General features: G+C 69.7%; 46 protein-coding genes and 1 pseudogene. 20 read left to right on the forward strand and 27 right to left on the reverse strand.

The genetic code is table 11. From position 1 onward, the window contains the following. Positions 1–269 precede the first annotated feature (269 nt). Complete coding sequence (locus BN1193_RS12170) at positions 270–1175, reverse strand: LysR family transcriptional regulator (RefSeq protein ID WP_040166673.1); 906 nt, start codon at positions 1173–1175, stop codon at positions 270–272. Positions 1176–1355: 180 nt separating this feature from the next. Between BN1193_RS12170 and BN1193_RS12175 the strand changes: the two genes are divergently transcribed. Genes BN1193_RS12175 through BN1193_RS12210 form a run of 8 tightly spaced genes read left to right on the forward strand, consistent with a single transcriptional unit; the run spans position 1356 to position 9276 of the window. Beyond that, positions 1356–2384 carry an amidohydrolase family protein gene (locus BN1193_RS12175; RefSeq protein WP_040166674.1) on the forward strand — a complete coding sequence of 343 codons (1029 nt, stop codon included), beginning with the start codon at positions 1356–1358 and terminating at the stop codon, positions 2382–2384. A gap of 11 nt (positions 2385–2395) precedes the next feature. Then, the gene (ligK, locus tag BN1193_RS12180; protein WP_040166676.1) at positions 2396–3088 is read left to right on the forward strand and encodes a 4-carboxy-4-hydroxy-2-oxoadipate aldolase/oxaloacetate decarboxylase; all 693 of its coding nucleotides are present in this window, start codon (positions 2396–2398) and stop codon (positions 3086–3088) included. Between the two features lie 2 nt (positions 3089–3090). After that, the gene (locus BN1193_RS12185) at positions 3091–4026 is read left to right on the forward strand and encodes an amidohydrolase family protein (protein ID WP_040166679.1); all 936 of its coding nucleotides are present in this window, start codon (positions 3091–3093) and stop codon (positions 4024–4026) included. A 1-nt stretch (position 4027) separates the two neighbouring features. Beyond that, positions 4028–5398, forward strand: coding sequence for a protocatechuate 4,5-dioxygenase subunit alpha/beta (locus BN1193_RS12190; protein ID WP_230206494.1), 1371 nt, complete (start codon positions 4028–4030; stop codon positions 5396–5398). 33 nt (positions 5399–5431) lie between these two features. Then, the gene (locus BN1193_RS12195; RefSeq protein ID WP_230206495.1) at positions 5432–6385 is read left to right on the forward strand and encodes a Gfo/Idh/MocA family oxidoreductase; all 954 of its coding nucleotides are present in this window, start codon (positions 5432–5434) and stop codon (positions 6383–6385) included. Beyond that, a complete protein-coding gene (locus tag BN1193_RS12200; RefSeq protein ID WP_040166681.1) occupies positions 6382–7356 on the forward strand; it encodes an aldo/keto reductase in 975 nt (324 codons plus the stop codon). Before BN1193_RS12195 ends, BN1193_RS12200 begins: the two co-directional genes overlap by 4 nt. Beyond that, a complete protein-coding gene (locus BN1193_RS12205; RefSeq protein ID WP_040166682.1) occupies positions 7353–8051 on the forward strand; it encodes a substrate-binding domain-containing protein in 699 nt (232 codons plus the stop codon). The genes BN1193_RS12200 and BN1193_RS12205 overlap by 4 nt, the downstream gene beginning before the upstream one ends. Before the next feature lie 22 nt (positions 8052–8073). Next, a complete protein-coding gene (locus BN1193_RS12210; RefSeq protein ID WP_094770469.1) occupies positions 8074–9276 on the forward strand; it encodes an MFS transporter in 1203 nt (400 codons plus the stop codon). A gap of 114 nt (positions 9277–9390) precedes the next feature. On the opposite strand, the gene BN1193_RS12215 is transcribed toward BN1193_RS12210, so the two are convergent. Genes BN1193_RS12215 through BN1193_RS12240 form a run of 6 tightly spaced genes read right to left on the reverse strand, consistent with a single transcriptional unit; the run spans position 9391 to position 16607 of the window. Next, positions 9391–10962: an FAD-dependent oxidoreductase gene (locus tag BN1193_RS12215; RefSeq protein ID WP_052460710.1), complete on the reverse strand. Its 1572-nt coding sequence runs from the start codon at positions 10960–10962 to the stop codon at positions 9391–9393. After that, entirely contained in the window at positions 10959–12317 is a 1359-nt protein-coding gene (locus tag BN1193_RS12220; RefSeq protein ID WP_052460711.1) for an FAD-dependent oxidoreductase, read from the reverse strand. The genes BN1193_RS12215 and BN1193_RS12220 overlap by 4 nt, the downstream gene beginning before the upstream one ends. Further along, positions 12314–13693, reverse strand: coding sequence for an FAD-dependent oxidoreductase (locus BN1193_RS12225; protein WP_040166684.1), 1380 nt, complete (start codon positions 13691–13693; stop codon positions 12314–12316). The genes BN1193_RS12220 and BN1193_RS12225 overlap by 4 nt, the downstream gene beginning before the upstream one ends. After that, on the reverse strand, positions 13693–15018 hold the full coding sequence (locus BN1193_RS12230; protein ID WP_052460712.1) for an MFS transporter: 1326 nt from the start codon (positions 15016–15018) through the stop codon (positions 13693–13695). The genes BN1193_RS12225 and BN1193_RS12230 overlap by 1 nt, the downstream gene beginning before the upstream one ends. A gap of 45 nt (positions 15019–15063) precedes the next feature. Next, entirely contained in the window at positions 15064–15858 is a 795-nt protein-coding gene (locus BN1193_RS12235; protein ID WP_040166686.1) for an SDR family NAD(P)-dependent oxidoreductase, read from the reverse strand. An 11-nt stretch (positions 15859–15869) separates the two neighbouring features. After that, the gene (locus BN1193_RS12240; RefSeq protein WP_040167007.1) at positions 15870–16607 is read right to left on the reverse strand and encodes an SDR family NAD(P)-dependent oxidoreductase; all 738 of its coding nucleotides are present in this window, start codon (positions 16605–16607) and stop codon (positions 15870–15872) included. A 102-nt stretch (positions 16608–16709) separates the two neighbouring features. Here BN1193_RS12240 and BN1193_RS12245 point away from each other — a divergent pair, with 102 nt between their 5' ends. Beyond that, complete coding sequence (locus BN1193_RS12245) at positions 16710–17468, forward strand: IclR family transcriptional regulator (RefSeq protein ID WP_052460713.1); 759 nt, start codon at positions 16710–16712, stop codon at positions 17466–17468. Positions 17469–17508: 40 nt separating this feature from the next. On the opposite strand, the gene BN1193_RS12250 is transcribed toward BN1193_RS12245, so the two are convergent. The 6 genes and pseudogenes from BN1193_RS12250 to BN1193_RS12275 form a co-directional block, all read right to left on the reverse strand. Further along, entirely contained in the window at positions 17509–18546 is a 1038-nt protein-coding gene (locus BN1193_RS12250; protein WP_094770472.1) for a Gfo/Idh/MocA family protein, read from the reverse strand. A gap of 40 nt (positions 18547–18586) precedes the next feature. Beyond that, a pseudogene (locus BN1193_RS18585) lies at positions 18587–18853 on the reverse strand (Gfo/Idh/MocA family oxidoreductase); the annotation flags it as partial. Beyond that, on the reverse strand, positions 18838–19557 hold the full coding sequence (locus tag BN1193_RS12260) for a ThuA domain-containing protein (protein ID WP_040166687.1): 720 nt from the start codon (positions 19555–19557) through the stop codon (positions 18838–18840). The gene BN1193_RS12260 and the pseudogene BN1193_RS18585, both read right to left, overlap by 16 nt. Positions 19558–19597: 40 nt before the next feature. Further along, positions 19598–20482, reverse strand: coding sequence for a carbohydrate ABC transporter permease (locus BN1193_RS12265; protein ID WP_040166692.1), 885 nt, complete (start codon positions 20480–20482; stop codon positions 19598–19600). A 1-nt stretch (position 20483) separates the two neighbouring features. Beyond that, positions 20484–21401: a carbohydrate ABC transporter permease gene (locus BN1193_RS12270; RefSeq protein ID WP_040166693.1), complete on the reverse strand. Its 918-nt coding sequence runs from the start codon at positions 21399–21401 to the stop codon at positions 20484–20486. After that, positions 21401–22741 carry an extracellular solute-binding protein gene (locus BN1193_RS12275; RefSeq protein ID WP_040166694.1) on the reverse strand — a complete coding sequence of 447 codons (1341 nt, stop codon included), beginning with the start codon at positions 22739–22741 and terminating at the stop codon, positions 21401–21403. Before BN1193_RS12275 ends, BN1193_RS12270 begins: the two co-directional genes overlap by 1 nt. Before the next feature lie 195 nt (positions 22742–22936). On the opposite strand from BN1193_RS12275, the gene BN1193_RS12280 reads away from it, so the two are divergent. The 3 genes from BN1193_RS12280 (at position 22937) to BN1193_RS12290 (ending at position 26222) form a co-directional block, all read left to right on the forward strand. After that, positions 22937–23971 (forward strand): LacI family DNA-binding transcriptional regulator, encoded by a 1035-nt coding sequence (locus BN1193_RS12280; protein WP_230206496.1) that lies wholly within the window; start codon positions 22937–22939, stop codon positions 23969–23971. A gap of 85 nt (positions 23972–24056) precedes the next feature. Further along, positions 24057–25196 (forward strand): Gfo/Idh/MocA family protein, encoded by a 1140-nt coding sequence (locus BN1193_RS12285; RefSeq protein WP_094770473.1) that lies wholly within the window; start codon positions 24057–24059, stop codon positions 25194–25196. Positions 25197–25217: 21 nt separating this feature from the next. Next, positions 25218–26222, forward strand: a complete 1005-nt coding sequence (locus tag BN1193_RS12290; RefSeq protein ID WP_040166705.1) for a sugar phosphate isomerase/epimerase family protein — start codon at positions 25218–25220, stop codon at positions 26220–26222. Positions 26223–26295: 73 nt separating this feature from the next. Here BN1193_RS12290 and sucD read toward each other — a convergent pair whose 3' ends face one another. Together sucD and sucC are read right to left on the reverse strand one after the other, a co-directional pair. Further along, positions 26296–27198 carry a succinate--CoA ligase subunit alpha gene (sucD, locus tag BN1193_RS12295; protein ID WP_040166707.1) on the reverse strand — a complete coding sequence of 301 codons (903 nt, stop codon included), beginning with the start codon at positions 27196–27198 and terminating at the stop codon, positions 26296–26298. Between the two features lie 19 nt (positions 27199–27217). Next, positions 27218–28387, reverse strand: coding sequence for an ADP-forming succinate--CoA ligase subunit beta (sucC, locus tag BN1193_RS12300; protein WP_040166709.1), 1170 nt, complete (start codon positions 28385–28387; stop codon positions 27218–27220). Between the two features lie 130 nt (positions 28388–28517). Here sucC and BN1193_RS12305 point away from each other — a divergent pair, with 130 nt between their 5' ends. From BN1193_RS12305 to BN1193_RS12315, 3 genes are all read left to right on the forward strand, one after another. Further along, positions 28518–28901, forward strand: a complete 384-nt coding sequence (locus BN1193_RS12305) for a hypothetical protein (protein ID WP_040166711.1) — start codon at positions 28518–28520, stop codon at positions 28899–28901. A gap of 64 nt (positions 28902–28965) precedes the next feature. Continuing rightward, a complete protein-coding gene (locus tag BN1193_RS12310) occupies positions 28966–29634 on the forward strand; it encodes a TetR/AcrR family transcriptional regulator (protein WP_040166713.1) in 669 nt (222 codons plus the stop codon). A 61-nt stretch (positions 29635–29695) separates the two neighbouring features. Next, the gene (locus BN1193_RS12315; protein ID WP_141396684.1) at positions 29696–30559 is read left to right on the forward strand and encodes a hypothetical protein; all 864 of its coding nucleotides are present in this window, start codon (positions 29696–29698) and stop codon (positions 30557–30559) included. Between the two features lie 9 nt (positions 30560–30568). On the opposite strand, the gene BN1193_RS12320 is transcribed toward BN1193_RS12315, so the two are convergent. Together BN1193_RS12320 and BN1193_RS12325 are read right to left on the reverse strand one after the other, a co-directional pair. Next, positions 30569–31132, reverse strand: coding sequence for a gluconokinase (locus tag BN1193_RS12320; RefSeq protein ID WP_040166716.1), 564 nt, complete (start codon positions 31130–31132; stop codon positions 30569–30571). A gap of 26 nt (positions 31133–31158) precedes the next feature. Further along, positions 31159–32553 (reverse strand): GntP family permease, encoded by a 1395-nt coding sequence (locus BN1193_RS12325; protein WP_040166718.1) that lies wholly within the window; start codon positions 32551–32553, stop codon positions 31159–31161. A gap of 186 nt (positions 32554–32739) precedes the next feature. Here BN1193_RS12325 and BN1193_RS12330 point away from each other — a divergent pair, with 186 nt between their 5' ends. Beyond that, the gene (locus BN1193_RS12330) at positions 32740–33813 is read left to right on the forward strand and encodes a class I SAM-dependent methyltransferase (RefSeq protein WP_141396685.1); all 1074 of its coding nucleotides are present in this window, start codon (positions 32740–32742) and stop codon (positions 33811–33813) included. Position 33814: 1 nt separating this feature from the next. Here BN1193_RS12330 and BN1193_RS12335 read toward each other — a convergent pair whose 3' ends face one another. The 8 genes from BN1193_RS12335 to BN1193_RS12370 all read right to left on the reverse strand — a co-directional run bounded on the left by BN1193_RS12335 (position 33815) and on the right by BN1193_RS12370 (position 44098). Then, positions 33815–34915 carry an FAD-dependent oxidoreductase gene (locus BN1193_RS12335; protein ID WP_040167015.1) on the reverse strand — a complete coding sequence of 367 codons (1101 nt, stop codon included), beginning with the start codon at positions 34913–34915 and terminating at the stop codon, positions 33815–33817. 45 nt (positions 34916–34960) lie between these two features. Beyond that, positions 34961–35848, reverse strand: a complete 888-nt coding sequence (trhO, locus tag BN1193_RS12340; protein ID WP_040166721.1) for an oxygen-dependent tRNA uridine(34) hydroxylase TrhO — start codon at positions 35846–35848, stop codon at positions 34961–34963. A gap of 42 nt (positions 35849–35890) precedes the next feature. Beyond that, positions 35891–36583 (reverse strand): ABC transporter ATP-binding protein, encoded by a 693-nt coding sequence (locus BN1193_RS12345; RefSeq protein ID WP_040166723.1) that lies wholly within the window; start codon positions 36581–36583, stop codon positions 35891–35893. After that, positions 36580–37566, reverse strand: a complete 987-nt coding sequence (locus tag BN1193_RS12350; RefSeq protein WP_052460716.1) for an ABC transporter ATP-binding protein — start codon at positions 37564–37566, stop codon at positions 36580–36582. The genes BN1193_RS12345 and BN1193_RS12350 overlap by 4 nt, the downstream gene beginning before the upstream one ends. Positions 37567–37582: 16 nt before the next feature. Then, a complete protein-coding gene (locus tag BN1193_RS12355) occupies positions 37583–40234 on the reverse strand; it encodes an FtsX-like permease family protein (protein ID WP_040166725.1) in 2652 nt (883 codons plus the stop codon). After that, positions 40231–43011 (reverse strand): hypothetical protein, encoded by a 2781-nt coding sequence (locus tag BN1193_RS12360; RefSeq protein ID WP_040166727.1) that lies wholly within the window; start codon positions 43009–43011, stop codon positions 40231–40233. The genes BN1193_RS12355 and BN1193_RS12360 overlap by 4 nt, the downstream gene beginning before the upstream one ends. A 138-nt stretch (positions 43012–43149) precedes the next feature. After that, complete coding sequence (locus BN1193_RS12365; RefSeq protein WP_040166730.1) at positions 43150–43611, reverse strand: hypothetical protein; 462 nt, start codon at positions 43609–43611, stop codon at positions 43150–43152. A 28-nt stretch (positions 43612–43639) separates the two neighbouring features. Beyond that, on the reverse strand, positions 43640–44098 hold the full coding sequence (locus BN1193_RS12370) for a YchJ family protein (RefSeq protein WP_326845053.1): 459 nt from the start codon (positions 44096–44098) through the stop codon (positions 43640–43642). On the opposite strand from BN1193_RS12370, the gene BN1193_RS12375 reads away from it, so the two are divergent. Beyond that, entirely contained in the window at positions 44073–45131 is a 1059-nt protein-coding gene (locus BN1193_RS12375) for an ATP-dependent DNA ligase (protein WP_040166734.1), read from the forward strand. The two genes, BN1193_RS12370 and BN1193_RS12375, sit on opposite strands and share 26 nt — an antisense overlap. A 510-nt stretch (positions 45132–45641) precedes the next feature. Next, a complete protein-coding gene (locus tag BN1193_RS12380) occupies positions 45642–48098 on the forward strand; it encodes a helix-turn-helix transcriptional regulator (RefSeq protein ID WP_040166736.1) in 2457 nt (818 codons plus the stop codon). Positions 48099–48101: 3 nt separating this feature from the next. On the opposite strand, the gene BN1193_RS12385 is transcribed toward BN1193_RS12380, so the two are convergent. Then, complete coding sequence (locus BN1193_RS12385; RefSeq protein ID WP_040166738.1) at positions 48102–48662, reverse strand: thioesterase family protein; 561 nt, start codon at positions 48660–48662, stop codon at positions 48102–48104. Between the two features lie 75 nt (positions 48663–48737). On the opposite strand from BN1193_RS12385, the gene BN1193_RS12390 reads away from it, so the two are divergent. Next, entirely contained in the window at positions 48738–49244 is a 507-nt protein-coding gene (locus BN1193_RS12390; protein ID WP_040166740.1) for a GNAT family N-acetyltransferase, read from the forward strand. Further along, positions 49244–49993: a coenzyme F420-0:L-glutamate ligase gene (cofE, locus tag BN1193_RS12395; protein WP_040166742.1), complete on the forward strand. Its 750-nt coding sequence runs from the start codon at positions 49244–49246 to the stop codon at positions 49991–49993. The genes BN1193_RS12390 and cofE overlap by 1 nt, the downstream gene beginning before the upstream one ends. A gap of 21 nt (positions 49994–50014) precedes the next feature. On the opposite strand, the gene BN1193_RS12400 is transcribed toward cofE, so the two are convergent. Next, positions 50015–51076, reverse strand: a complete 1062-nt coding sequence (locus tag BN1193_RS12400) for a cytochrome b/b6 domain-containing protein (RefSeq protein ID WP_230206497.1) — start codon at positions 51074–51076, stop codon at positions 50015–50017. Positions 51077–51215: the final 139 nt, after the last annotated feature.

Here is a 51215-nt window from a genome sequence, read left to right on the forward strand (position 1 = left end):
TTTCGGGAGTGCAGTACGTCTTCCATCGAGCCTCGAATTGGAGGCCCAAGCCGCCGACATCCGCCCATCCGCGGGTCGTTTCGAGCGCCCTCGGAAACGTGAGAAAACGACGAAACCCGGCCGCTCTCTCCATCGTCTTAAGCCGCAAGAAAACCGACCACCCTCGGCAACGTGAGCCGGCAACGGAAGCCACCCGTCCGCCCATCGTCTTAAGCCGCAGGAAACCCAGCCACCTCAGAACCGAGAGCCACGCACGCCGGAGGCAACAGCTAGCCCCGCCGATATTCGTCCGTCGCGACGGCGTCGAACACGACGGAACGGAACCAGCGCTGCGCGGCGGTGAGGCCCGCCTCGCGCCGGGTGTACAGCGAGACCGGGGCGCTGCGCGCGGGCCACGGCAGGTCCGCGATGCGCAGCGCCGGGAACCAGCCGCGGAACACTTCCGCAACGTGGCGCGGCAGCAGAACCACGAGGTCCGTCGCCTCCAGCACGGCAGGCACCGTCGCATACTCCTCGACCGTGAGCGACACCTGCGACATCAGATCGTGCTCCGCGAGCGCCTGCAACGGGAACACGTGGCCGCCGCGCGCGGAGACGCGGACGAAATGGCGGCCGGTGAACATGTCCTCGCTCGTCGGCGGCAGGGGGTGCACGCCGGAGGACAGCGCGACGTACTCCACAGCCCGGACTTCGGCGCGCCACAACCGCGGCGTCGCCAGATCGGACACCGTCATGGCCAGGTCGATGACGCCGCGGATGAGCCCGTCCTCGACCTGATCCGAGTCCAGACGCTGCACCTGCAGGTGCGGGCTCGACGCCTCCCGCGCGAGCGCCGCCATGATCGGCGGCAGGAACGTCTGCTCACCGATCGAGGTGAGTCCGAGCGCCAGTTCGCCGCTGAAGCCGGACGGCTCGAACTCGTCCGTCCCGCTCACGGTCTCGTCGATCCGCGCCAACGCCTCGTGCAGCGGACCGAAGAGCTGGGTCGCCTTCGCGGTCGGGACCATGTCGTGTCCCTCGCGGCGGAAGAGGTCATCGCCGAACCGCTCCCGCAGCCGACGCAGCGTATAACTGACGGTCGGCTGCGTCACGTGCAGACGCTCGGCGGTGGCCGTCACGGAGCGCAGTTCGTACAGCACCACGAAGGTCCGCAACTGGTTCAGATCCGCGAGCATGTCCCATCGATCCTCTCTATGGTCAGCGCAACGTACATCTATTGGACTATATAGAGGTCCGGACGTAGATTCGATCCGACGGCAGAGCCGCCTCACGGTGGGACGGGCGCTCTCGCCCCGGCTCTGAGGGACGAGCCTGACCCACGGACACGCCTGACTGAGTGACAAGGACGACACGCGTTGATCATCGACATCCACGGCCACTACACGACCGCCCCCGCACAGCTCGGCGCCTGGCGCGATCTGCAGATCGCCTTCGCCGACGGCAAGGGCGAAGCTCCGAACCCGGCCGACCTGCACATCAGTGACGACGACATCCGCGAGACCATCGAGGCGAACCAGCTCCGCCTGATGAACGACCGCGGATCCGACCTCACCGTCTTCAGCCCGCGCGCCTCCTTCATGGCCCACCACATCGGCGACTTCGCCGTCAGCGAGACCTGGGCGCGCATCTGCAACGACCTCGTCGCCCGCGTCAGTGAGCTGTTCCCGGACCGGTTCCTCCCCGGTGCGATGCTCCCCCAGTCGCCCGGTGTCGACCAGAAGACCGTGCTCGCGGAGCTCGACCGCGCGGTGAACGACCTCGGCGTCGTCACCGTGAACATCAACCCGGACCCGTCCGGTGGCCTGTGGAACGGCCCGCTGCTGACGGACAAGAGCTGGTACCCGCTCTACGAGAAGCTCGTCGAGTACGAACTCCCCGCGATGATCCACGTCTCCACGTCCTGCAAGCCGCAGTTCCACACCACCGGTGACCACTACCTCGGCGCGGACACGACCGCGTTCATGCAGCTGCTCAAGGGCGATCTGTTCCGCGACTTCCCGGACCTGAAGTTCGTCATCCCCCACGGCGGCGGCGCGGTCCCCTACCACTGGGGTCGCTTCCGCGGACTCGCGATGGCCCTGGGCAAGCCGGAGCTCGAGGACCACCTGATGAAGAACGTCTTCTTCGACACCTGCGTCTACCACCAGCCCGGCATCAACCTGCTGACCGAGGTCATCCCGACCGACAACATCCTGTTCGCCAGTGAGATGATCGGCGCCGTCCGCGACATCGACCCACGCACCGGCCACTACTTCGACGACACCAAGCGGTACGTCGACGCCACTCCGAACCTCACCGACGACCAGCGCGCGCAGGTCTTCGAGGGCAACGCCCGTCGTGTCTACCCGCGCCTGGACCGGGCCCTCACCGCCCGCGGCCTCTGAAAGGACCGAACATGAAGCTCAACAACCTCGGTGAGGTCCACACCACCATCACCCGCGCGAACCGCGAGGACGTCGACCGCCTCGCGAAGTTCGGCGTCGCGACGATCCACGAGGCGATGGGCCGCGTCGGCCTGCTGCGCCCCTACATTCGTCCGGCGTGGAACGGGGCGAAGCTCTGCGGCACCGCCGTCACCGTGCTCCTGCAGCCGGGCGACAACTGGATGTTCCACGTCGCCGCCGAGCAGGTCCAGGACGGCGACGTCGTGATCGCCGGCTGCACCACCGAGAGCGAGGACGGCTTCTTCGGTGACCTGCTGGCCACCTCCCTCGCCTCCCGCGGCTGCCGTGGCCTGGTCATCGACGGTGGCGTCCGCGACGTCGAAGACCTGGAGAAGATGGGCTTCCCGGTCTTCTCCCGTGCGATCAACTCCAAAGGCACCGTGAAGGCCACGCTCGGATCGGTGAACATCCCCGTCGTCGTCGCCAACGCCCTGGTCAACCCGGGTGATGTCGTCGTCGCCGACGTCGACGGCGTCGTGATCGTCCCGGCCGCCCTCGCCGGTGCCGTCGCGGACGCCGCGCAGAAGCGCACCGACAACGAGGAGGCCAAGCGCGAGAAGTTCGCGAACGGCGTTCTCGGCCTGGACATCTACGGAATGCGCGAGCCGCTGAAGGCCGCCGGCCTGGAATACATCGAGGACTGAACATGGCACACGGAGAGACCACGGGTCCGTTCGAGAAGACCCCCGGCTGGCTGGACTGGTACGACGGTCCGTCCACCCCGACGTTCCGCCTGCCGGCGGGCGCAGTGGACGCGCACTGCCACGTGTTCGGTCCGGGCGCGGAGTTCCCCTACGCCCCCGAGCGCAAGTACACGCCCTGCGACGCCTCGGCGGACGAGCTGTTCGCCCTGCGCGACAAGCTCGGCTTCGAGCGGAACGTCATCGTCCAGGCCACGTGCCACGGCGCCGACAACCGCGCACTCGTGGACGCGCTGCAGCGCGCCGACGGCCGTGCCCGCGGAGTCGCCACGGTCCGCCGTGACGTGACCGACGAGCAGCTGGCCGAGCTGCACGCCGCCGGCGTGCGCGGCGTCCGGTTCAACTTCGTCAAGCGCCTCGTCGACCGCGTCCCCACCGACTCGCTCGAGGAGATCGTGGCGAAGATCGCCCCACTCGGCTGGCACGTGGTGATCTACTTCGAGGCCGAGGACCTGCCGGACCTCTACGACTTCTTCTCCGCCATCCCGACCGACGTCGTGGTCGACCACATGGGTCGTCCGGATGTCACGAAGGACCCGAACGGCCCGGAGTTCGAGCTGTTCCTGCGCTTCATGCGCGAGAACCCCAACGTGTGGACCAAGGTCTCCTGCCCGGAGCGCCTGAGCGTCACCGGTCCGCGCGCCCTCGACGGCGAACAGCAGGCGTACGACGACGTCGTGCCGTTCGCCCGTCGCGTGGTCGAGGAGTTCCCCGACCGCGTGCTGTGGGGAACCGACTGGCCCCACCCCAACCTCAAGGACCACATGCCTGACGACGGGCTGCTGGTCGACTACATCCCCCGGATCGCGACCACCCCCGAGCTGCAGCACAAGCTCCTGGTCGAGAACCCCACCCGTCTTTACTGGAACGAAGGAGCCTGAAATGGCACTCGACAAGCCGTACAAGAACGTCCCCGGCACGATCATCTTCGACGCCGAGCAGGCCCGGAAGGGCTACCAGCTCAACCAGCTGTCCATGTCGCTGATGAAGCCGGAGAACCGCGAGCGCTTCCTGGCCGACACCCCGGCGTACCTCGACGACTGGGACCTCACGCCCAAGGCGCGCCAGGCCGTCCTGGACATGGACCTGAACGCGATGATGGAAGAGGGTGGCAACATCTACTTCCTCTCCAAGATCGGTGCCACGCACGGCCTGAGCTTCCAGCAGATGGCCGGTTCCATGACCGGCATGAGCGAGGCCGCGTACCGCGACATGATGCTCGGCGGCGGACGTCGCCCGGAAGGCAACCGGCTGAAGGACCTGGACGGCTGGACCCCGCCGTCGAATGAGAAGTCCGAGGTCATGCGTGAGGACGCGCCGGCGAAGTTCACCTCCGCGGTGTTCACCTCGCACGTGCCCGCGATCGGTGCGGCGATGGACCTCGGCAAGACCGAGGAGCCGTACTGGAAGAAGGTCTTCGACGGGTACACCTGGACCCGCAAATGGGCCAAGGAGAACACCCCCGACGTCGTGATCCTGGTCTACAACGACCACGCGACCGCGTTCGACGCGTCCATCGTCCCGACGTTCGTGCTCGGCACGGGTGCGTCCTACCCGGTCGCCGACGAGGGTTACGGCCCCCGTCCGGTGCCGGACGTGCAGGGCTACCCGGAGTTCGCCGCACACCTCGCGCAGTCGATCATCCAGGACGACTTCGACCTGACGCTGGTCAACGAGATGGTCGTGGACCACGGACTGACCGTGCCGCTGTCGCTGGTCTACGGGGACGTCCCCGAGTGGCCGGTCAAGGTGATCCCGCTGGCCGTCAACGTCGTGCAGTACCCGGTGCCGTCCGGTCGCCGCTGCTACGAGCTGGGCAAGGCCCTGCGTCGTGCGCTGGACAAGTGGGACGGTCCGGAGCTGAACGTGCAGATCTGGGGCACCGGTGGCATGAGCCACCAGCTGCAGGGTCCGCGCGCCGGCCTGATCAACGAGGAGTGGGACAACGCGTTCCTGGACCACCTGATCGCCGACCCGCTGGGCCTCACCGAGTGGCCGCACATGGAGTACGTCGACGAGGCCGGTTCGGAGGGAATCGAGCTGGTGGACTGGCTGATCGCCCGCGGCGCGATGGATGATCAGTTCGGGGGCGGCGCGCCCGAGGTCGACCACCGGTTCTACCACGTGCCCGCATCCAACACGGCGGTCGGTCACCTCGTGATCAGCAACCCCGTCGGCGTCACGGAGCAGGACGAGGCGCCGGGCGAGGCCGAGGCCCCGACCGAAGCGTCGGCCCAGCCCGTCACCGCCTGAACGAGCCTGAACGAACGACTGAGAAGGACACGCATGAGCGACAAGATCCGCGTTGCCGTCGTCGGCGCCACCGGCGCCTTCGGACGCAAGCACCTGGACGGCCTGGCGAACATCGAGGACGCCGAGGTGACGGTCGTCGCCGGCACCAAGCAGGAGAAGATCCAGGCCCTCGCCGATGAGTACGGCATCGCGACCGCGGTCGTGGGACTGGACGCCGTCCTCGAGCGCGACGACGTGGACGCGGTCATCCTCGCCACCCCGACGCAGCAGCACGCGGAGCAGACCCGCGCGGTCCTCGCCGCCGGCAAGCACGTCCAGGTCGAGATCCCGCTCGCGGATTCGCTCGCGGAGGCGGAGGCGACCCTGGCGGCCGCCGAGGCCTCAGACCGGGTCGCGATGGTCGGGCACACCCGCCGCTTCAACCCGTCCCACCAGTACATCCACAATCTCGTGGCGGCGGACGAGTTCCACGTGCAGCAGATGGACGTGCAGACGTACTTCTTCCGCCGGACGAACACGAACGCGAAGGGTGAGGCGCGATCCTGGACCGACCACCTGCTCTGGCACCACGCCGCCCACACGGTCGACCTGTTCGCCTACCAGGCCGGCAAGATCGTGCAGGCCAACGCCATCCAGGGACCGATCAACCCGGACCTCGGCATCGCGATGGACATGTCCATCCAGCTCAAGAGCGAGACCGGCGCGATCTGCACGCTGTCGCTGTCGTTCAACAACAACGGTCCGTTCGGCACGTTCTTCCGCTACATCGGTGACACCGAGACGTACATCGCGCGCTACGACGACCTCGTCAACGGCCGCGAGGAGCCCATCGACGTGTCCGATGTCGCGGTGAGCACCAACGGCATCGAGCTGCAGGACCGCGAGTTCATCGCGGCGATCCGCGAGGGTCGCGAGCCGAACTCGTCCATCCGTCAGGTCATCGACTGCTACCGGGTGCTCGGCGCACTGCAGGAGCAGCTCGCGTGAACTTCCCCCGCATCGGCCTGGGCTGCATGAACCTGAGCCACGCCTACGGCACCCCGCCGTCCGTCGACGAGGGCCTGGCGGTGCTCGATGCCGCACTCGAGGCCGGTGTGGGGATGCTCGACACCGCGACGCTGTACGGCGCCGGACGCAACGAGGAACTCGTCGGTCGCGCCCTCCGCGGCCGCCGCGACCGGGTCATCCTGGCCAGCAAGGGCGGCATGGCGCCGGTGGACGGCGTGAAGACGATCGACGGTCGTCCGGAGACGCTTCGTGCCCAGGTGGACGCGTCGCTCGGCCGCCTCGGCGTCGATCACATCGACCTGTACTACCTGCACCGCTGGGACAAGACGGTGCCGATCGGCGACAGCGTCGGGGCCCTGGCCGACATGGTCACGGCCGGCAAGATCGGCGCGATCGGCCTCAGCGAGGTCTCCGTCGACCGCCTGCACGAGGCGCAGGCGGTCGCGCCGATCGCGGCCGTCCAGAACGAGTACTCGCTGTGGACCCGCAATCCGGAACTCCGCATGGTGCAGGCCACGCGTGAGTCCGGCGTCGCTCTCGTCGCCTTCTCCCCCGTCGCCCGCGGTTTTCTCGCCGACGGCGTCGGTGACCCGGAGGAGTTCGCACCGAAGGACATCCGTCGCCACATGCCGCGTTTCCAGGCGGAGAACTGGCCGGCGAACGCCGACCTTCTCCCGGCCTGGCGAGCCCTGGCCGCCGAGGCCGGCGCCACGCCCGCGCAGCTCGCTCTGGCCTGGTTGCTCTCCCGTGGCGATCACGTCGTGCCGATCCCCGGTACGACCTCGATCACCCACCTGCACGAGAACCTCGCGGCCGTCGATCTCGTGATCGACCCGGCACTGCTGGAGCGCGCCGGCGCGCTCATCGACACCCGCACGGTCACCGGTCCGCGCTACAACGCCGGTCAGGCCGACGAGGTCGACGCCGAGACGTTCGAGGACGCGGCATGAGGGGCATCTCGTCGATGGCCACACGCCACGTGCTCGGTGACCTCGCGGACGCCTCCGTCGCGGCCGGGCTTCCCAGCGTCGACATCGAGTCCGTCGGCGGCGTCACGGCCGAGGAGCGCGTCAGCGGCGGCGAACCGTTCGACCTCGTGCTGCTCGCCTCCGGAGCCCTGAAGCGCCTCGCGGACGCCGGTCACATCGACCCCGCCACGGTGACGCCGCTCGTGCTCTCCCCGGTCGCCGTCGCCGTTCCGTCCGGAACGGACGAACCCGCGGCCGCCCCGGACGGCCCCGCGTTCCCCGACGCGGCCGCGCTCCGGGACGCACTGCGCGCCACCGAGCGCATCGGTTATTCCACCGGCCCGAGCGGCACCGCTCTGGTCCGCATGGTCGAGGACTGGGGGCTCACCGCGGAGATCGGCGATCGCCTCGTCCAGGCCCGTGCCGGCGTGCCCGTCGCGGCGTCACTCGCGAGCGGGGACGTGGACCTCGGATTCCAGCAGCTCAGCGAGCTCGTCGGCCAGCCCGGCGTGCGCATCCTCGGCGTGATGCCGGCTGACTGCGCGATCGACACCGTCTTCTCCGGCGCCGTCGCTGCCACCTCCGCGCGACCCGCGGACGCCGCCGCCGTGCTGGCGTACTTCGCCTCCGCGGCCGCATCGGCGATCAAGATCGCGCACCACTTCACCGCCGTCTGATCAGTTGGGGCAGGATCGGAGCATGACCACACCCTCCCGGCGATCCCCCGCGGCCGCGATCGCCGCGGTGGTCGCGCTGTGCCTCGTCGCCACGGTGATGCGTCCCGCGATCACCGCCGTCGGTCCCCTGATCCCGGCGATGTCCGCTGACACGGGGATCCCGCTGGCGGTGCTCGGCGCGCTGTCAACGGTGATCCTGTTGATCTGGACCGTCGTGTCACCGTTGACGCACGGTCTGGGCCGCCGCCTCGGCCTCGGCGGTGCCGTGCTGGCGGCGCTGATCGTGCTGGCGGTGGGGTGCGTCCTGCGCTCGATTCCCGGTTCGAGCCTCTGGCTGTGGATCGGCACCGGGTTCATCGGTGTCGCGCTGGCGATCGGCAACGTCCTTCTGCCCGCCGTCATCAAGAGGGACTTCCCCACCCGCGTCCCGCTGATGATGGGCGTCTACTCGGCCCTGCTCGGCGCGTCCGGTGCCGTGGGCTCCGGGCTCGCCGTGCCCTTGTCCGGGGTCGGCGGCGGCTCCGACTGGCGGCTCTCGCTCCTGCTGATCGGCGGCGGGCTCGTTCCGATCGCGATCATCGCGTGGGGCCTGGTCAGCCGACGCGAGATGCGTGCGCACCGCGCCGGAGGGACGGCGGCCGGCGGACTCGCCGGCATCTGGCGCGATCCGACCGCCTGGGCCGTGGCCGGCTACATGGGCGTGCAGTCCACCGTCTTCTACGTGCTGGTGACCTGGCTCGCGGCGGTGTCGGCGTCGACCGGACGCAGCGCCACGGTCGCGGGGCTCGACGTCTCCGTGTTCCAGCTGGTCTCGCTCATCGGCGCGCTCGGGATCGCTCTCCTGATGCGCGGGCGCGGTGCCCGCCTGACGCCCGCGCTGACTCCGGTGGTCGGATTGATCGGGATCGTCGGGCTGATCGTCGCGCCCGCTGCCGTGGGCTTCTGGGTCATCCCACTCGGGCTGTTCTCCGGGTCCTCGTTGGGCATCTCGCTGACCCTCATGGCCGAGCGCGCCCGCGACCATCGGGCCGCCTCAGCGCTGTCCGGGATGTCGCAGTCCGTCGGCTACGCCATCGCCGCGATCGGGCCGCTGCTGTTCGGCGTGCTGCACACCGCGACCGGTGGGTGGACCGCGTCTCTGCTGATCCTCGTGGTCACGATGCTGGCCCAGATCGTCATCGGCGTCTTCGCCGCCCGCGACCGCTACGTCCTCGATCCCCGCTGACGGCATCCTCGATCAGCGAGCGCCGGCGAGACGGAACATCGCGACGGTCGCTGGCGACAGACGCCTCGGGCCCGGCAGCGGTGCTGTCGGGCCCGAGGCGTACGGACGTCGGGTTCAGGGGATGAACGTGAGGTCGGCCACGGGCGTGCCGAGGACCGAGCCCTTCTCCCCGACCGGCGTCAGATCCGTGCGCGGGGCGGCGTGCGCCGCGTTGCGTCCGGCGATCCGACCGGAGACCATGGCCCAGCCGATGTGCAGACCGTGGTTCAGCAGCTGCAGGCCACCCTGGCCGGTGGACCCGGCCGCGTACAGTCCCGGAACCGTCTCGCCCGCGGGCGTCGTGACGCGCAGCGTGGTGTCCACCGCGAGTCCGCCGTCCGCGAGGGTGATGTACGACTGCATCGGGCCGAGGGCGTAGAACGGACCCTCGCCGATCCCGGAACCGAACTTCGTCCGGCCGAACTCCGCGTCCTCGCCCGCGGCGTGGTTCGCCCGAGCCGTGCGGACGGTCTCGGCGAGCCCCGCCGCGTCGATTCCGGCCTTCTCGGCGAGCTCCGCGATCGTGTCGGCCTTGTAGAACATGTCCGGGCGGTAGCGCGCGTAGTCCTGCACGTACGCGTACGCGACGCCGGGGAAGGTCGAGACAGGGTTCGGCCAGGCGGAGAATTTCTGCGCCAGTGCTCCGTCGAAGACCATGTAGCCCTTGTTGCTGTCCGCGGCCACACCGCGGGCGAGCAGCTTGTCGGAGTCCTCGTTCGCGACCCGGCGACCGCGCTCGTTGACGAGGATCGCCCCGGCGGCGTACATGGTGTTGTTGGGGCCGACCCAGCTGGTCAGCGCACCGCGCATCAGCACACCGAGCAGCCGCGGCGGGAGCTTCTCCGCGACGAGGCGGATCATGCGCGAGATCGCCGGGTGGTTCGGCAGCAGCTTGATCGGGTCCGGGAACTTTCCGGGCGGGAAGCGCAGACCCTCGTACAGGCGATCCATCTGCAGCATCACGCCGCCGACGTCGCTGCCCAGGCGGAAGCCGTCACCGGTGTTGTTGACGTTGACCGCCGGCACGCGTGCGGCGTCCTCACCGACGTACGCGGCCTTCATGTCCGTGGCGGCGGAGTAGTCGCCGGTCGCCAGCACGACGGCCCGGCGTCCGAGGTACTCCCGACCCGCGACACGCGCCCCGATGATCTCGCCGTCCGCGTTGCGCAGCAGGCGCTCCACGCGGGCGCCGGTGACGATGGTCACGTCGCGCTTGCGCGCCTCGCGCAGGAGCGCGGTGATGTAGGCGCCCGAGTTCGGCAGCACGTTGTGCATGCGCGGCTTCTCGTACGGCGGTTCCGGCGTCGGACCGAGGAACTGCACGCCGATGCTGGAGAGCCACTCCAGCGTCGTGCCGGCGTTCTCGGCGAGCACGCGACGCAGCTCGACGTTCTCGCGCGCCTCGTCGGCGCCGTTGGCCGTCTTCATGTCCGCGATGAACAGCTCGATCGAGTCGTTCACGCCGGCCCGGTACTGGTAGGCGGTGTTGGCGGCCGTGAAGCTGCCGACGGACATGCCGGTGCTGCCACCGGGCTTGTCGCACTTCTCCAGCACGGTCACGGTCGCGCCGCTGGTGGCCGCGGAGATCGCGGCCACCAGGCCCGATCCGCCGCCGCCGATGACCAGGACGTCACTGGTGTTGCTCATGCTCGTGTCTTTCCGTCGAGGGCGCGGGCGGCCGCAGCGCGACCGGCCCATCGACCCGTGATGTAGGCGGGCGCAAGTCCACCCGCATAGCCGATGTTGGACAGGCCGCCGATGTCGGCACCCGCCGCGTACAGCCCGGGGATCGCGCGTCCGTCCGGGTCCAGAGCTTCACCGTCCGTGGAGATCGGCACGCCACCGAAGGTGAACGTGATCGAGGGCTGCACCATGATCGCGTGGAACGGTCCGGTCTGCGGCGCGCGTGCGCCCACCGAGACGGGGACGCCGAGCGCGGAACCACCGGTCTCCGCTGCGTCTGCGTAGGCCTCCAGCGTCCGAGTCAGTGCGACCCCGTCCACACCCCACGCGGCGATCTGCGGCACGAGCTCGTCGAGGGTGTCGGCGCTGGCCCAGAGGCCCCCGACCTCCTTCGCGGTCTCGAAGCGGTCCGTCGCCCCGAGGCCCGGGAACGGCTCCTGCCGCGCCTCGGTCAGGTGCACGTGCTCGTCGAAGATCAGGACGCCGCGCGCCTCGGGCTGCGGAACCAGGGCCTGGTTGATGATCTCATCGCCCAGCGTCTCATCCACGAACCGCTCACCGGCCAGGTTCACGAACACCGTGGATCCGGAGTAGTACTGCGAGTACGGCAGATAGTGCTCCGGCTCGAACGCCGCCAGCGGCCACGGCACCAGGTGCCCGTAGAACGAGGCCATGCTGCGGCTGCCCCCGGCGCCGGCGGCACGCGCGAGGCGCAGTCCGTCCCCGACGTTGCCGACGTGCGAGCGCGCCAGCAGGCGATCCGCCTGCGGGCCGACGTAGCGCGTCAGCAGTTCCGGGTCGCGCCCGAAGCCGCCCGATGCCAGCACGACGGACGGCGCGCGGAACTCCTGTGGCCCGTCCGCGGTCGCCGCGATCACGCCCACGACGGCACCGTCCTCGACGATCAGTTCCCGGACGGGAGCCCCGGCGACGACCATGCCGCCGGCATCCGTCACGGTGTCCCGACATGCGGCCAGGATCGCGTGGATGTCGGTGGAGTAGCCGATGCCGTAGGTCATGATGTCGGTCGTCGGCTCATCCGCGACGCGCGCACCCGTGGCGCGGACCTCCTCGATGGCGTCCGCGAAGTCCTCGACCAGACGCCGGCCCAGCACCGGGTTTCCGAGCGGGATGCGACGGTTGTACGCGTCCAGGTCCGGAGCCGTCCAGAGCATGCCGGCCGACAGCGCCGCCGATCCGCCGAACGTGTCGGACTTCTCCAGCAGCGCCACGCGGGCGCCCGACCGGGCCGCGGTGGCCGCGGCGGAGGACCCGCCGATGCCCGACCCGACCACGATGACGTCGAACGTGAGCGTCATGCGGATGCCTTCGCGCGGCCGGCGGTGTTCCGGGCGACCTGCAGGCCGAACACGGCCCCCTTGCCGAGCGACGAGCCGGTCATGTAGGCCGCACCGTGGAATCCGCCGACGACCTCACCGATGGCGTACAGCCCGTCGATGACCTCACCGTCGACGTTCACGACCTGTGCCTCGGGCGTGGTCTTCACACCCGCGTACGTGGTCGTCATCAGGGACTTCGCCGGGTAGGCGTAGAACGGCGCCTGCACGATCGGGGTGAGCTCGCCCACGCCGTTGCACAGGCTCTCGCGGCCGACCTCGTCCGCGACGCCGTCGGTCGCGACGCGGTTGTACCGCTCCACCGTCGCCACGAGCGCGTCCGCGTCCACACCGACGAGCTCGGCCAGCTCGGCCAACGTGTCCGCGTGGTGGATGTGACCGAGTCCCTCGATCATGTCCATGTCCTTCAGCGGAATGCCGGGGTGGGACTTCGCCCGCACGGTGGCGTCGAAGATCTGCACGCCGAGACCGTCCTGCTCATCCAGGACCGCACGACCAAGCGTCTTGTAGTCCTGCGACTCGTCCATGAATCGCTTGCCGGCACGGTTCACGACGATGGCGCCCATGTAGTACGCGGTGAGCAGCTCGTGCACGTCCCCGGTGTCCGGGTGTGATCCGTAGGTGCCGCTGACGGCGGACATGTCCGCCATGTCGGCGCCCAGACGCCAGGCCATGCGCAGGCCGTCGCCGGTGTTGCCCCGACCGCCGAACGGGATCGCGGCGAGCTGTTCGGGCGCGAAGATGCCGAGCAGCTCGGTTCCACGCGAGAATCCGCCGGTGGCCAGGACCACGCCGTGCCGGGCGATCACGTCGACCTCTCCGTCCGGGGACTGCAGACGCGCCCCCGTGACGGCCCCGTCGGCGTCCGTCAGCAGCTTCACGGCGCGGTGCTCGCGCAGCGTCGTTCCCCCGGCGGCTTCGAACTGCCGGTGCAGTTCGGCCATCACGTCGATGATCGCCGAGTTGTGGCTGCGCTTGGCGGACTGACCGGAGCTGATCTCGATCTCCCGGAACTGCACACCGTGGTCCTTCAACCACCGGTACGCCTCGTCCTGGTGCTCGATGTACGCATCCAGCAGTGCCGGGTCACTGCGGTGCGAACCGACTTCCCAGAGGTCGCGGCGGAAGTCCTCCGCCGAGTCCTGCTCGCCCTGGGCGGCCTGCTCGTCCGTGCCGCTGAAGGCGAACCAGCCGCCACTCATCACGGTCGAGCCGCCGAGCGTCGCCGTCTTCTCGGCGAGGATGACATCAAGCCCCGCTTCGGCCGCGGCGGTCGCGGCGGTCTGGCCGGCGATGCCGCTGCCGAGGACCAGCAGGTCCGTCTCACGCGTCGTCATCACTTGACCCCCAGTTCGTCGAGCGGCGTCTTGTAGGTCTCACGTCCGGTCGCGACCGCGATCGCGGAGATCACGCAGGCGATGGAGGTGAACAGCGCCGCCGGCCACCAGGCGTTGCCGTTGGCGGAGGAGATCGCCTGGATGATGACGGGCGAGAAGCCGGTCAGCACGAGGCCGAGCTGCAGTCCGACCGCCATGCCGGACACGCGGTAGCGGGTGCTGAACAACTCGGAGAAGTACGCCGGGTAGACCGAGTTGGTGGCGGCGAAACCGATCGAGATGCACAGGATCATGCCGACGAAGATCAGCCAGATGTTCGCCTGACCGACGGCGTAGAAGAACAGCCACACCGCTGCCGCCCCGAAGAGATTGCCACCGATCAGCACGGGCTTCCGGCCGATCCTGTCGCTGAGCGATGCCGCCAGGGGCTGCGTGACCAGCGCGACGACGTAGCCGGCGATGACGGCCCACAGCATGTGGCCGGACGGGATGCCGACGACGTTGGTCGCGTAGGTCAGGCCGTACACCGGAACGGTGGTGGAGATCACGACGAGGAAGGCGGCGAAGATCACGCGGATGACGTCCCACGGCTGGTGCTTGAACACCTGAGCGAGGGGGAGCTTGGCGACGTGGCCGGACTCCTTCTCCTCCACGAACGCCTCCGGGTCGCGCACGGTGCGACGGATGATCAGGCCGACGATGAGGATCAGCGCGCTCAGCCAGAACGGCACGCGCCAGCCCCAGGAGAGCAGCTGGTCATCGGGCAGCGCTGCGACCCCGATGAAGGCGAGCGTGGCGAGGATGTAACCGACCCAGATCCCGTTGATGGCCCAGGAGGTGTACAGCGCGCGCTTGTTCTGCGGGGCGTGCTCCAGGGTCAGCGAGGAAGCGCCGGACAGCTCGCCGCCGACCGAAAGCCCCTGGCACAGGCGCATGAGCACCAGCAGGGTCGGCGCCAGCACGCCGACGGCGTTGAACGTGGGCAGGCAGCCGATGAGGAACGTCGAGATTCCCATCACCAGCAGGGTCAGGATCATGATGTTGCGGCGACCGAACTTGTCGCCGAGGTGTCCGGCCAGGATGCCGCCGAGAGGGCGCGCGAGGTAGGCGACGCCGTACAGGCCGAGCGAGTACAGCAGTCCGGTCGCGCCGCTGTCCGGGAAGAAGATGCGGGAGAACACCAGCGCCGACGCGGACGCGTAGATGTACATGTCGTAGTACTCGAGTGCGGAACCGACGAAGCCCGCGATCGAGGAGCGCTTGCTCTGGTTGCCCGGCGCGCGCATGCTCGCCGTTTCGGTGAGAAGTCCTGTCGTCTTCGACATCAGATCGTCCTTCTTAGTGGGGTGGAGGGGAGGGAGGAACCTGCGTCAGCAGGTGAGGGCGCCGCCGTTGACGTCCAGGCTCGCGCCGGTGATGTAGGTGGCTTTGTCGCTGAGCAGGAACTCGATCGCGTCCGCGATCTCGCTCGGCTGCGCGAAGCGTGCCATCGGCACCTGACGGGTCATCGTCTCGGTCTCGACGGAGGGCATGCCGCCGAGCATCTGCGTCTGCACGAAACCGGGCGCGACGCCGTTGACCCGGATGTGTCGGCTGGAGAGCTCACGCGACAGCGACGCCGTGACGTTCTGCAGCGCGCCCTTGGAGGCCGCGTACGCGATGGAGGACGGCAGGAAGGGCGGGAACACGTCGTCCGGGAGTCCCCCGGTGCCCCACTTGGAGACGATGGAGAGGATGTTCACGACCGACGCTGTGCCGTCCGTGGGCATCTTGTCGTACGCGGCCTGCATCAGCAGCAGAGGCGCCTTGACGTTGACGGCCATGACGAGGTCCCATTCCTCCGGCGAGACGTCGAAGAACGGACGCTTGCGGCCATTGTCCTTCGGCGAGATGCCGACGCCGTTGACGATCGCACGCAGGGCGCCGAGGTCGAGGGCGGCCGCGACGGCGCGCTCGTTGGCCTCGGGGGTGGTCAGGTCGCCGGCCACGGCGACGTGCGTGCCGGGCTCACCCGGCAGGGCGGCCGCCACCGCCGCGGCGGCCTCTGCGGACGCATCCGCGACGACGACGCGGTATCCCGCGTTCGCCAGGCGCTCGGAGACGACGCGGCCGATGCCGCCGGCACCACCGGTCACGATGGCGCTGCTCACGGTGTTCTGGGTCATGATGATGCTCCTCAGTAGTCGGCCCGACCGCCGGTGGCGTCGAAGACGAAACCGGTGGTGAACGAGGAATCGGGCGAGGCGATGAACGAGACGAGACCGGCGATCTCGTCCACGGTGCCGAAACGGCCCATGGGGATGAGCGAGCGCTGCACGTCCCGGCGCTCGGGCGTCATGCCCTGGATGAGCGGGGTCTCGATGGATGCCGGGGCGATCGCGTTGACGGTGACGCCGCTGGCCGCGTACTCCTTGCCGACCGACTTCACCAGGCCGATGACTCCGGCCTTGGATGCCGAGTAGGCCGCCATCTGGGGATTGCCCTCCTTGCCGGCGATCGAGGCGATGTGGATGATCCGCCCGTACCCCCGCGGCAGCAGGAGCGCGAGGGATGCTCGGGTCACCGCGAACGCACCGCCGAGGTTCAGGGCGATGATGCGCTCGAACGTGGACTGTTCGGTCTCCACCGTCGGGGTGACCGGGCCGAGGATGCCGGCGCAGTTGACGACCACGTCGACGCCGCCGAGTGCAGCGGCGGCACCGCCGATCGCGGCGGCGACCCCGTCCGCGTCCGTCACATCGATCGCCCCGGTGTACGCGGCGGGCTGATCGGCCGGCCAGTTCGCGGTGGCGAGGTCGAGGGCGGCGACGGTCATCCCGTCGGCGACGAGGCGTCGCACGACCGCGGCGCCCATCCCGCTGGAGGCACCCACCACGATCGCGGCACGCGGGGTGTCGAGGTTCTGCATCGTCATCGAAGCCTCCTGGAGCGTCATTGATTGGGGCACGGAGCATTCCGGTCTGGCGATTGTAGGAACAAGATTGCGATTAGCGCAAGAGTTGGTAACCTGTTTTGCGTGACGCGCAATTCAGCACCACGAGTCGAGTCCGTCCACCGCGCCCTCGTCCTGCTCAAGGCCCTGATCGGAGAGCCTTCCGTCGGCGTGACCGAAGCTGCGGCCGCCCTGGGGGTGAACGCCTCAACCGCCCAGCGCCTGCTCGCCACGCTCGTCGCCGACGGATTCGCCGTGCAGGGTCCGGACCGCCGCTACGCGGTCGGCCCGGCGTTGCGCAACCCGAGTCTGGCGACACCGATCCCCTCGCTGATCGACCGGATGCGTCCGGCGCTGGAGGCACTGTTCGAACGCACCGGGGAGACCGTCCACCTCGCGACGCTCGTCGGCACCCGGATCAATCACCTCGACGGCATCGAGGCGACGAACCATTACCTCAAGTTCGGCTCGCGGGTCGGCGTCCTCCTGCCCGCCCACCTCACCTCCGGCGGAAAGGCGCTCCTGGCCGACCTCACCGACGAGGAGATCCGGGCGCGGTACGCGATGGCCAACTCCGCCACCGCCGACCCGTACCCCGACCTGGACGTGCCGGCTCTGCTGGAGCAGCTGGAGGATGTCCGGGAGACGCGCATCGCCTGGAACTTCGGCCAGAGCGAGCCGGGCGTCGCGGCGCTGTCCATCGCCGTCAGCGAGCCGGACGGCACGCCCGCCGCACTGAGCATCGCCCTGCCCACGGCGCGCTACACGAAAGCGCACGGCGAGCGCTGGGCCGACGACCTCCGCGACATCGCGGACATGATCGCCGCCGGCACCGTCGCCTGATCCGACTGTCTCCCGTCCGTCCGTCCGCGGACGGACGGACTCAGAGGCCCTGCAGCGGCACCGGGGCCGGTCGCTCGCACGTCGAGGTGACCTCCACGGTGCATCCCTCGTCGGCCGCACGCAGGACGGACTCCATGATCTCCAGCACGTGCAGACCGAGCTCCCCGGAGGCGCGGGCTCCGTCCCCCGCGATCGCGCGATCATGCACCCCGACTCCGCGGCCGGCGTCGCGGTAGCCCGCCGACGGCTCCTGGAGAGTCCACTCCGCGTCGCCCAGCGCACGCACGAGGACGTCACCGTCGAAGTCGTTGGGGTCCGGCACGACCATCGATCCGGTCTCCCCGTGCACCTCGATGTTGGCCGACCGCGTGGCGACGGCGTCGAAGGACATGATGAGGGTGGACAGCGCGCCGCCGGCGTGCGTGAGGACACCGGTGACATGGGTCATCACATCGACCGGGATCACCTGCCCGGCACGGTCCCCGGAACCGATCACGCGCTCATCGCGCATGCGACTCGCCGAAGCGGTGACCGAAACGACAGGCCCCAGCAGGTGCACCAGGGCCGTCACGTAGTACGGGCCCATGTCCAGCAGCGGACCGCCGCCGGCCTGGTAGTAGAAGTCGGGGTTCGGGTGCCATCGCTCGTGCCCGGGCGTCACCATCGTGGCCGTCGCGGCCAGCGGTCTCCCGATGACGCCGTCGTCGATCACCTTGCGAGCCGTCTGCAGGCCGACGCCGAGGACCGTGTCCGGCGCGCAGCCGACCCACCGGCCCGTCGTGTCGGAGGCCGCCATCACCCGCGCGCCGGAGGCCACATCGGCGGCCAGCGGCTTCTCGCTGTACACCTGTTTTCCGGCTGCCAGCACCTGGAGCGAGACCTCGGCGTGAACGGCGGGAACGGTGAGGTTGATCACGAGATCGATGTCCTCGGCGGCGAGGAGGTCCTCGATGGGGTCGGCGCGGACCCCCGCCTCGGCCGCCACGGCGGCGGCGCGCTCCGGGGCGAGGGCCGCCCCCGCCCCCAGCCCCGCCCGGCGCAGCGGAGGCCGCCATCCCCCGCGCGCCGGAGGCCACATCGGCGGCCAGCGGCTTCTCGCTGTACCCCTGTTTTCCGGCTGCCAGCACCTGGAGCGAGCCCTCGGCGTGAACGGCGGGAACGGTGAGGTTGATCACGAGATCGATGTCCTCGGCGGCGAGGAGGTCCTCGATGGGGTCGGGCCGGGGGCCGGCCTCGGCCGCCACGGCGGCGGCGCGCTCCGGGACGAGGTCCGCCACCGCCACCAGCCGTGCCGAGCGCAGCCGCGTGAACGTGTCGAGGTACTGCGACACGATGTTGCCGCATCCGATGATGCCGACCCGCAGTTCACTCACCGGCTCGCCCACAGCAGCCCCCGCTCGATGATGGTGCGGACGTTCTCATCGGCCAGGACGTCGATGGAGTGTCCCGGGGTCGCGACGAAGACGCGCCCCCGACCCCACTCGCGTGTCCACACCGCCGGCGAGGTGATCGGTCGATGCCACGGGTGGTACGGCTGCACCGGGTGCGTGGTCGTCGCGAGCACGTCGATGAGGTCATCGTTCAGCACCCAGTACTGCTCCGTCGTCAGCGCGAAATCCTGCAGACCCGCCATGATCTCGTGCTCCCGTCCGAGGTCGGTGATCTCGTACGTGTGGGGCAGGTAGTTGTCGGACTGCTCGCCGCGCACGTGATCCGGGTGCTTGCTCGGGTGGGTAGCGAACTGCCCGCCGATCAACTGGAGGTAGTCGGAGCTGTTGCGATAGGAATCCGCGATGCCGCCGTGCCACCCCGCAAGGCCGGTGCCCGCTTCCACTGCGGCGCGCAGTCCCGCGAGCTCGTCCTTCTCGATCGTGTTCATCGTGTTGCACTGGACGATGAGGTCCACCTCGGCCATCACCCCGGCGTCCGCGTACACCGCCGGGCTCTCCTCGACGCGCACGGTGTAGCCGTGCTCTTCGAGGAAGGGGATGAACATGTTCGTCGCGGCCACGGGCGCATGCCCGTCCCACCCGCCACGCACGATCAGCGCGCGGCGGTTCGGGGCGTCGGTCGTCGGGTCAGTCGTCACGGTTGTTCCTTCGGGTAGGTCCGGCCGTGGCCGGGGAGAATCACTTGCTGAATCCGGCCGTCAGACCGCTGACCAGTTGTCGCCGGCCGAAGACGTACACGACGACGAGCGGCAGTGTGCTGAGCACGACGCACGCCAGCACGGCGGGGATGTTCACGCTGAACTCGCCCTGGAACGTCCACAGCGCGAGCGGGAGGACGCGCTGTTCCGGACTCTGCGTCAGCACGAGCGGGAGGAGGAAGCCGTTCCAGACGCCGAGGGCGTTGTAGATCGACACCGTCACGATGGCGGGGCGAGTGAGCGGCAACGCCAGTCGCCACATCGTCTGCCACTCGCTGCAGCCGTCCAACCGCATCGACTCGAACAGCTCGTTCGGGACGTCCCGGATGAAGTTGCTCAGCAGCAGCACACTCAGGGGGATCGCGAACGCGATGGAGGGCAGCACGATGGCGAGCAGGCTGTCGTACAGGTGCAACCGGATGATGATCAGGTACACCGGGATGATCGTCGCCTGCAGGGGGATCGCGAGGCCCAGCAGGAACGTCGTGTTCACCACCTTGAGGAACTTCCCTCGACCACGCACGATCGCGTACGCCGCCATGAACGACAGCGCGACGGTCGGCACGACAGCGCCGACCGTGATCAGCACGCTGTTCAGGAAGTAGCGGAAGAAGTCCGCCTGCAGAACCGCGACGTAGTTCTCCAGCGTCGGATTCATCGGCAGAGCGAGCGGATTCTGCGCGAAGTAGTCCGCCTGACGCTTCAGGCTCGTCACGACGATGTAGTACACCGGCAGCACGATGATCGCCAGCCAGACCCAGCCGGCGAAGCCACCCAGGATGTTCGGGCGTTCGCTCGATCGGCGGCGCAGTCGGGCCCGATCGGAAGCCTTCGGCACGACGAGAGTCGTGGTCGTCGTCGCCATCTCAGGCTCCTTCCAGTTGGCTCGCCGAGCGATCCTTGCCACCGAGACGCTGCAGGAAGAGCGCGAGGGCGAGCCCGACGAGGACCAGCACGACGGCGATGACGCTGGCCAGTCCCATCTGGTTGGCCTTGAAACCGGTGAGGTACATCTCCAGCGGCAGGATCCTGGTCGCGTTCGCCGGCCCACCGCCGGTCAGTACGAAGATGAGATCGAAGTAGGTGAGAGAGCCCACCGCCATCAGCGTCGATGACGTGATGATCGTGTACTTCAACTGCGGCAGCGTGATGTGGAAGAACTGTGCGACCCGTCCTGCGCCATCCAGCTGCGCGGCCTCATACATCGACCGGGGAATCTGCCGCACCCCGCCCTGGTAGATCAGGGTGTGGAAGGGGACGAACTGCCACGCGATGACGAAGAGGACCACGCCGAACGCCAGGGTGGGATCCCCCAGCCAGTTCTGTGCCAGGAACGGCAGGCCGAGACCCGCGGCCAGGCCGAAGTTCGGGTCCAGGAGGGCTTTGTAGGCCACCGCGATGGCTGCCGAGGACAGCAGCAACGGCAGGAAGTAGAGCACCGCCAGGAGTGCTCGATAGCGCTGAGTCCCGGCGGTGAACACCCCGAGCAGCAGGCTGATCGGGGTCTGGATCAGCCAGGACAGCACCATGATCAGGATCGTCAGACCGAACGCCCGCCAGAGCCCGGGATCGGTGAGGCCGACCACCCAGTTGTCGATTCCGGTGTAGGTGATCGCGCCGATGCCGTCCCAGTGGGTGAAGCTCAACCCGAGCACCCCGACGAGCGGAATCAGGCCGAACGCGACGAACATCACCAGCGCGGGGACCGCCAGCCAGGAGATGCCACCCGCGGCCGGCGCACGGGCGGGCCGTCGACCCGCCCGCGCGGCCGGAACCGTGACCATCACTTGCCGATCGTCTTGTTCATGTTGTCGGCGAACTGCTGCGGCGTGATCGTGAGCGAGAACAGCTGCTCGATGTTGTTCAGCAGTTCCTCCGCCGCCGTCGGACTGAGCGCCTGGTCCCACGACTGCTGGAAGCTCGGGGCCTTGCTGGAGAGGTCGTAGGCGAAGCTCAGGAAGTCGGCGTCATCCGTCTTCGCGATCTTGTCCTGGATGCCGTTCACGACCGGAACCGCTCCGGAGGAGATGTAGGCGTCCACCATCGTGTCGGTGTAGAGGCCCGCGGCGAGGTAGTCCTTCGCGGTCTTCTTCTGCTCGTCCGAGGCGGTGGCGGAGATCGAGAGGTAGTTGGCCGGGTTTCCGGCGACGTCCGCCGGGTCGCCCTTACCGCCTTCGACGGAGGGGAACGCCAGGAACCCCAGGTTGCCGTCCTGCACGAAACCCTGCCCGTCGGCCTTCATGTTCGCGTAGGCCCAGCCGCCCTGCAGCATCATCGCGGCCTTGCCCGTGTAGAGCAGCGCCTGGTCGGCGTTGGATTCGGCGGTGACGGAGGCGAACCCCTTGACGAATCCGTCCGCCTTGACCAGGTCCTGCGCCATGGTCAGCGCGGTGATGATGTCCGGATTCGACCACGCATCGGTCTTTCCGGCGAACACGTCATTGAACGCCGCCGGACCTCCGACGCGGTCGAACAGGTACTCGAGCCACATCATCGAGGTCCACCGCGACTGGCCGGCCAAGGAGATCGGAGCGATGCCCTTGGCGTTGAACGTCTTCACCGCGGCCATCAGGTCGTCCCAGGTCTTGGGCGGCTGCACGCCGGCGTCCGAGAAGAGCTTCTTGTTGTAGTACAGGACCACCGGCTGGACGCCGTTGATCGGCATCGCGTAGATCTTCCCGTCGATCGTGGCCGCGTCGAAGACGCCGGGGAACAGCTTGTCCTTGATCTCGGGATGCTCGCCCATGAAACCGGTGAGGTCCTCCACCTGTCCGGCGTCGACGTACGACTTCAGCGTGCCGCCACCCCAGCCGTAGATGAGGGTCGGGGCCTGACCTGCGCCGATCGCGGTGCGGATCTTCGTCTTGTAGGCGTCGTTCTGGATGAAGCTCACCTCGAGCTTCTCGTCCGGGTGCGCCTTGTTGAACGCGTCCACGCTGTCCTGGTGGATCTTCTCGTTCGGCGCTCCCGACAGCGACCACATCAGCGCGGTGTCAGACCCACCGCCGCCGGCACCGGCCGGACCGGACGTGCCGCACGCGGCGAGCGAGAGGAGCAGTGCCGGCACCGCGACGGCGGCGGCCGCACGGATTCGACGGGATGAGCGGGTGGTGCGTCGTGCCATCTGAGTTCTCCGTTGAACGAGAGTGTTGTGAGCGAAAACTTTCGTGAAGTGCGCGAATTATTTCGTTCGCCAGACAGTAGCCATCTGGATCCATGAGTGTCAATACTGTCAACAGGGTCAGAATTCCCGGACCTCTTGCCTGGCGGCGCAGCGCTGAGCAGACTGTCATCGAACGAAAACTTTCTGGGAGGCATCGTGGCAACCGACCGTTCCGGCGCGAATCTCGCGACCATCGCCGCGGCCGCGGGTGTGTCCGTGCCCACCGTGTCGAAGGTGATCAACAATCGCGCGGGAGTCTCCGCCGGCACCCGCGAGCGCATTCAACAGCTGATCGCCGAGGCGGGGTATCACTCCCCACAGGGCCGGCGCGTACGCACGTCCGGCCGAACCATGATCGATCTCGTGATCGGCGAGGTGAAGCACGGGTACGCCATCGGCGTGCTGAACGGCATCCTCGCCTACGCGCACGGCTCCGACATCGACGTCGTCGTCTCCAGCATCGAGCCGGCGAAGTTCCATCTCACCGACGCCGACGACTGGGCCGACCGCATGGCCGACTCCGGCCGACAGGGACTGCTGGCGGTGACGAGTCAGCTCACCCCGAGCCAGCACGCCGCGTTCACCGCCCGCGGGCTGCCGGTCGTCGTGATCGATCCGCTGAACACCCCGCCCGCCGATCTGACCAGCGTCGGAGCCACCAACTGGGCCGGTGGTCGGGCGGCCACGGAACACCTGATCGGTCTCGGCCATCGCCGGATCGCGTACCTCGGCGGACACGAGCGCGCGGAGTGCAACCAGGCCCGCCTGCACGGCTACCTCGCCGCCCTGATGTCCGCCGAGATTCCCTCCACCGCCGACTACATCCGCAGTGGGTCGAACTTCGATCGCACCACGGGGCTGGCCGGGGCGCGCGCCGTGCTGGACCTGCCGGAGCCGCCGACGGCGATCTTCGCGGCGAGCGACACGATCGCGATCGGGGTGCTGGAGGAGGCGCGCGCCCGGGGGATCCGGGTCCCCGAGGATCTCAGCATCGTCGGGTTCGACGGCACCTCGGTCGCAGAGCAGTCGCTCCCCCCGCTGACCTCCGTCGCTCAGCCGCTGCAGGACATCGGAGCGATGGCGCTGCGGACCCTCCTCCATCTCATCGACGGGCAGCGCCCGCCCTCGCCGCGGGTGGAGCTCGCCACCGAGCTCGTCGTTCGGGGCTCGACGGCCCCGCCACAGGGCTGAGGGCTGGACATCCGCCGGTCGGGTGAATATGTTGCGGTAAACAACTTTTACGGGAGTCACGATGACGTCATCTCTCCGGGTCGCGATGATCGGCCACGGCTTCATGGGCGCAGCCCACTCCCAGGCCTGGAGCGTGGCTCGGCGCTTCTTCGATCTGCCGCTGCATCCGGAGATGCGGCTGCTCGTCGGACGGACCGGAGCCGCGGAGTCGGCCGCGAAGCTCGGCTGGGCGGAGTCATCCGCGGACTGGCGCGAGGCGATCGCGCGGGATGACATCGACGTCGTCGACATCGTCACACCGGGCGACACGCACGCCGAGATCGCGATCGCCGCGCTGCGCGCCGGCAAGCACGTGATGTGTGAGAAGCCGCTGGCGAACACGGTCGCCGAGGCCGAGGAGATGACCGCCGCCGCCGAGGAGGCGTCCGCGCACGGCGTGCGTTCGATGGTCGGCTTCACCTACCGCCGCGTTCCTGCCGCGACGTTCGCGAGGAACCTGGTGGCGGACGGACGGCTCGGCGAGATCCGGCAGGTCCGCGCGGAGTACCTGCAGGACTGGCTGAGCGACGCCGAAGCACCGCTGACCTGGCGGCTGCAGAAGGATCGCGCGGGGTCCGGCTCCCTCGGCGACATCGGAGCGCACGCGATCGACATGGTGGAGTTCATCACCGGCTCGCCGCTCACATCCGTCTCGGGCCTCCTCGAGACCCTGGTCAGCGAGCGTCCGCTGATGAGCGAGGGCGTGGGGCTGTCCGGAACCGCGTCGAACGAACGGGGCGCCGTGACGGTCGATGACGTGGCCCTGTTCACCGGGCGCTTCGGCAACGGCGCTCTCGGGCAGTTCGAGGCGACGCGATTCCGGACCGGACGCAAGAACGCCTTCCGGTTCGAGATCTCCGGGTCCCGCGGCGCGCTGTCCTTCGACATGGAACGGCCGAACGAACTGCAGTTCTACGACGCGACCGCCCCCGAGCTCGAACTCGGCTTCCGTCGGATCATCGTCACCGAGGCCGGGCATCCGTACGTGGGCAACTGGTGGCCGACCGGGCACATGCTCGGCTACGAGCACGCGTTCTCCCACCAGGTCGTCGACTTCGTCACGGCGATCGCCGAGGGAACGCAACCGCAGCCGTCCTTCGCCGAGGGCCTGCACATCCAGCGCGCGCTGGCCGCCGTCGAAGCCAGTTCGGATGCCGGCAGCGCCTGGCAGACCATCCCGTCCTGAACCCGGACCCCTGGAGGAACGATGTCGAACCCCATCACCCTGTTCACCGGCCAGTGGGCGGATCTGCCGTTCGAGGAGGTGGCCCGTCTCGCCGGAGAGTGGGGCTACGACGGACTCGAGATCGCGTGCTGGGGTGATCACATCGACGTGTCCCGGTGGGACGACGCCGCCTACGTCGCCTCTCGGCGGGAGATCCTCGAGCGCAACGGCCTCGGTGTCTGGGCGATCGCGAACCACCTCGCCGGGCAGGCCGTGTGCGACGATCCGATCGACGAACGCCACCGCGACATCCTCAGCGACCGCGTCTGGGGCGACGGCGACGCGGAGGGCGTCCGGCAACGCGCGGCCGAAGAGCTGAAGAACACCGCCCGGTTCGCCGCCGCGCTGGGCGTGCGGACGGTCACCGGCTTCAGCGGGTCGGCGATCTGGAAGGCGGTGGCGATGTTCCCGCCCGCGTCGGAGGAGTTCATCGACGCCGGGTTCCGCGACTTCGCCGAGCGCTTCTCCCCCATCCTCGACGTGTTCGAGGAGGTCGGTGTCCGCTTCGCGCTCGAGGTGCACCCGTCCGAGATCGCGTACGACTACTGGACCGCGACCCGTGCCCTCGAGGCGATCGGCGACCGACCCTCGTTCGGGTTCAACTGGGACCCGTCGCACATGGTCTGGCAGGACATCGACCCGGTCGGCTTCCTCTGGGACTTCCGCGATCGGATCTTCCATGTCCACTGCAAGGACACCAAGAAGCGTCTCGGCAACGGGCGCAACGGGAGGCTGTCATCGCACCTGGCCTGGGCCGATCCGCGGCGCGGCTGGGACTTCATCTCCACCGGCCACGGCGACGTGCCGTGGGAGGACGCCTTCCGCATGCTGCGAGCGATCGGCTACGACGGTCCGTTCTCCGTCGAGTGGGAGGACGCCGGCATGGACCGCCTCGACGGCGCTCCCGAAGCCCTGGCCTTCGTCCGGCGCATGGCGGCGATCACGCCGTCCGCCGCCGCGTTCGACGCGGCCTTCTCCTCCCGCTGACGCGTCGTCCGGCTGTGCGCCCGGACGACGACGGCCCCCGGATCGCTCCGGGGGCCGTCGTGCGGTGTGGGTCTTACAGACCCTGGATGATCTCGCGCATCAGGTCCGCGGTCTCGGACGGCGTCTTGCCGACCTTGACACCGGCGGCCTCGAGGGCCTCCTTCTTGGCCTGAGCGGTGCCGGCCGAGCCGGAGACGATGGCGCCGGCGTGGCCCATGGTCTTGCCCTCGGGGGCGGTGAAGCCGGCGACGTAGCCGACGACCGGCTTGGTCACGTTGGCCTTGATGAACTCGGCGGCGCGCTCCTCGGCGTCGCCACCGATCTCACCGATCATGACGATGGCCTTGGTCTCCGGGTCCGCCTCGAACGCCGCGAGGGCGTCGATGTGCGTGGTGCCGATGACCGGGTCTCCACCGATGCCGATGGCGGTCGAGAAGCCGATCTCGCGCAGCTCGAACATCATCTGGTAGGTCAGGGTGCCGGACTTCGACACCAGACCGATCGGGCCCTTGCCGGCGATGTTCGCCGGGGTGATGCCGACCAGCGACTCACCGGGGGTGATGATGCCGGGGCAGTTCGGGCCGACGATGCGGGTCTTGTTGCCCTTCTCAGTCGCGTACGCCCAGGCCTCGGCCGAGTCGCCCACCGGGACGCCCTCGGTGATGACCACGAGCAGCGGGATCTCGGCGTCGATGGCCTCGATCATGGCGCTGCGGGTGTGCGCGCCCGGGACGAAGGCGATGGACACGTCCGCGCCGGTCGCGTCGATGGCCTCCTGGACGGAGGCGAACACGGGCAGCTCGACGGGGTTGCCGTCCTTGTCCGTGTGCGAGACCGTGGTGCCGGCCTTGCGGGCGTTCACGCCACCGACGACGTTGGTGCCGGCCTTGAGCATGAGCGCGGTGTGCTTGGTTCCCTCGCCACCGGTGATGCCCTGGACGATGACCTTGGAGTCCTTGTTGATGTAGATCGACATGTTCTCAGTCCTTAGAAGTTCAGGCGTTGGCGAGTTCGGCGGCCTTGTCGGCGCCCTCGTCCATCGTGGCGGCCAGGGTGACGAGCGGGTGGGCGTACTCGGCGAGGATCGCGCGACCCTCGTCGACCTTGTTGCCGTCCAGACGCACGACGAGCGGCTTGGTCGCCGCCGAACCGAGCTTCTCCAGGGCACCCTTGATGCCGTTGGCGACGGCGTCGCAGGAGGTGATGCCACCGAAGACGTTCACGAACACGCTCTTGACCTGCTCGTCACCGAGGATGACGTCCAGGCCCGCGGCCATGACGTCGGCGGACGCGCCGCCACCGATGTCGAGGAAGTTGGCCGGCTTCACGCCGCCGTGGTTCTCACCGGCGTACGCGACGACGTCGAGGGTCGACATGACCAGGCCCGCGCCGTTGCCGATGATGCCGACCTGACCGTCGAGCTTGACGTAGTTCAGGCCGGACGCCTTGGCCTTGGCCTCGAGCGGGTTCTCGGAGGCCTCGTCGACGAGCGCCTCGTGGTCCGGGTGACGGATCTCGGAGGCGTTGTCATCCAGCGAGACCTTGCCGTCGAGAGCCACGATCTGGCCCTCCTCGGTCAGGACGAGCGGGTTGACCTCGACGAGCGTCGCGTCCTCACCCTTGTAGACGTCGAAGAGCTTGACGAAGACCTCGGAGACCTGGTCGAGCAGTTCCTCCGGGAAGTTCGCGGCCTTGGCGATCTCGAGCGCCTTGTCCTTGTCGATGCCGGTCAGCGGGTTGACCTCGATGCGGGCCAGCGCCTCGGGCTTCTCGACGGCGAGCTGCTCGATCTCCATGCCACCCTCGACCGAGCACAGGCTCAGGTAGGAGCGGTTGGCGCGGTCCAGCAGCACGGAGAAGTAGAACTCCCGCGCGATGCGGGCACCGGCGGCGATCATCACGCGGTTGACGGTGTGACCCTTGATGTCCATGCCGAGGATGGCCTTCGCCGCTTCCTCAGCCTCTTCCGGCGACTTGGCGACCTTGACGCCACCCGCCTTGCCGCGGCCACCGGTCTTGACCTGGGCCTTCACCACGACGACGCCGCCACCCAGCTTCTCGGCGGCCGCACGGGCCTCCTCGGGGGTGTCCGCGACGATGCCGGCGAGCACCGGCACTCCGTACTTCTCGAAAACGTCTCGTGCCTGGTACTCGTACAGATCCACTGTGCTTCCTTCGCTGAGCTGCGGTCCGGAAAGTCTCTCGATATCGAGATATGCGACCAATCCCCCAGCCTACTACCTGCTCCTGAGCGCCGGGACCGCCCCCAGCGCCCCTTGGCCGGACAATGGAGGGATGACCGAGAAGAACGCAACCCCGACCGACGACCTGGCCGTCCTCGCCGCCCGCGCCGAGCGCGGTGAGGTGACCCACATCGACCTCATCGACGCGTTCCTGGCCGCCACGGTGTTCGTGCCGAGCACCACCGACCCGGCGGAAGGCACGGTGGACCCGGTGCTGACGAAGGTCGACGAGACCGAGTTCATGGTCGTCGCCTCGACGGCCGAAGCGCTGGAGATCACCGGCGACGTCGCCGCGTTCGGCGTCCCGATGCTGGGGCGGGCCGTGGTGACCGGCATGAACCCGGAGCTGGCCCTGATGGTCAACACCACCGACGGCGCCTTCGCCATGCCGCAGGGCATGCTCGCGGACATCCGCAACACGAATCCGCTGGGCTGACCGGCGGGCAACGACACCGAGTGCCACCCCGGTCGAGTCCGGGTGCCGGTCTACACTCGGGGGAATGAGCGCTAACCGTCCGCAGGCCGCCACTGTCGACACCGTCGTCACGGCCGCCCTGGACCTCTTCGAGGCGCAGGGCTACGACCAGACGTCGGTCGATCAGATCGCCAAGGCCGCAGGCGTCAGCCGGTCCACCTTCTTCCGGCAGTTCGGCGGCAAGGACGACGTGGTCTTCGCCGACCACGAGGTCGTGCTCGACGAGCTGCGCGAGTTCTTCCAGCAGCCGCACGAGAATCCGTGGCAGGCGGCGACGGACGGCGCGATGGTGGTCTTCCGGCGGTTCACCTCGAACCTCGACGTGGCGCGCAAGCGCTACGAACTCGTGCGCGGCATCCCGGCTCTGCGCGAGCGCGAGATCGTGACGGTGTTCCGGTACGAGCGCATGTTCGACGAGTACCTGCGCCAGGCACTGCCGGGTCTGGACCCGGTGGACGCGGTCGGGTTCGCCGCACTCATCGCGGCCGTGCACAACCACGTGCTGCGCCAGGCGCTGCGCGGGAAGCGGACCGCGGCCGCCACGCTGCGGACGGCGCTGGATGACGCCATGCGCCGCTTCGGTGTGCACCCGGACGGACACGGCAGTGGCCGCGATGACGTCGTCGTCGCGGTCTTCCCGCGCGCGATGCCGATCGCCGAGATCACGCGCCGGCTGCAGCATGAGCTGGACTGATCCGCACCTTCCGACAGTCCGGTCGGCGGCCACCGGCCCCTCCGGCACGTAAGCTCGCGCCATGAGTGCTTCGGGGGACGAGGAACAGGCGCTGATGGCGCACCAGCGTCGGTTGCTGTGGCGGAACTTCGTCACACCCGTCTCCGTGGTGCTGACCGCGATCGCGGTCGCGGCCTGGGTCGTTGCGGTGCTCGTCGGGATCGACGACCCCGACGACGTTCTCGGGTGGCCGCCCATGGTGTTCGGCGGGGCTGCGGTGCTGCCCACCGCGTGGCTCGTCCTGGAGCCGCTGGTCGCGAAGGAGACCCTTCCGAATCCGGTGATAGCCGCGATCATCCGCTCGATCACCGCGCCGCTGCTGCCGACGCTCGCCATCTTCGTCACGGGGGTCGTGCTGCTGCTCGTCCCCGGCGTCGCCACGCGGATGGTCGCCGAAGGCGCCTACCTGTTCAACACGCAGGACGGGACGCCCGCGACGTTCCTGCTCGCGCTCGGGCCGATCTCGAACCTCATCATGGCGATGCTCATCGGACTCGGCATCGCCGTGGTCATCGTCCTCCCCCTGCTGGCGTTCCTCAAGCCGCGCGTGGCGATGGAGGCGAACGCCTACGACACCGGCGAGAGTGCGGCCAAGGCCAACACCGCGGCCATCCGAGCCCTGTCGATCATCATCCTGCTGACCTTCCTCTGTCCGGCGATGATCATCTTCGGCGGGCAGTACGGCTGGGGCTGGATGCGGGTCTTGGGCTGGGTGCTCATCCCGATCGGTGTCGTCGCGGTGGTGATCGTGGTGCGCACGCAGCGTCCGGCCGCCGGAGCCGAGAAGTGGTTCCCGGCCTCCGCCGCCGAGAACAACCGGCGCGCCGCCGACGGCGACGCGGATCATCCCGAAGCCGCGCCGACGGACGGTCCGGCGAAAGGCTGACGCCCCGCGTCAGTGCGGCAGGGTCCGCAGCGTGGCGGTGGCGTCCGAGGGCGTCAGCCGCAGACGGCGGATGATCTCATTCGCCTCCTCGCGCGGAGTGCCGCCGATGTCGATGACGATGCCGTCCTCATCAGGCTCCAGATCCTCGAGCGTCGCGAACTGGGAGCCGAGCAGGCTCTCCGGCATGAAGTGGTTCAGCCGCTTGCCCAGCCGCTCGTCGATGCTCTCGCGGGAGCCCGCGAGGTGCACGAAGACGACGCCCGGACCCCCGAGCATGTCCCGGTAGACGCGCTTGAGCGCCGAGCACGTGATGATGCCCGGCGTCTTCGTCGCGACGTGCTCGCGGATCCATGCCCCCACCTTCTCCAACCAGGGCCACCGGTCCTCATCGGTCAGGGGCGTGCCGGAATGCATCTTGGCCACATTCGCCGGCGGGTGCAGGTCATCGCCCTCCGCGAGGTCCCAACTGAGCTTTCCGGCCAGAATCCCCGCCACCGTGGATTTGCCCGAACCTGACACCCCCATGACCACCAGCACCAGCGGGGGTGTGCCCGCGCGCACGTCGTCCGTCATCGTCCACTCCGTTTCGTCGTCATGGGCTACACAACCAGACTCAACGCCATCACCCCGGCAAGGCCGACCACCGAGATCAGACACTCCACGACCGTCCAGGTCTTGAACGTCTGACCGATCGTCGTGCCGAGGTACTGCTTGACGAGCCAGAAACCGGCGTCATTCACGTGCGAGAGGAAGACCGATCCGGACCCGACCGCGAGCACGAGCAGGGCGGTGTGCGTCGGCGAGAGCCCCGCCGCGGACTGCGCCATGATGCCCGAGGCGGTCACGATCGCGACCGTCGCCGAACCCGTGGCCACGCGGACCAGAGCGGCGACGAACCAGCCGATGAGCAGAACCGACACGCCGCTCTGGGCGACCAGGCCGGTGATCACGTCGCCGATGCCGGTGTCGATCAGCACCTGCTTGAACCCGCCGCCGGCACCGACGATCAGGATGATGCCGGCGATCGGCGGCAGCCCGCTCTCGACCGAACCCATGATCCCGTCACGGCCCATCCGACCGCCCCGTCCGAGGACGACCATGCCGATGATCACGGTGAGGAGCAGGGCGATCATGGGCGTGCCGAGGAAGTCGAGCACGAGCTTCCACGCCGACATCGACTTCGGCTCGAAGATGTCCGCGATCGCCTTGGCCATCATCAGCACGACCGGCAACAGCACGCAGGTCATGGTGGCGCCGAAGCTCGGACGCGTCCGTCCCTTCTGCTGCTCCGGGTCACCGGTGGCGAACAGGTCCGGTACCGGAACCGGCGCCCACTTCGCGGCCAGTCCGGCGAACAGGGGTCCGGCGATGATCACGGTCGGGATCGCGACGATGACGCCGAACAGCAGGGTCAGCCCGAGGTTGGCGTTCAGCTGACCGATGGCGGTCAGCGGACCGGGGTGCGGTGGCACGAGGGCGTGCATGGTGGACAGTCCCGCGATCGCCGGCATCGCGATCTTCATCAGCGGCTGGCCGGAGCGGCGGGCGACGAGGATGATCACCGGCATCAGCAGCACGAGGCCGATCTCGAAGAACATCGGCAGGCCGATGATCGAGCCGACCAGTGCCATCACCCACGGCAGGGCCCGTGGCGACGCGCGGCTGACCAGAGTGTCGACGATCCGGTCCGCTCCGCCGGAATCGGCGAGGATCTTGCCGAACATCGCGCCGAGGGCGACGAGCACGCCGACCGATCCCATCGTGGCGCCGAACCCGTTCGAGAAGCTCGTCACGGTATCGGCCGGGTTCAGCCCCGCCATCAGGCCCACCGAGATCGCACCGATCGTCAGGGCCAGGAACGGATGGAGTTTCAGCCATGTGATCAGCGCGATGATGATCGCGAATCCGATGAGTGCGGCGATGACCAACCGCCATCCCGGGACGTCCGGATGAGCGATGTCGGCCGCACGGACGATGAGCGTCTGGGCGATCATGCTTCCTCCCACCACGCGGCTTCCCCGCCGCGCCTGTGCGGCAGGTTATAGCCGGGTGGCGACGCTGTCACCCCCCTTGCGCATCGCGCCGCTCAGGGCCTTCGCTCCGCGCCGCTCCCGAACCCATCCGGGAGCGATGACCTCCACGGGGACGACGGAGGGCCTCACGCGTGGAAACATGGGGAGGTGAGGTCAGAGACGAGCAGCGGGGACGAACGGCTGGCGATGCTCGAGGCGCGGGTCGCGCTCGGCGCAGCGGACGAGGACGCGATCGCGCGTGTGCCCGGTCCGCTCGTGGTGATCGGTGGCCCCGGCCTGCTGAGCGCCGGGATGTCCGGCCTCGCCGCACCGGAGATTCGGACGTTCGACGACCTCACGCCGCCGAACGTCGCCGCGGAGGGGGCGCGTCGGTTCCCCCTCGGAGCGGAACTGGTCGCCGATGCGCGTCTGGTCGTGCTCACCCTGCCCAAGGCGCTCGCCGAGCTGGACGAGATCACCGCGTTGGTCGCGGCGCACGCGCACCCCGAGGTGTTCCTCCTCGGCGCCGCGCGGGACAAGCACATGACGCACTCGATGAACGCCACCGTGGAACGGCACTTCGACGCGGTGCACGCCACCCGGGGACGCTTCAAGTCACGCGCCCTCGTCGCGTCCGGTCCCCGTGGTGGCGGGGCCGCCTCGTACCCTCGGCACGCCGAGGTCGCCGGAGTGGACTTCGCCGTGTACGCCCACGGGGCCGCGTTCGCCGGGCCGCGCCTGGACATCGGCACCCGCGCGCTCCTGGACACCCTGGATGCGGCTCTGCGCACCGCGGATCTCGGGACCGGCGCCGGCGCGACCGCGCTCGATCTCGGTACCGGCACCGGTGTGCTGGCCACGGCGCTCGCCCGCCGCCTCCCGGATGCGCAGGTCATCGCGACCGATCGCTCCTGGGCGGCGGCGGCGTCGGCCACCGCGTCGGGCGTCGCGGCCCGGGTGAACGTCGACGTGCGTCAGGAGGACGCGGCGGCATCCGTCCCGGACGGAACCGTGGACCTCGTGCTGCTGAACCCGCCGTTCCACGACGGCCACGCCGTGGTGGACGACATGGCCGAGCACCTGTTCCGCGGCGCCGCGCGGGTGCTCCGCCGGGGCGGCGCCTTGATCACCGTCTTCAACTCGCACCTGCGTCATCGCGCGGCCCTGGAGCGGATCGTCGGACCGACCGAACAGCTGTCGCGGACGCCGAAGTTCACCGTCACGCGATCGATCGCGCGCTGAGTCAGCCGACGGGGACCGGCTCCGCGGCCTCGTCGCGGGCGATCGCTCGGACGGCGTCGCGGCCCGCACGATTCGCGCCGATCGTGGACTGACTGGGTCCGTAGCCGATCAGGAACAACCGGGGCTCGTCGATCGAGCGACCGTTCTCGACCCGGAGCCCACCCGCGGGCGTCCGCAGGCCGAGCGGGGCGAGGTGGGCGATGGCCGGCCGGAATCCGGTCGCCCAGAGGATGACGTCGGCGGCGTGCAGGGTGCCGTCCGGCATCCGCACGCCATCCGGCTCGATGGAAGTGAACATCGGGTGATGCACCAGCACACCCTTCTCCTGTGCGCTCTGCACCCACGGCGTCCAACGATCACCGGTGACGGAGATGACACTGCCCGGCGGCAGCCCCTCGCGCACCCGCTGCTCCACACCGTCCAGCGCCTCGATGCGCGACGCAGTGGTCCACTCGCCGCGCTGCCAGTCCGGCTCCCGGCGCGTGACCCAGAAGACGTCCGCCGCGACGTCGGCGATCTCGTTCAGCAACTGCGTCGCGGACACTCCGCCGCCGACGATGACGACGCGCTTTCCGGCGAACGCGTCACGAGAGACGTAGTCGTGCGTGTGGAGCTGGACCCCGTCGAAGCTCTCCCGCCCTGCGACGTACGGCCAGTACGGTTGCGTCCAGGTGCCGGTCGCGTTGATGACGTAGCGCGTCGACCAGCTGCCGTGGTCGGTCTCGACGAGGAGTCGCCCCTGCGGATCCGCGTCCACGCGCCGGACCGCCTGCACCCGGACCGGGCGACGCACGCGCAGGTCGAAGCGGTCCTCGTACGCCGCGAAATACCGCGGCAGCACGTCCCGCGCCTGCGCGTTCGGGTCCGCCGGGGGGACCGGGAAGCCGGGCAGCTCGTGGATGCCGTTGACCGTCGCCATGTGCAGTGAGGCCCAGCGGTGCTGCCAGGCCCCGCCCGGTTCTGCGTCCGCGTCCAGCACGACGAAGGTTCGCTCGCCCCGCTCCTCGGGCGGCGTGTACCCGCGCCGACGCAGGTGGTACGCGGCGCTGAGCCCGGCCTGACCCGCACCGATCACGACGACGTCGACGTTCTCCGGGCTCATGCTCATCTCAACGCTCCGCGACCCGGGTCCATTCCGCTGAATACGTCATGCGTGGCGGGCGCAGGTGGCGGTGTCGCCGCAGGCGGCGCACAGGACGACGCGATTGCGGCAGGTGTCGTCGGCACAGTTGACCATGCGGGATTCCGGAGCGTCGCAGGAGGCGCAGCGGCCGATGACGGCGGCGTCGTGACCGAACTCGATGGACTCACGGCCGTCGAAGACGTACAGCGAGCCCTCCCACAGGCCGGTGTTGCCGAAGCTCTCGCCGTAGCGGACGATGCCGCCGTCGAGCTGGTAGACCTCACCGAAGCCGCGCGCGGTCATCAGGCTGGACAGCACCTCGCACCGGATCCCGCCGGTGCAGTAGGTGACGACGGGTTTGTTCTTGAGATGGTCGTACTTGCCCGACTCGATCTCCGCGATGAAGTCGTGCGTGGTCTCCACGTCCGGCACGATCGCGTCGCGGAACTTGCCGATCTCCGCCTCGAACGCGTTGCGACCGTCGAAGAAGACGACGTCGTCGCCCCGGTCATCGACCAGCTTGTGCAGCGCTCCGGGCGTCAGGTGCGTACCGCCGCCGACGACGCCGGACTCGTCCACGCGCAGTTCACCCGGCGCACCGAACGAGACGATCTCGTCGCGGACCTTGACGCTCAGCCGCGGAAAATCGAGGCTCTGACCCTGCTCATCCAGGCCGGTTCCCTCGGACCACTTGAACTCGATGTTCCGGAACGGCGCGAACTCCTTGGTCTTGCGGACGTACTTCTTCACCGCCGCCATGTCGCCGCCGACCGTACCGTTGATGCCGTCCTTGGACAGCAGGATGCGGCCGCGCAGTCCGAGCCCCTCGCACAGATCCCGCTGCCACAGCCGGACCGCGTCGGGGTCGGTGATCGGCGTGAACTGGTAGTAGAGCAGGATCTTCGCGGGCACCGATCCAGCGTACGCGGGCTCGCCTGGACACTCGTCGCTCCGTCAGGGGGCGAGGGAGAGGTCCGCGGTCTTGAGCACCCCGTCGTGCATGTCCAGCACACGGTCGGCGCGTGCGGCCATCGCCGGGTCGTGGGTGGCCACCACAGCGGCCGTGCCGCGCCGGTGGACCAGGTCCGCGATCAGGTCCATGATCTGCACCCCGGTCTCGCTGTCCAGCTGCCCCGTGGGTTCGTCGGCCAGGAGCAGCCCCGGGTCCATCACCAGTGCGCGCGCGATCCCCACGCGCTGCTGCTGACCACCGGAGAGCTCCGCGGGACGCTGGTTCGCGTGGCCGGCGAGGCCCACGGCTTCCAACGCGCTCACCACGCGCGCATCGCGCTCGCGTGGATCCATCCGGCGGATGCGGAGGGGCACCTCGATGTTCTCGGCGGCGCTGAGGACGGGGATGAGACCCGAGGTCTGGAAGATCGAAGCGATCCGCGCGCCGAGCAGGGCGTCCAGGTCCGTCTGCGGTGCGGCCAGATCCACGCCGTCCACCTCGATCGTGCCGCTGGTCGGGCGATCGAGGCCGCCGAACATCGTCAGCAGCGTCGTCTTGCCCGACCCGGACCGGCCGCGGATCACGACGAGCTCCCCGGCGTCGACCTCCAGATCCACGCCGCGCACGGCGTGCACGTCCCCGGAGGGCAGGGAGAATGACCGGGTGACCTGACGGGCGGCGAGAACGGCGGTCATCGGCCGCCTCCTTCCTCAAGACGACGACGGGCCTCGGCCCGCGTCAAGGGCGCAGCGGGGGCATCCGGAACCGGGACGGCGGGAACCGGAACGGCATCCGGCGTCGGGGCCCCGGCGTGCCCCGGCCGGACCTCGACATGATCGGGCTCGAGTGCCAACCGGACGCGCTCGCGCAGGTTCAGGGCACCGACGAACTCCGCCGGGAGCTGCAGGCGTCCGGCGCGGTCCAGCACCGCATACTCCTGAGCGGTCCGCACGGTGGTGCCGTCCGCGTGCGTGAGTGTGCTGCGCAGCGTCTCGGTCGCCGTCCGCCCGTCCCGGATGCGGACGGTGCGGTCCACGTGCTCGGCGACGCCCGAGTCATGCGTGACGATCAGGGTGGTGACGCCCCGCTCCTTGTTGGCCAGCTCCATGGCGCCGAGCACCTCGGCGCTGGTGGTCTCATCCAGTTCGCCGGTGGGTTCGTCGGCCAGCAGGACGCGTGGTGAGTTCGCGAGGGCCACCGCGATCGCGACGCGCTGCTTCTGTCCGCCGGACAGCTGCGACGGCCGATGGTCGGCGACATGATCCACGGACAGCATCTTCAGCAGGTCATCGCCGATCGGACCGCGCTCGCGCGGCGGCACGACCCGCGCGACGGCGTGCGCCATCGCGATGTTCTCGCGGGCGGTGAGGTAGGGCAGCAGGTTGCGACCGGACTGCTGCCAGACGAAACCGACGCTCTGTCGTCGATAGCCGAGACGCTCCTTCGCGCCCATCGTGGTGAGGTCGTGTCCGTCGACACTCGCGGCGCCCGCGGTGGGCGTGTCGAGTCCCGCGAGGATCCCGAGCAGCGTCGACTTGCCGGATCCGGACGCGCCCACGAGCGCCACCATCTCGCCGGCATCGACGCGCAGGTCCAGTCCCTGCAGCGCTTGCACCTCCACGCCCTGGGCGGTGAAGATGCGCACCAGTCCTTCACAGTGGATGTCGGTCGCACTCATACGCCGTTCCTTCCGGTCATGACTCATCTCCCGCTCGGATCACGGTGACCGACGACACGCGGGTCGCGACCACGGCGGCCAGCGCCACCGACACCGCCGCCACGACGATGAAGCCGACGACGATCACCGCCTGCCACCATCCGCCGAGAATCACGGTTGGTTGCGATTCCGTCCCGATGAAGCCGGACAGATCCAGCGCCCCGGTCACAAGATAGGACATCCCGATGCCGGCGGCGATGCCGAACGGCAGCGCGATCAGCAGTGCCGGCGCGGTCTCCCAGAGCACCAGCGGCAGTTCCCGTCCGCGCGGGTAACCGATGGTGCGCAGCAGGGCGACCAGTCGCCCGCGGGAGCGCGCGCCGAGCACCAGCGTCATCGCCACCGATGCGCCCAGCAGGACCGCGACGATCACCAGCGCCGCCACGATCCCGGTGCGCACGGCCGCGAGCGCGGGGTCCCCGGCATAGCGCTTCGCGATGTCATCGGGGACCTCGATGGTGGCGCCGGAGAGCGTCTGGCGCACGTGCTCCACGACGGCGGAGGCGTTCGCGTTCGGGGCGAGAGCGGCGAAGACGCGCACCGGCGCGATCGGGGTGCGCACCAGGTCGCCGATATGGGAGGCATCGACGATCACCCACTTCTCCGCCGAACCGAACGGCGACCGCGGGCCGGCGACGGCCGCGACGTTCACGGCCGTGCCGTTCACGGCGGTGTCCTTCCCCACGCGATCGCTGATCGCCGTGGAGGCGATCACCGGCACCTTGTCGCCGGAGGCATCCCGCAGCGCCTGCCACGGCAGCGCGGAATCCGGGTCCGCCTGCTGCACCGCCGCCATGGCGGCGGCGTCGATGGCATAGATGTGAACGCGCGTCCGGCCGCCGTTGCCGGTGACCTCGGTCTGCTCATCGAGCTCCAGGACCGCAGCGGCGGCCACACCGTCGATGTGGGCCAGGCTCGCCGCGTCCTCGGCGCGGATGTAGGGCGCGGAGATCTGCAGATCCGCCCCCACCGTCGTGCGGGCGCCCACCTCGATGCCGCGTGTGACGGTGGTGGAGAACGCGACGGCGAACATCGCGACCGCGACACCGACGACGACGGCGAGCACCGGGGCGACCCGGACTGCGGGGTCTCGGCGGGCGCGCGCCGGCCCCAGCAACGGCACGAGCCCCCGCGCACGGACGCCACGCCGTTCTGCGGCGGACACGACCAGCGGCAGCACCCGCAGCGCGAAGACCGTGCCCACGGCCGCGAGCGCGAGCGGCAGGACGGTGAGCTGCGGATCAACACCGGCGACCGCGGTGCCGCGGGTGAGCACGAGGGCGATGAGTCCGCCGGTCAGCGCGAGCACGACGAGTTCGATCGCGATGCGCCGCCACTTCGCGGTGGGTGTGGCCAGACCGAGGTCACGGCGCTCACGTTCTTCGGCGGAGCTCCAGGACATCGCCGGCAGCACGATCATCGGGACCAGGGCGAAGACGGCGGGCGGCACGAGGGCACCGACGCCACCCCATCCGGCGATCGCGGCCGCGACGCCGGCCCCGACGGCCGCGCCGATCGCACCGAGAACGAGCCCCTCAACCGCGATCAGAGTCAGCACCCACCAGGGCGCAGCCCCGCGTGCGCGCATGAGTCGGACGATCGGCGCGCGGCGTTCGGACAGCATCCGCCCCGCCAGCGAGAGCGCCACGAATGCCACGGCGAACGGACCGACGGCGATCGTGGCGAGCACGGCGACCATCGCCGCCGCTCGGGACGCGCCCGCGTCGATGGCCACAGGGACCGCCGAGTTGAACGCCGCCGGGACGCCGTACGAGTGTGCGAAGGTCACGCCGATCAGTTGCGGATTCGCGGCGAAGACACGCAGTTGCTGAGCGAGCCGGGCCGCGTTGTCGGCGGTGATGGCGTGGACGTTCAACGGGAACCACGCCGTGACGCGCGTCACGTCGGCGAAGTCGGAGACCTCGGACAGGAGCTCTTCGGGCAGCACCGCGTCAGCGGTCAGCGTGATGTCCCCGCTCGGGCTGACCTGCTGACCGGGCACGAGCAGCGCCGAGCGGTGCGCCCAGGCGTCCGCGTCGGGGTCGATCGGCTCGAACGTGCCGGTCAGGGTGACCGGGATCGTCGTCACATTCAACGTGATCCGGCGCGTCTCTCCGACGGGCCATTTCAGGTCCTTCGCCGCGACCGCGGACAACGCGATCTGCCAACCCTTGTCTTTGTCGGTATACACCCCCGGCGCGGATCCGGAGGTGTAGCGCGCCAGCTTCCCGACGTCCGGATCGATCGCCAGGCTGATCCAGTTCTTCGGCGTGCCGGCGATGCCGGGCGCCTGGGCGGGGGGCAGCGTGAGCCGGTAGGTGCCCTTGCCCAGCACACCCTGCAACGGCGCAGGGGCGGCGGCGCGCAGGGCGGCCAGCTGGCCAGTCACTCCGTTCCACCCGGTGCCGTCCGTCGGCGCACCGACCACCGACGCCGTGGGATCAGCGGCCATGGTGGTGACGTCGTCGACCGCCGCGCGCACGGTCGCGGTCCGGGCCTGCTCGAGATACACCGGTGCCGCCGCACCGACGAGGGAGAGGACGGCGACCACGAGCACGATGAACGCGGACAGCAGCGGGGCCGTCGCGACGGTGCGCAGCAGCACGGTGGCGGTTCCGGGACGGCTCACACCAGCACCCCCTCGATCACGGGGACGATGAAGGCGGCGACGATGACGCCGACGATGATGCCGATGATCACGGCGAACACTCCCGTCACCAGGACTTCGACCGCGCGCACCCGCCGCTGGCGCGACCTCGTGAGCCCGACCGCGCGCAGCGGCAGAGTCTCATCCGGCCGAGAGCCGCCGGCGGACACCGTGATGAAGCCGACCACCGCCAGGACGGCCGCGACGCCGATACCGGAGACGATCGCGAGGTTCGCCGCGTCCAGGATCGGGGCGTCACTGACCGCCTGCGGGGTCAGTACCGTCGCACCCGTGCTGCGAACGGCCGCACGCACGGCGGGGGCGAGCTCGTCCGGTGCCGCAGCCGACGCCCAGACCTCGCGCGCCGCGGGAGGTATTGCGCCGTCATGCAGCACGGACAGCTCGAGGGAGACCAGGTCGACCCCGATCGCGGACGGGTCCCCGGCGCCGGGGACCGACGGCACGACCGCGGCCACGGTGAGTTTCGCGGTGGTGGATGATCGCGAGAGCTGCACGGTGATGTCGCTGCCGCGTTTGAGGCCGAGCCGTTCGGCGAAGGCGGTGGTCACGACCGCCGGAACGGGCCCGGCGTCGCCGGCGACGATGCGGACGCTGGGCGTCTCGGAGCCCAGTGCGACTCGTCCTTCCGTCGACGCCTTCAGCGAAGACGCGACTTCGAACGGCACCTTGGCCCAGTCCGATGCGCCGGCGCCCTGAATGAGGTCGTACGCGACGAAGTGCTCGCCGGTCGCAACGGGGACGGTGATCTCGTGGGTCGTGCCATCGATGCGCACCTGCGTGACCGCGCCGCGCGTCACGACGCCCGCGTCGGTCATGAACCAGGGGGTGACTTCGATCAGCGGGGGCGGGATCGTCGGATCCAGGATCGGGTTGCCCATCTCATCGTAGGAGCGGACGGGATCCGGTTTGTCTCCGGAGACCGTGATGGTCGATCCGCTCGTCGGCCCCGGGGCCTTTGCGGCCCGCAGGGCACCCGGCAGCGCCGTGCCCGCGCGCGCGATGAAACCGGCTTTCTCCTCGCCCGCGCTGGCCGGCTGCACGAGAACCGGAGCGGCCCCGGTGATCCCGGGCAGTCCGGCGACCGCGTCCACGCCCACGACCGCTTTCGTGGTGGCGCTGTCGGTACCGGGGAAGAGGACCCGCACGTCCGTCCCGAGCCGGGTGTGGACGGCGGCGCCGATCGCCGCGCTGACCCCGGTCAGCAGCCCCGCTCCGAGCACGACGCTGCCGACGCCGAGGGAGAGGCAGAGTACGGCGGAGGCCACGACCTGCGAATGTCGGGCGAGCTGACGCAGCGGCAGCACCGGGATGATCCCGCGCCCGCGAGCCACGACCTGCGAATGTCGGGCGAGCTGACGCAGCGGCAGCACCGGGATGACCCCGCGCCCGCGACGCGCGAGCCGCTCAGCGAGCGCGGCCGCCGGGCCCGCCAGCAGCGGAGCCGCGAACGATCCCGCCACGAGGGCGAGCGCGGGAGCGGACGCCGCGAGGACGTCGAAACGTCCGCCCACGACGAAGGACCCGTCGCTGAACAGCTGCGCCAGGGCGAGTCCGGCCACGCCGGCTGCCAGCAGGAACGGCAGGACGAGGGCGCCGGCGACGAGGAGGCCGCTGTCGGCGCGGCGGCGCGCGATCTGCGCCGAATCGCGCAGCGTCGCGACGACGGCGACGCTCGCCGCGACCGCGGCCAGGAGGACGCCGATCGCCGCCCCCACGAGGACGTCTCCCCCGGTGGCGAGGATGACGGCGCATGCGACGACTCCCCCGACCAGGACGGCGAGGGCGGATTCGACGGCCGCGTGGCGGCCCAGCTCACCGCCGGCCGCGCCGCGCGCGCGCATCAGCACGAGTTCGTCCTGGCGGGCACGGGACATGCCCGCGACGAGGAGGCCGATCACGAGCGCCGCCAGCACGACCACGACGACCTGCGGAACCAGGAGGACACCCCGAGCCGTCGCGGTCGCGGCCACGATGCGCGCCGCGGTCGCCGCGATTCCGACCTCGATCGCGGCCGAGACCTGACGCTGCGGGTCGGCGCTGTCCGGAATGCCGCGCAGCTCCTCGATCATGCGCTGGTCGGCGGTGACCGCGGCCGTGTCGAAGCGCGTGGGGCGAATGTTCCAGCGGGTCTGCGGCGTGGAGTCCATCTTCGCCATGTCCGCGTCGGTGATCACGAGCGGACCGATCGCGTCGACGGTGCCGCCCACCCCCGGAGTGGACGACCACTCCCACGAGGCCGGGTCCGTCGGAGTCCAGGACCCGACGATGCGTGCGGACACCGGACCGATCGGGATCTCGTCGCCGATATGCGCGCCCAAGGCGTTCAGCGCGGCGGTGGTCGGTGCCACTTCGCCGGCCGCGGTCGGCCACGCACCGGCGTCCAGAGCGGCTCGCTGGGAGATGTCGGCGTCGGAGAGCAGAACAACCGTGTGCGACCCGGATGGTTCCTGCGTGAAGGTCTGCTCGACGATCGACACCTCGGCTCCGGAGGTGGCGTGGTGGATGGCGTCCTCGACGGCCTGCGCCTGCTTCTCCGCCCCGGGGACGCGAAGGATCTGCACGCTGAGGGTCTGCGCTTCCGGTGCGGCTCTGTCCAGAATCAGCGCGGCGCCCCGATCGAGTCCGCTGTCGGTGATCGCCTCACCGAGTCCGATGGAGAGCACGGCGAGCAGCCCGACGATGGCGATGGCGACCAGCCGGCCGAGATGCGTGCGCGCTCGGCGGAGCGTGAAAGCCATGCATCTCCCTCGTCGCCGCGGCCCCCTGCCGCTGACCCCCTGGCACATTACCCGCAGATCAGGCCGGTGTCCGGCTCTTCGAGGATTTTTTTTCGACCCGCACCCCCGGGACGATTCGGTGCCCGGTGGAGAGCGATCTCAGCGCCGCCGGAGCCCGGCGTCCGCGTCCACGACGAGGTCGTCGAACAACCGGCGGAGGCGTCGGCGGTCGGCCGGGGCGAACAGCGCCAGCTCCAGCTGGGCCGTCTCGCCATCCCGGGTCCGGAACGTCCACCCCGCCAGGGACGGCATCCGCGGCCGTGCCGGGATGTTCTCCACCACGTGCGTGAGGTTCCCGAGCGACGATCGCCACACCGGCCGGAGGCGACGACGCACGACGACCTGGTTCGGGTCGAGCTCGACCGCTGCCCCCGTCGCGAACCACACCGCGATCGCGCCCGCGAGCACGCCGATTCCGAGCACCACGGCACCACCGATCAGGTTCGACCGGCCCACACCCCACAGCACGATCCCCCACGCCAGCACGGCGAGAAGGTACGCGGAGAGGGGACCGGCCGCGCTGCCGCGAACGACGACGGGCGATTCCGGGGGCGTGAACACCCTCCGATGCTACCGAGCGCGCTGCGGCTCAGGAGTGCACGCCGTCGAGGTACCACCAGCGCCCGCTCTGGCGCACGAAGCGGCTGCGCTCGTGCAGCGTCTCGGTTTCCGCGCCGGATCGATGGCGAGCCTCGAACTCCACCACGCCGCGGCGGGCATCCGGAGCCGGAAGAGGCGCGTCCACGATCGTCAGCCCGAGCCATCGGGTGTCCGGGTCGGGCTCCAGAACCTCCGGAACCGTTCCGGGATGCCACGTGGCGCGCAGGTGGTCGACGTCATCGACCGCGAACGCCGTGTACCGCGAGCGCATCAGCTCCTCGGGAGTCTCCGGCACCGCGGCGCCGGAGAGGAAGGGCCCGCAGCACGTCCCGTAGCTCCGCCCGGACTGGCAGGGGCAGGGGGCATTCGGCGGCGGCGTCCTCACCCCACCATTCTCCCCGCCGCCGGGGCAGGATGGACCCATGAGCCACGACCTGCCGGCGCCCATGCTCGCGAAATCGGTGCCCACGATCCCGGACCCGGCGAAGTATCCCGGTGGGCTGAGCTTCGAGCCGAAGTGGGACGGCTTCCGCGTCCTCGCGTCGTGGGACGGTTCGAGCGTCGAGCTCGGATCGCGGGGCGCGAAACCCCTCACTCGCTACTTTCCCGAACTGACGGCCGCCCTGGCCGAGATTCTGCCTCGCCCATGCGTGATCGACGGCGAGATCGTCGTGCCCGTGCAAGCCGACGGTCGGCGACGGCTGGACTGGGAGGCACTGTCCGCGCGGATCCACCCCGCGGCCTCTCGCGTGACGCTCCTCGCCGCCGAGACACCGGCGCTGATCATCGCCTTCGACCTGGTGCGGGAGGGCGACGAGGATCTCCTCGCGCACCCGTTCCACGAGCGTCGCGCACGGCTGGAACGCCTGCTGGCCGACGTCCCGGCGCCGATCCGACTGACCCGCACCACCACCGACCCGGCGCTGGCCTCGACCTGGCTCGAACGCTTCGAGGGAGCAGGGCTGGACGGTGTGGTGGCCAAGCCCCGCGATGCGGTCTACGAGCCCGGCAAACGCACGATGCTCAAGATCAAGCACGCGCGAACGGCGGACGTGGTGGCGATCGGGTACCGGGTGCACAAGTCCGGAACCGGCGTCGGATCCCTGCTGGTCGGGCTGTTCGGCGCGGACGGCGTGCTGCGCCAGGTCGGCGGGGTGTCCGCGTTCACCGATGTCCGACGGCGGGAGCTCGTCACGGAGCTGGAGCCCCTGGTGGAGCGGGATGCCGACGGATCCGTCGCCACCGCTGCGGGAGAGCGTTCTCGCTTCTCGGCCGGACGGGACACCACTTTCGTCCCGCTGCGTCCGGAGCGCGTCCTGGAGGTGCGCTACGACCAGCTCGAGGGAGCACGCTTCCGCCACACCGTGCAGTTCGAGCGATGGCGGCCCGATCGGACGCCGGACTCCTGCCGCCTGGAGCAGCTGGAGCGTCCCGTGGCCTACGACGTGGACGACGTTCTGGACGGCCCCCGACACGAGTGAGGGTCCGAAAACCGCACTACGGAAGTTGGGTCTGGGCCATACGTCGATCTGTGCAGGGAACCCCGGCCTGCTAGCGCGTAGATCACAATCGGTCTACTGTCGGAATCCCCAGCATCACCGAATCCCCCCAGGTGATACGTACATTCCTCGGATCACTCCGACCGGCGCTTCGCCGTCGAAATACATTCGACGCAACATGTCCAATCGAGAACCACTCCCCCACCGCCCCGCAACGGCCCCGTTGCCTTCGGCCCCCCAACTGCTCGGCCGCGCCGAGGAGCTGGACAGCGCACTGTCCCAGGTCCTCACCGGCCGGGACGTCGTCGTCGAAGGTGACGGCGGTATGGGCAAGACCAGCATCCGCCTCGCCGCCGCCGCGTCCGCGCGAGCGCACGGCTTCACGGTCGTGTCCGCCGCCGACCTCTCCCCCACGGACCTCCAGACCGGCGTTCTCGTTCTCGATGACCTCGAGACGATGACCCCCGCGCAGGTCGCGCGACTGCGTGAAGNTTGCCTGCGGCCCCCCAACTGCTCGGCCGCGCCGAGGAGCTGGACAGCGCACTGTCCCAGGTCCTCACCGGCCGGGACGTCGTCGTCGAAGGTGACGGCGGTATGGGCAAGACCAGCATCCGCCTCGCCGCCGCCGCGTCCGCGCGAGCGCACGGCTTCACGGTCGTGTCCGCCGCCGACCTCTCCCCCACGGACCTCCAGACCGGCGTTCTCGTTCTCGATGACCTCGAGACGATGACCCCCGCGCAGGTCGCGCGACTGCGTGAAGCGCAATCGCTCGGCCCGGTCCGATTCCTGCTCACCCGCCGCCCCCCACGGCCCTTCTCCTCATCCGTCGAGCACCTGCACGAGACGCTCGTCACCGACGCCACCGTCATCCCGCTTCGTCCGCTGACGGCCGCTCAGAACGGCCTGCTGGTCGATGAACAGCTCCGGCGCGGCGGGCTGCGCGCGGAACCCAGCTCCGCCGATCGCACCTGGGTGTGGGCGACCAGTGCGGGATTCCCGCGACTGGCCGTCCTGCTGGTCCACGACGCCGATGAGGCGGCCGAGGAGGAGGGGACGCTCGCGCGCTTCTCGCGGCGCACGATCGTGGCCGCCTCTGACATCGTCGCCGCCCTGCCCGCCCCGTTGCAGGCGCTCGCCGGGCAGTTGGTTCCCCTGGTGGGCATCCGCTTCTCCCGCCTCATGCGTTCGTTCGACCGGGTCGAACTCGGCCTGCTCGCCGAATCCCACGTGATCAGCGACATCGGCGGCCGCCTGTGCATCGCGCCACCGCTGCAGACCGCCCTGCGCCTGCAGAAGGAGTCGACGGACCTCAGCGGACCCACACGGGAGATCATCGCGGACGTGTGCGCGTCCGTCGACGTCGATGCGTCGTGCTCGGAGGCGGAGCTGATGATCGCCGCGGACGCTCTGGCGACGGACGCGCATCTGCGCGAGATGATCTCCGAGAAGACGCAGCTGATGGTGACGACCAACGCCATGTGGTTCGCGCGCCGACGCGGAGAGACCGAAGCGGCGGCCGCGCTCGCCCGCCGCATCATGACCACGCACCCCGATCTCAACGACAGCTCGGTGCGCATGATCGCGCGGAACGAGCCGGACGATCTGGATCGTTTCGCGCAGTACGTCGCCGACCTCTCGCCCGCGGTCTCCGGTGAGGATCTCTTCCTCTGGGCGCACTGCCTGCAGTTGCCGCTCACCACGACCGCACCCGGTGCCGCCGACCTGCTGGATCGCATCGAGGGCCGGGTGCCGGCCGCACTCGCGCCGCGCGTGCGCGCCCTCGCCGAGACGCTGCGGGCGGCCGAGCTGCTGGAGGACGGTGACGAGGAGGATGCCGCCGCTCTCGCCGCGGGAATCGCCGCGGACCCGTCCGCGGGCGATGTCGCCCGTTTGCGCGCACTCAGCGTCCTGAGCGCGGTGCACGCGCTGGCGTTGGACGGCCGGTCCCTGACCGAGTCGACCGACCGCCTCATCGCGCTGATCCGCTCGCTGACCCACGTCACCGCCATGGACGGTGACCTGTCTCGTCGGCAGGCGAACGACGCCCTGCTCGTGCTCGCGCTCAGTTACGTCGCGATCGGCCTGGAGCCGCCGGAACAGCTCCGCACGCTGATCGAGGATCTGCTCGCCGACGCGCTGCGCTTCGCCGACCCGGCCGGCGTCGTGAGCCTGGTGGTGTGTCGGATGTTCGCATCCGCCGCACGCGGGGATCACGCCGAGCTCGCCGGGCTGCGGCGCTTCCTCCGCCGCAAGCGGCAGACCGAGCTGTCGCAGTGGGCCCTGCACCGGTTCTCCGGCGAACCGCAGGTCACACCGATCCCGCTGCTGACCGGACGATTCGTCACGTTCGCCCTCACCGCCGGACACGTTCTGACCGAGGACGCGCAGTACGGCCCGGACGCGCTCAGCGACGGGGCAGACGCGCTCGGCGATTCCCCCCTCGGACGCGTCGTGCGGCGCTACGTGGCCTCGATCGACGGCACCGCCGCGCCGGCGAGCGATCCCGGAGTGCCGGAGCCGATCCCGGGGTCCGGTCCCGCCGCCTTCGAGGACTACGTCACGGGCGTGCGGCACCACGACGCCGGCGCGCTGCGCCGCGCATCCGAGGTGTTCGTCTCCCGCGGGTTGCCCGAGCACGCGCAGCGCGCGCTGGACGCGCTCAGCCCCCTCGTGGTCGGCGACGCCGCGGAGGAGCGAGCCGTACGGCTGAAGCAACGGCACGTGCGCTCGCTGCTGCGGGCGCGGCAGGCGACGCAGCAGACCCTCACGGCGCGCGAGCGAGAGGTCGCGATGCTCGCCGCCGGCGGTCTGCGCAATCGGGAGATCGCGCGACAGCTGTTCCTGTCGGTCCGAACCGTCGAATCGCACCTGTACCGTGCGATGCGCAAGCTGTCCGTCACCCGGGACGCCCTGCCGATGACGCTGCTCGCGCACGTGGAGGACGACTAGCGATCAGTCCCAGTCGCTGGGTGCGGGCACTCGGCGCGGCGGCAGCGCCGAGGCCCGTGCCCAGTCCTCGACCCAGTCGGCGATCTCCGGGAGTTCGTCGGGGCGGCCCAGGGCGGCGAACAGCTCGTCGTGTGGCACCGTTCCCCCACTGCGACGCACGAACCGCGCCCGCACGATGATCCGGGCGTACATGTCACCGGCGACCAGGATCCGGTGCTCGAGGTACACCGCCTTGTCATCGTGCCCGATCAGGCGGGACTCGACGTCGAAGCGCTGCCACAGCGTCAGGGACTTCCGGAACGTGACCGTCTCGCTGGAGACGACGGCGTGCCACCCCTGCGCTCGCATGGCCCCGAGGACCCCGGTGCGCACCAGCAGATCCCATCGGCCGAGGTCGACCAGCGACAGGTACCGGCCGTTGTTCATGTGCCGGAGGATGTCGAGATCCGTCGGCAGCGTGGTCAGGCGGACGCGGGAGACGGCGGTCGGCGCCAACCGCCCGTCCCGACGGACACGGAGTCGAGCGCGGAGCATCGTGAGCAGTGTCCGCCAGATGAGATTCACGCGACGAAACGCTACTGCACCGCACCATGAGTCGGCCGATTTCGTCCTGCCCGCGCGGACGGTTAGAGTCTGGCCATGGGAGACCAGAGCGCATCAGAGATCGTCGTCCGTCCCGTCCGCGTCAGCGATGCGGAGGCCCTCGGCCGCGTGCACGCGAAGTGCTGGCACGAGACCTACGACAGCGTCATCAGCACGGCTGTCCTGGAGAACATCTCCGTGCGGCGCCTCGCCGAGCTGTGGTCCGGCTGGGCCGAGCAGGGCCCCGAATTCGTGCGCAACGCCGCCCTCGTGGACGGCCAGATCATCGGCTTCGCCGGATCCGGCCCCGCCCGGGATGAGAACCCGCCCGCCGAGCGCGAGCTGATCTTCATCTACCTGCTGCAGGAGTACCAGGGCCACGGCATCGGACAGCGCCTGTTCGACTCCGTCGTCCCCGCCGGTCAGCCCTGCTACCTCTGGGTGAACGAGGACAACCCGCGAGCCCACCGCTTCTACGACCGCAACGGATTCACGTTGGACGGCGCCAAGCAGGAGGAACCCTTCCTCGGTGAGATCGTCACCGAGGTGCGCTTCTCCCGCTGATGCTCAGCGTCTTCGCGCCGGACGGGATCGCCGAGATCCGCTCCGGCGACGACCTCGTCGCCGTCCTCATCACCGCACTCGCGGGCGCTCTGCAGGACGGCGACATCGTCGTGGTGACCTCGAAGATCGTTTCCAAGGCCGAAGGGCGCTTCCTGGCGGCGACGGACCGCGAGGACGCCATCACCGCCGAGACGGTGCGCCTGGTGGCCTCCCGGACCTCTCCCAGCGGTCACGTCACCCGCATCGTGGAGAACCGGCTCGGTATCGTCTCCGCTGCCGCCGGAGTGGACGCCTCGAACGTTCCGCATGGCACCGTGCTGCTGCTCCCGGTGGATCCGGACGCGTCCGCGCGCGCCCTCGCCGCCGGCCTGCGTGCGTCCACCGGCGCCCGCATCGGCGTCCTCATCTCGGACACGCTCGGCCGCGCCTGGCGCGAGGGCCAGACCGACCATGCCATCGGCGCCGGCGGCGTCCACGTCTTCGAGGACCTGCGCGGCACCACGGATGCCGAAGGCCGTCCCCTCGCCGTGACCCAGCCCTGCGTCGCCGACGAGCTGTGCGGGGCGGCCGACCTCGTCAAGGGCAAGGCCACCCGCCGACCCGTCGCCGTCGTCCGCGGCCGTGGAGACCTGGTCGGCGACCTCGACCTCCCCGGCGCGCGCTCGATCGTCCGTCCCGCCGAGCGAGACATGTTCCACCTCGGCGCCGACGAGGCCTTCGCCGCCGGCCAGGCCTCCGCCTCCCCCTGACTCACGAGGGAGGCCAGGCGATCAGCGCTGGGAGACCTTGCCGGTGAGCTTGGCGATCGGTGCCAGCACCAGCGGCCGGACCGCAGCCAGGGCGGCCACGACCACCACCATCCCGGCGAAGAAGAACCAGAACCCGACCCAGTTGACGTTGTCACTGTTGCCGAACATGTGGTTCAGGTTCCGCAGTGCTCCGGTCGAGAAGACCAGGAACACGTGGATGACGATGAAGACGACGAAGTAGAGCATCACCGGGAAGTGGATCGCGCGCGCGACCTCCACCGGGTAGATCTTGTTCAGCGTCTTCGCGTTCTTCGGCCACAGTCCGCTCATCCGCACGCCGGTGATCGCCGCGAGCGGAGCCGCGATGAAGATCGTGAGGAAGTACATGATCTGCTGCAGGCTGTTGTAGTTGACCCAACCGTGCTCGGTCGGCCAGTCCAGCGAGATGTACTTCATCAGCGCCGTGAGCGCGTTCGGGAAGACCTCCCAGCTGGTCGGGACGACCCGCATCCAGTGGCCGGACGCGAACAGCAGCACCACGAAGATGATGCCGTTGAGGAACCAGAAGATGTCCACGCTCTGGTGCAGCCAGAGCATGATGCTGATCTTCTTCTTGTCATCCTTCGTCCAGCGCGCGCTCCAGAAGGCCTCCGGACGCGCCTGCGTGCGCACGAGCCACCCGGTGCGAATGATCAGCGCCATCATGAAGATGTTCAGGTAGTGCTGCCACTGGGCCCACAGCGGGAAGCCCGGAGTGGACGAAGCCGGCAGATCGTATTCGCCCGGGTAGGTGTGCATGAAGGAGCGCACACCGTCGAGCGAAACGATCCAGCGCATGAAGAAGACGACCATGGCCGCCGCGAACAGCAGTCCGATGCCGCCCACGATGACGGCGCCGACCCATTGCCCGGCGGTGAGCGGTCCGTAGCGACGGGGCTCAACCGCGACCGGGTGCACGTTGGCGTTCTTGCCCGCCCACACCGTGGTCGGTGCGGCGAGGGGAACGGAGACGTCCCGACCAGGGGCGACCGGAGCCACGACGGCGGCGGGGGTCTCGGTGGCGGCCACCGGCTCGCCGGTCACCGCAGGAGCCTCGGGTTCGGCGGGGACGGCCACGAGTGCCGTGGTGCCGGCGGGCGGCCACGGGTCCCCACCCCCCCCCCCCCGCCAGGCCCGCCCACCGCCCCGCCCCCCCGCGCGCGGGTTTGGGGTGGCCCCCCCC

Origin of the sequence: Microbacterium gorillae (assembly GCF_000826185.2) — a bacterium.
GTDB lineage: Bacteria > Actinomycetota > Actinomycetes > Actinomycetales > Microbacteriaceae > Microbacterium > Microbacterium gorillae.

Bases quoted from the DNA above. Each gene is read 5' to 3' on its own strand.
- BN1193_RS12170 (WP_040166673.1), bottom strand. From the start codon at position 1,175: ATGCTCGCGGATCTGAACCAGTTGCGGACCTTCGTGGTGCTGTACGAA.
- ligK (WP_040166676.1), top strand. From the start codon at position 2,396: ATGAAGCTCAACAACCTCGGTGAGGTCCACACCACCATCACCCGCGCG.
- BN1193_RS12185 (WP_040166679.1), top strand. From the start codon at position 3,091: ATGGCACACGGAGAGACCACGGGTCCGTTCGAGAAGACCCCCGGCTGG.
- BN1193_RS12190 (WP_230206494.1), top strand. From the start codon at position 4,028: ATGGCACTCGACAAGCCGTACAAGAACGTCCCCGGCACGATCATCTTC.
- BN1193_RS12195 (WP_230206495.1), top strand. From the start codon at position 5,432: ATGAGCGACAAGATCCGCGTTGCCGTCGTCGGCGCCACCGGCGCCTTC.
- BN1193_RS12205 (WP_040166682.1), top strand. From the start codon at position 7,353: ATGAGGGGCATCTCGTCGATGGCCACACGCCACGTGCTCGGTGACCTC.
- BN1193_RS12210 (WP_094770469.1), top strand. From the start codon at position 8,074: ATGACCACACCCTCCCGGCGATCCCCCGCGGCCGCGATCGCCGCGGTG.
- BN1193_RS12215 (WP_052460710.1), bottom strand. From the start codon at position 10,962: ATGAGCAACACCAGTGACGTCCTGGTCATCGGCGGCGGCGGATCGGGC.
- BN1193_RS12220 (WP_052460711.1), bottom strand. From the start codon at position 12,317: ATGACGCTCACGTTCGACGTCATCGTGGTCGGGTCGGGCATCGGCGGG.
- BN1193_RS12225 (WP_040166684.1), bottom strand. From the start codon at position 13,693: ATGACGACGCGTGAGACGGACCTGCTGGTCCTCGGCAGCGGCATCGCC.
- BN1193_RS12230 (WP_052460712.1), bottom strand. From the start codon at position 15,018: ATGTCGAAGACGACAGGACTTCTCACCGAAACGGCGAGCATGCGCGCG.
- BN1193_RS12235 (WP_040166686.1), bottom strand. From the start codon at position 15,858: ATGACCCAGAACACCGTGAGCAGCGCCATCGTGACCGGTGGTGCCGGC.
- BN1193_RS12240 (WP_040167007.1), bottom strand. From the start codon at position 16,607: ATGACGATGCAGAACCTCGACACCCCGCGTGCCGCGATCGTGGTGGGT.
- BN1193_RS12250 (WP_094770472.1), bottom strand. From the start codon at position 18,546: ATGTGGCCTCCGGCGCGCGGGGGATGGCGGCCTCCGCTGCGCCGGGCG.
- BN1193_RS12265 (WP_040166692.1), bottom strand. From the start codon at position 20,482: ATGGCGACGACGACCACGACTCTCGTCGTGCCGAAGGCTTCCGATCGG.
- BN1193_RS12270 (WP_040166693.1), bottom strand. From the start codon at position 21,401: ATGGTCACGGTTCCGGCCGCGCGGGCGGGTCGACGGCCCGCCCGTGCG.
- BN1193_RS12275 (WP_040166694.1), bottom strand. From the start codon at position 22,741: ATGGCACGACGCACCACCCGCTCATCCCGTCGAATCCGTGCGGCCGCC.
- BN1193_RS12285 (WP_094770473.1), top strand. From the start codon at position 24,057: ATGATCGGCCACGGCTTCATGGGCGCAGCCCACTCCCAGGCCTGGAGC.
- BN1193_RS12290 (WP_040166705.1), top strand. From the start codon at position 25,218: ATGTCGAACCCCATCACCCTGTTCACCGGCCAGTGGGCGGATCTGCCG.
- sucD (WP_040166707.1), bottom strand. From the start codon at position 27,198: ATGTCGATCTACATCAACAAGGACTCCAAGGTCATCGTCCAGGGCATC.
- BN1193_RS12305 (WP_040166711.1), top strand. From the start codon at position 28,518: ATGACCGAGAAGAACGCAACCCCGACCGACGACCTGGCCGTCCTCGCC.
- BN1193_RS12310 (WP_040166713.1), top strand. From the start codon at position 28,966: ATGAGCGCTAACCGTCCGCAGGCCGCCACTGTCGACACCGTCGTCACG.
- BN1193_RS12315 (WP_141396684.1), top strand. From the start codon at position 29,696: ATGAGTGCTTCGGGGGACGAGGAACAGGCGCTGATGGCGCACCAGCGT.
- BN1193_RS12320 (WP_040166716.1), bottom strand. From the start codon at position 31,132: ATGACGGACGACGTGCGCGCGGGCACACCCCCGCTGGTGCTGGTGGTC.
- BN1193_RS12325 (WP_040166718.1), bottom strand. From the start codon at position 32,553: ATGATCGCCCAGACGCTCATCGTCCGTGCGGCCGACATCGCTCATCCG.
- BN1193_RS12335 (WP_040167015.1), bottom strand. From the start codon at position 34,915: ATGAGCCCGGAGAACGTCGACGTCGTCGTGATCGGTGCGGGTCAGGCC.
- BN1193_RS12345 (WP_040166723.1), bottom strand. From the start codon at position 36,583: ATGACCGCCGTTCTCGCCGCCCGTCAGGTCACCCGGTCATTCTCCCTG.
- BN1193_RS12350 (WP_052460716.1), bottom strand. From the start codon at position 37,566: ATGAGTGCGACCGACATCCACTGTGAAGGACTGGTGCGCATCTTCACC.
- BN1193_RS12360 (WP_040166727.1), bottom strand. From the start codon at position 43,011: ATGGCTTTCACGCTCCGCCGAGCGCGCACGCATCTCGGCCGGCTGGTC.
- BN1193_RS12375 (WP_040166734.1), top strand. From the start codon at position 44,073: ATGAGCCACGACCTGCCGGCGCCCATGCTCGCGAAATCGGTGCCCACG.
- BN1193_RS12370 (WP_326845053.1), bottom strand. From the start codon at position 44,098: ATGGGCGCCGGCAGGTCGTGGCTCATGGGTCCATCCTGCCCCGGCGGC.
- BN1193_RS12390 (WP_040166740.1), top strand. From the start codon at position 48,738: ATGGGAGACCAGAGCGCATCAGAGATCGTCGTCCGTCCCGTCCGCGTC.
- cofE (WP_040166742.1), top strand. From the start codon at position 49,244: ATGCTCAGCGTCTTCGCGCCGGACGGGATCGCCGAGATCCGCTCCGGC.